Origin of the sequence: Sphingomonas mali NBRC 15500, assembly GCF_001598415.1 — a bacterium.
Lineage (GTDB): Bacteria > Pseudomonadota > Alphaproteobacteria > Sphingomonadales > Sphingomonadaceae > Sphingomonas > Sphingomonas mali.
Genome location: NZ_BCYX01000014.1, coordinates 1 through 57,671, shown reverse-complemented (window position 1 = coordinate 57,671; position 57,671 = coordinate 1). Strand labels below are relative to the sequence as shown.

The window sequence follows — 57,671 nt, the reverse complement described above, 5'->3', positions numbered from 1 at the left end:
GTTTGCTCCAACGACATCGTTACGGTGCCGCGGATTCGGATGGGTAACCAGCAGAAAAGGGGCGCGCGATGGCGAAGGACCAGTATCGGGGTCGGTCGGGGGCGCGTCGCGTCCGGATGAGCGGCAGGTCGGCACTGGCCGCCATGGCGATCGCACTAGTAGCCACTCAACCGCTCGGCGCGCAGACCGTCGGCACCACCGCGACCGAAAAGGCGTTCGACGCCCAGATTAGCAGCGCCGATCAGCTTGCCTGGCTCAAGGAGATGTCGTCGGCGCCCAACCATGTCGGCAGCCCGCACGATAAGGCCAATGCCGAAATGGAGTTGGCGCTGTTCAAGCAATGGGGCTGGGACGCGCATATCGAGACCTTCAAGGTCCTCTATCCGACGCCGATCTCGACCACGCTCGAACTGCTCGGTCCGGAACGCGTGACGCTGGGCGGCCAGGAGCCGCAGCTCGGCCCCGACAAGCTCGATGGCGCGCTGCCGCCTTATGTCGCCTATCAGGGCGATGGCGATGTCACCGCGCCGGTCGTCTACGTCAATTACGGCATGCCCGACGATTACGATTCGCTCGCGCGCCGCGGGATCAGCGTCAAGGGCAAGATCGTCATCGCGCGCTATGGCGGCGGATGGCGGGGGCTGAAGCCCAAGCTGGCGCAGGAACATGGCGCGGTTGGCTGCCTGATCTATTCGGACCCGGGCGACGACGGTTATGCCCGCGGCGACGTCTATCCGAAGGGCGGCGCGCGGCCGGAAGGCGGCGTGCAGCGCGGGTCGGTGATGGACATGACCACCTATCCGGGCGACCCGCTGACGCCCGGCGTCGGTGCGACCGACAATGCCAAGCGCCTGACGCGGGCCGAGGCAAAGACGATCCTCAAGATCCCGGCGCTGCCGATCTCTTATGGTGACGCGGTCAAGATCCTCGCCGGGCTCGACGGTCCGGTGGTCACGGGCAGGGATCGCGGCGGGTTGCCGATCCCCTATCATTGGGGCGGGTCGGATGCGGTCAAGGTGCATCTGGCGGTCAAGTCGGACTGGTCATTGAAGACGCTGTACGACGTCATCGCAGTGATGAAGGGCAGCACGCGCCCCGACGAATGGATCGTCCGCGGCAATCATCGCGACGGCTGGGTGTTCGGCGCCGACGATCCGCTGTCGGGCCAGGTCGCGCTGATGTCCGAGGCCAAGGCGCTCGGTGTGCTGGCGAAGAGCGGATGGCGGCCCGACCGCACGCTCGTCTATGCCAGCTGGGATGGCGAGGAGCCCGGCCTGCTCGGATCGACCGAATGGGCCGAGACGCATGCAGACGAGCTACAGGCCAAGGCCGTCCTCTACATCAACACCGACGATACCTCGCGCGGCTTTCTCGGCGCCGAGGGCAGCCATACGCTGCAGCATTTCGTCAATTCGATCGCGCGCGACGTGCCCGATCCGCAGACCGGAGTCAGCGTCTACGACCGGCTGCGCGCGAGCATCCGCGCCGGTGCCTATGCGGGCAGCGGGCGCGACGCCGGGTCAGGCGCGCTGGAGGCGGCCAAGGCCGGCGGCGACATTCCGATCGGCGCACTCGGCTCGGGGTCGGACTATAGCTCGTTCATCGCGCATCTCGGTATCCCCTCGGTCAATCTCGGCTTCGGCGGAGAGGGAGCGGGCGGCGGCTCGTATCACTCGGCCTATGACACTTATTACCACGTCACCAATTTCGACGATCCCGGCCTGATCTATGGCGCGACCTTGTCGAAGTTCGTCGGCCGGATGGTGCTGCGCGCGGCCGCGGCGCCGCGCGTGCCGGTGCGCTATAGCGACATGGCCGCGACCGTCGCGCGCTATGTCGGCGAAGTGAAGAAGCTCGCCGCCGACCAACGCGACCAGGACCGCGCGCTCAAGGACCTCAACCGGGACGATGTCTTCAAGCTGACCTCCAACCCGGTCGATCCCACCGCGGCCCCGGACGATAAAGGCGTGACCCCGCTGATCGACATGCTCGCGCTGGAGGATGCGTCGGACCATCTGACCCGCGCGTCGCGTGCCGCCGATGCGGCGTTCGAGCGCGCTTCGCCCGACAAGGTCGCCAAGGCAATGGCAGTGCTGAAAGGAGTCGATCAATTGCTGCTCGACAAGGACGGATTGCCCGGCCGGCCCTGGTACCGCAACTTGATCTACGCACCGGGAACGCTGACGGGCTATGGCGCCAAGACGTTGCCCGGCATTCGCGAAGGAATCGAGCAGCGTCATTTCGACGATGCCAAGGAATATGTCGCGAAGACTGCGGCGGCGCTCAATCGTTACGCCGACCGGCTCGACGCAGCGGTCAAGCTATTGAAGGGGTGATCGCTCGCTTCGACCGCCCGACGATCGTCAGGACTGGGTGGCGTCGGTATCGATCGGCCGCTTCGGTAGCCTCTCTTCGTGCGCCAGATGCAGCGCGACCAAGCGGGCGAGCAGGGTCGCGGGGAACAGCTGGCCGAACACGGCTTCGAGGGTCGCCAGGCTGCGCGCCAGGGGGTGGAGCGGAGTGATGTCGCCAAAGCCGACCGTCGTGATCGTGGTCAGGCTGAAATAGGTGAAGGCCGCGGTGGGCGCCTCGCCGGGCTGTATCACGATGTGGAACGCGCCGGGCACGAGTTGCTCGAGCGCGTTATAGGCGATGCCGAACAGCGCGGCGACGTTGAGGTAGAGCAGGATCGCGCCGCGCACGCGGTGGACGGTCACGCGAGCAGCGGAAAAGACGTGGCGCGCGATCAGCGCGGTGATGGCGGCGTTGAACGCGAACGCGATCATCGCGACCAGTTCGTGCTGTGCCGCGACGTCGAGGTGGAGGTCGGCACCCAGCCGCTGCGACACCGATGGGCCCATCGCCAGCAACGCCAAGGCGGCGATCACCACGCCTTGGACGATGCGGTGCCGCGTCAGCGCGGCGACGCTGATGGCGGCGAACGAGAAATGGCAGAGATCGAGCAGGATCCGCCCGCCAGTCGAACGCGCGCCGAATGGAATGACCGCGAACAATGTCACGCCCTGAAGGACGAGCAGGGCCGTCAGGGCGGTGTCGACTCGATGCTGGCGTAGAGTGCTGAAGGTGGTCTGGACGGTGCTCGGCATGCCGCGTTTTCGGGCGCTGGCCGGCGGTTGGCAATGCCGTCGCGACGAACGACGGGCCGATGCAAGAGGCATATCGTGTCGACACGCGCGCCGGGTTAGCAGTGACATCACGGCGATCACGCGCCAAGGAAGTCGAATGACCAAACCCGCTCCGCTCGCCGGCCTCAAGGTGCTCGAACTCGCCCGCATTCTCGCGGGACCCTGGGCGGGTCAGGTGCTGGCCGATCTCGGCGCCGAGGTGATCAAGGTCGAGAGCCCGGCGGGCGACGACACGCGGACCTGGGGTCCGCCATTCATCACCAACCCCGATGGGACGCGCGACGCGGCTTATTACCATTCGTGCAACCGCGGAAAGTCGTCGGTGGTGATCGACTTCACCACGCCCGAGGGACAGGCCGAGGTGCGGCGGCTGGCGGCGGACAGCGACGTCCTGATCGAGAATTTCAAGGTCGGCGGGCTGACCAAATACGGACTCGATTATGCCAGCCTGTCGGCGATCAACCCGCGGCTGATCTATTGTTCGATCACCGGCTTCGGCCAGGACGGGCCCTATGCCCCGCGTCCGGGCTACGACTTCATCATCCAGGGGATGAGCGGGATGATGGACCTGACCGGCGATCCCGACGGCGCGCCGCAGAAGATCGGGGTGGCGATGGCCGATATCGCCACCGGCCTCTATTCGGTGATCGGCATCCAGGCGGCACTGATCCAGCGTGAGAAGACCGGGCGCGGCCAGCATATCGACATGGCCCTGCTCGACACGATGACCGGGGTGCTGGCCAACCAGGCGGCGAATTATTTCGCCAGCGGCGTCACGCCGCCGCGCGTCGGCAATGCGCATCTCAACGTCTCGCCCTACGCGGTCTTCCCGACCAGCGACGGCTGGTTCATCCTGGCGGTCGGCAATGATGGTCAGTTTCAGCGCTTTTGCGGCGTGGTCGGGATCGAGCCCGAGCAGCGCTGGGCGACCAATGCCGGCCGGATCGAGCATCGCGCGCCGTTGTTCGCGGCGATCGAGGCGGCCACGCGCCGGTTCGAGCGCGACGATTTGCTGGCGAAGCTTGAGGCGGTCGGCGTCCCGGTCGGGCCGATCAACACGGTCGAACAGGCGCTCAACGATCCCCAGGTCCGCGCGCGCGGCATGGTGGTGCCGGGTGAACGGCTCGACGGCCTTCGCACCCCGATCCGCTTTTCCGACGCCGACCTCGCGCTTGGCCGCCCCGCGCCACGGCTTGGCGAGGCGCGACAAGACTGATCTTGCCGTCGGCGTGGCGGGTGACATCTCCGTCCTGGGAGACTAGGCGGATCGCCATGGCGTCCCGCCCCGCCTTTCGCCCTGCCGGTCTGCTGATCGGATTGCGGCGTCGCTTCCGCACCAGCGAAGCGGCGCTGATCCTGCTCGCGCTCGGCATCGGCCTGTCGGCGGGGCTGCTGACGCTGGTCCAGAGCAGCGTCGCGCACTTCATGCAGTCGCTATTCTATGGCGTGTCGGGCGACGAGCGGCTGAGCGCGCAAACGACGATAGAGCCGCTCCGCCTGCTTGCGCTGCCATTGGGTGGCTTGTTGTTGGCGGGGCTCGGCCGCCTTTTGCGCCGGGGCCGCGCGCCGGTCGACGTGGTCGAGGCCAATGCGCTGCATGGCGGCGTGATTCCGATGCGCGACAGCCTGACCGTCGCGGCACAGACACTGTTGTCGAACGGCATGGGCGCGTCGGTCGGGCTCGAGGCGGCCTATGCCCAGATGGGCGGCGGAGTCGCGTCGGTGGTCGGGCAATGGCTCAGGCTGCGGCGCGCCGACCTTCGCGTGCTGGTCGGGGCAGGGGCGGGCGCGGCGGTGGGCGCGGCGTTCGGCGCGCCGCTGACCGGCGCCTTCTACGCATTCGAGATCGTGCTCGGCGCCTATACCCCGGCGGCAATCGCGCCGGTGGCGGTGGCCGCGCTCGCGGCGGTGGTGACGATGCGCGTGTCGGGCGTGCCCGCTTATCTGATCGTCCTTCCCGCGGCGGAGGCGATCACCACCTGGGACTATTTCCTGTTCGCCTCGCTCGGGTTGATCTGCGCGGTCGTCGGGATCGTGCTGATGCGCGCGGTCACGTTGGTCGAAATCGGAACGCGGCGCCTGCCGATCCCGGACATCTATCGCCCGGTGATCGGCGGGCTGCTGCTGATCCCGATCGCGGCGCTGTCGCCGCAAGCGCTGTCGGCCGGGCATGGCGCATTGCACCTCGATCTGACGATGAAGGTCGGGCTCGCCTTTCTCGCGACGATCTTCGTGCTCAAGGTTGCGGCGTCGGCGATCTCGCTTGGGTTCGGGTTTCGCGGCGGCCTGTTCTTCGCGTCGCTGTTTCTGGGCTCGCTGGTCGGGCAGCTGTTCGCCGGGCTGGTCAATCTGATTCCGGGCGCGGCCCATGTCAGCGCCAACGACGCGGCGTTGGTCGGCATGGCGGCGATGGCGGTCGCGGTGGTCGGCGGACCGATGACCATGTCGCTGCTGGTGCTCGAATCGACGCACGATTTCGCGCTCACCGCCGTCGCGATCACCGCATCGCTGTGCGCCAGCACCCTGGTGCGCGAGACGTTCGGCTTCTCCTTCTCGACCTGGCGTCTGCACACGCGCGGCGAGACGATCCGCAGCGCGCGCGACATCGGCTGGATCAAGACGCTGACCGCCGGGCGCATGATGCGGCGCGGCATTCCAGAGGTCGACGGCAGTACCTCGATTGCTGAATTTCGCCGCCGCTTTCCCTTGGGGTCGATCACGCAGGTCGTCGCGATCGGGCCGGCGGGCACCTATGCCGGATTGATTCCGACCATCGCCGCGCATGCTCCCAATCTGGACGAGGATGCGCCGGTCGCGACCGCGGCGATTCTGACCGACTTCACCTTGTCGCCCGATCAGGATGCCGCGACGATCATGCGTGCATTCGAGGAGCGGGAGGCTGACGAGTTGATCGTTACCGAGGACGACGGCAAAGTGCTCGGCGTGGTGAGCGAGCGCTACGTTCGGCGGCGTTACACCGACGAGATCGAAAAGGCCCAGCGCGAGTTGTTCGGCGAATGAGCGTCGCGCCGCCCGCCATGTCGTTCCGGAAACTGGCGATCACCGCGGTCGTCGTGATCGCACTGATCGTGGGTGGCGTCATAGTCGGCGCCCAGCTCTGGCACCGCGTGGCGACGGTGGAGCGCCATGTGGTCGCGCCGATCAAGCGCGTGACCAATCGCGCTTCTCCGTCCGAAGTCCTGCCCGACCTGGTCGACGCGGCTTGTCCCGCCGTGGTGAAGATCGGTCTCGGCGTCCCGCCTGCCTCCGCTACCAAGCCGAGCGCGCTGGCATCGCGCCAGCTTGCCGGAATCATTGTGTCGCCCGATGGCTATATCGCGACGAGCGGCCGGATGCTCGGCGGCCGCGACACCTTGCCCGTCCAGCTCAACGACGGGCGCGAACTCAGTGGCAAGCTCGTCGCCATCGATCCGCTATCGGGCCTCGCCTTGCTGAAGGTGGACGGGCGCAACTTAGCGACGCTGCAATTCGCCGACGACGACTTGCCGCGGACCGGCGCCTGGGGATTCGTCGTCACCTCGCCGGCGGGTAGCGGTTGCGCCGTGCAGACCGGGGTGATCGGACAGGATTTCGTTGCCGGGGGAGAGGCGCTCAAATCGTCGGTTTCGATCAGCCCGGCGATCAGCGAGAATGTCGAGGGCGCGCCGTTCATCGGAGCCGATGGGCGCGTGCTGGCGCTGTCCGCCTTTCCCGACGACGCCAGCGCCGATGACCCGAGCGTGCTCGTTCCCGGCGACGCGGCGGCACGGATCGTCAGCGAGATGTTGCGAAGCGGCGCCCCGCCGGCCGCGCCGTTCGGAATTGTGGCTGAGGATCTGGCTCCCGTCCTCGCCAAGCGGCTGGGCGCCGACCGCCAACGCGGGGCAGTCGTGGTGATGGTCAAACCCGGATCGCCCGCCGACAAGGCCGGGTTGAAGGCAGGCGATGTCGTGCTGACCGCCGGCCAGGCGCCGATCTCGGGCGCCTCCGAGCTCGGCCGCGCGCTCGATCCCGACGCCGACTCGATCGATCTGGAGATCGTCAGGCAGGGCGAGCGCCAGGATTTGACGCTGAAGTCGTAATCGGACGGCGCACGCTAACGTCGTTTTCAGCTTCGCGGAAACCGGGACCAGGTCCGGTGGTATCGGCCTGCTTCGTCACCCGGGAAAGCGAAACGGGCGCCGGCTGAAGAGCTTTTGATGCCGATCGCGATCCACCCACTCGAGTTCCAGCCCCAGGTTTTTGCGATCGTGAGCGTCGTCGCGATTGCCGTCATCTAATCTGTCAAGGCGGATTGCGACCATATTGGACGAAAACGACATGCGTTTCGCTCCAAAAACAATATCTTACGTTTTTAGAGTGGTCATAATGGCCGTAGAGTCGCTGGATACGATAAGTACGCTAGGCGTCGCATTTAACCAATAGCTGTACTCAATCTTGAAGTATCAGGCCAACATTCACGGACGATTTAAGTAATCGTGCGGCTCCAAAGTCGTGCGCGCTAAGTCCGCGTAACAGAGGGGAATAACATGACACGCACGCCGTATTCTTCGGGCCGTCTTCCTTTCGACTCCAAGGTGTCATCCTCGATAGCCGCGCGTCGGCGCAACCTGCGCTCGCAGGCGAGCCGGCTGACGTTGCGCTCGACCGTCGCTGCGGCAGCTTTTGTCGGTCTCGGCGTGTTCGCGCCCAGCGAGGCCTGGGCGCAATGCGTCGTCGGTGCCGTTACCGTAACCTGCGCCGATACATCCACGACCGACACGACATTCCCGACCAACCCGCCGGTCGACCGCAATTATCAGGGCATCCTCCCCACCCCGATCGTCGTCACCGTCAACAGCGGGGCAACGATTAGCGGCAACGGGCTTGCTTTCACGAACAATGGGACGGGCGGCATCACGGTCAATAATGGCGGCACGATCAGCGTCGATGCGGGCAATACACCGACCGCCGGCGGCACCGCGGCGCTATCGCTCACCGCGCTTGGCGGGCCGATCGTCTATACCGGCGGCGACATCGTCAACAACGGCAACGGCAACGCGCTTGATGCAAGGCAGAGTGGCGGAATCGGCTCGGTAAGTATCACTGCGGGCAATATCTTCGCCGCCACCGGCGAGGGTATCACGGTCCGTGACGTCGCGACCAGCACGGGCATCGACATCACCACCAACGGCACCGTCACCGCGCTGACCGCCGGCAAGGACGGCATCGACGCGCAGAGCCAGTCGCTGACCGGCAATATCACCGAGGTCGCCAATGGCAACATCCAGGCCGGCAATGCCGGCATGGTGGCGGCGATCCTGAATGCGGGCGGCACCGGCAATATCGACGTGACCGCCAATGGGTCGATCGACGCCAGGTTCGGCGTCGATGCGGAGAATTTCGGGTCGGGCTCGACCGGTGTCACCACGGTCGGTCCGGTCAATGTGACGACCGGCAACGGCATCTTCGCGTTATCGACCGGCGGCGACGTAACGGTGAATACGGGCGATGTAACAGCGACCAGCAACACCGCGATTATCGCGCAGCAGACCAAGGTCGCCGGAACCGGCCAGGTTGTCGTAGGCACCACGGGCAATGTCTCCGGAACGACGGGCATCGACGCCCACAATTTCGGCACGGGTCTGGTCGGCGTCGTGACCGGCGGCACGGTGACCGGCGCCGCCGCCGAGGGCATCAAGGCGGTCGGCAATGCCGGCGTGACAGTGACGGCCTTCGACACGGTGACCGGCGCGACACGCGGCCTGTCGCTGATCGGCGGCACCGGCGGCGCCGGCGACATCCTGGTGAACGGCCCCGGCGGGTTCGTTGGCGGCACCGGCGACGCGGCGAACATCCTCAACAATGGCTCGGGCACGGTCACGGTCGACATTGGCGGCGCGAGCAGTTCGGCTGGCGGCGAGGGCTTCGTCGTGCGCGACACCGCGACCGGCGGCAATATCAGCGTCACGACCGGCGCGGTGACCGCGCTGACCGCCGGCAAGGACGCGATCGACGTCCAGAGCCAATCGGCCACCGCCAACATTACCGAAGTAGCGAATGGCGACATCAACGCCGGCAATGCCGGCATGGTGGCGGCGATCCTCAACGCGGGCGGCACCGGCAATATCGACGTGACCGCGAACGGGGCGATGACCGCGCGGTTCGGCGTGGACGCCGAGAATTTCGGGTCGGGCTCGACGAGCGTCACCACGGTCGGCCCGGTCAATGTCACGACCGGCAACGGCATCTTCGCGTTGACCACTGGCGGCACCGTCACGGTCAATGCAGGCGACGTCACCTCGACCGGCAACACCGCGATCATCGCGCAGCAGACCAAGGTCGCGGGCGCGGGCAATGTCGATGTGACCGCGGGCAACGTCTCGGGCACGACGGGTATCGATGCGCACAACTTCGGCACGGGCACGACCAGCGTCACTACCAACGGCACGGTGACCGGCACCGCCGCAGAGGGCATCAAGGCGACGGGTAACGATGCAGTGACGATCAACGTCGCCGACACGGTGACGGGCGCGACACGCGGTTTGAGCCTGGTCGGCGGCACCGGCGGCGCTGGCAACATCTCGGTGACCGGCACCGGCGGGTTCCTCGGCGGCACGGGCGACGCGGCGAACATCCTCAACAACGGCTCCGGTACCGTGACGGTCGACATTTCGGGTGCGAGCGGCTCGACCGGCGGCGAGGGCATCGTGGTGCGCGACACCGCGATCGGCGGCGACATCAGCGTCACCACCGGCGCGGTGACTGCATTGACCGCGGGCAAGGACGCGATCGACGTCCAGAGCCAGTCGGCTACCGCCAACGTCACCGAAGTCGCTAACGGCGACATCAATGCTGGCAATGCCGGCATGGTGGCAGCGATCCTGAATGCGGGCGGCACCGGCAATATCGACGTGACCGCGAACGGGGCAATGACCGCGCGGTTCGGCGTGGACGCCGAGAATTTCGGGTCGGGCTCGACTAGCGTCACCACGGTCGGTCCGGTCAATGTCACGACCGGCAACGGCATCTTCGCGCTGACCACCGGCGGCACCGTCACGGTCAATGCAGGCGACGTCACCTCGACCGGCAACACCGCGATCATCGCGCAGCAGACCAAAGTCGCCGGTGTGGGCAATGTCGGTATGACCGCGGGCAACGTGTCGGGCACGACGGGCATCGATGCGCACAATTTCGGCACCGGCACGGTCAGCGTGACCGCTAACGGCACGGTGACCGGCACCGCCGCAGAGGGTATCAAGGCGACGGGTAACGATGCGGTGACGATCTCGGTCGCCGACACCGTAACCGGCGCGACCAACGGCCTGAGCCTGGTCGGGGGGACCGGTGGGGCGGGCAACATCTCGGTGACCGGCACTGGCGGATTCTTGGGCGGCACCGGCGATGGCGCCAACATCAAGAACAACGGCTCGGGCACGGTCACTTTCAACATCTCGGGCGCGAGCGGTTCGACGGGCGGTAACGGCATCATCGTTCGCGACACCGCGGCCGGCGGCGACATCAGCGTCACCACTGGTGCGGTAACCGCGCTGACCGCCGGCAAGAACGCGATCGACGCGCAGAGCCAGTCGTTGACGGCCAATATCACCGAAGTCGCCAATGGCGACATCAATGCCGGTAACGCCGGCATGGTGGCGGCCATCTTCCCGGCGGCGGCGACCGGTAACATCGATGTCACCGCAAATGGCGCGATGACCGCGCGGTTCGGGGTCGATGCCGAGAACTTCGGCACCGGGACGACTAGCGTCACCACGGTCGGTCCGGTCAATGTCACGACCGGTAACGGCATCTTCGCGCTGACCACCGGCGGCACCGTCACGGTGAACGCGGGCGATGTCACCTCGACCGGCAACACAGCGATCATCGCGCAGCAGACCAAGGTCGCGGGCGCGGGCAATGTCGATGTCACCGCGGGTAACGTCTCGGGCACAACCGGCATCGATGCGCACAATTTCGGTACCGGCACGGTCAGCGTCACCGCTAACGGCACGGTGACCGGCACGGCTGCCGAGGGCATCAAGGCGACCGGTAACAATGCGGTGACGATCTCGGTCGCCGACACCGTGACGGGTGCGACGCGCGGCCTGAGCCTAGTGGGCGGTACCGGTGGCACTGGCAACATCTCGGTCACCGGCGCCGGCGGATTCTTCGGTGGTACGGGCGACGCGGCCAACATTCAGAACAATGGTTCGGGCACGGTCACCTTCAACATTTCGGGCGCGAGCGGCTCGACGGGCGGCAATGGCATCGTCGTCCGCGACACCGCGGCCGGCGGCGACATCAGCGTCACGACCGGTGCGGTGACCGCGCTGACCGCGGGCCAGAACGCGATTGACGTCCTGAGCCAGTCGCTGACGGCGAACATCACCGAAGTCGCCAATGGCGACATTAATGCCGGTAACGCCGGCATGGTGGCGGCGATCTTCCCGTCGGCGGCGACCGGCAACATCGATGTCACCGCAAATGGCGCGATGACAGCGCGGTTCGGGGTCGATGCCGAGAACTTCGGCACCGGCACGACTAGCGTCACCACCGTCGGCCCGGTCAATGTCACGACCGGTAACGGCATCTTCGCTCTGACCGCTGGCGGCAACGTCACGGTGAACGCAGGCGATGTCACCTCGACCGGCAACACCGCGATCATCGCGCAGCAGACCAAGGTCGCGGGCGCGGGCAATGTCGATGTCACCGCGGGTAACGTGTCGGGCACGACCGGCATCGATGCGCATAATTTCGGCACCGGCACGGTCAGCGTCGCCGCTAACGGCACGGTGACCGGTACGACCGCCGAGGGTATCAAGGCGACTGGCAACGGCGCGGTGACGATCTCGGTCGCAGATACGGTGACCGGCGCGACCAACGGCCTGAGCTTGGTCGGAGGGACCGGCGGGGCTGGCAACATTTCGGTGACCGGCACCGGCGGGTTCTTCGGCGGGACCGGCGATGGCGCCAACATCCAGAATAACGGCTCGGGCACGGTCACCTTCAACATCTCGGGCGCGAGTGGCTCGACCGGCGGCAACGGCATCATCGTGCGCGACACGGTGGCTGGCGGCGACATCAGCGTCACGACCGGCGCGGTGACCGCGCTGACGGCCGGCATGGATGGCATCGAGGTGCTGAGCCAGTCGAACGCCGCCAACGTTACGATCGTCGCCAATGGCGACGTGAACGCGGGCAATGCCGGCATCGTCGGTGCGATCTTCCCGGGCGCCGCAACCGGCAATGTCGACGTGACCGCGAACGGCGCGATCAACGCGCGGTTCGGCGTCGATGCCGAGAATTTCGGCAGCGGCACGACCAGCGTCACCACCGTAGGCCCGGTCAACGTCACAACTGGCAATGGCGTCTACGCTTCCAGCCGCGGTGGCAATGTCACGATCAACTCTGGCGACGTCACCTCGACCGGTGATGTCGCGATCATCGCGCAGCAGCTCAATGCCTCCGGCGCCGGCAATGTCGATGTGACTGGCGGTAACGTCTCGGGCACGACCGGTATCGTCGCGACGAATGTCGGCACCGGCACAGTGGGCGTCACCGCGAATGGCACGGTGACCGGCACGTCGGCCGAGGGCATTCTCGCGACCGGCAACGGTGCGGTCACGGTGACAGCGGCCAATACGGTTACGGGCGCGACGCGCGGCTTGAGCCTAACCGGCGGTAGCGGCGGCGCCGGCAACATCCTGGTCACCGGCACCGGCTTCTTCGGCGGCACCGGCGACGCCGTCAATGTCGTAAACAACGGTTCGGGGACGACTACTGTCAACATCTCCGGCGCCAGCGGCTCGACCGGCGGTTACGGCATAGATGTGGTCGATACCGTCGCGGGCGGTGATATCAACGTCACGACCGGTGCTGTCACCGCGCAACTCGCCGCCATCAACGTCCAGGCCCAGACGCTCGCCGGCAATTTGACGATCGTCGCGAATGGCGACCTTAACAGCAACACTGAGGATGGCATCAACGCGTTCCTTTTCGCTCCGGCGGGAACGGGCAATATCGATGCAACGGCGAATGGCGCCGTTACCGGCTTGGGCGGTATCTTTGCCAGCACCCAGGGCTCGGGCTTGGTAACCGTCAATGCGGTCGGTCCGATAAATTCGACCATCGGCAACGGCGTGTACGGTTACAGCAGGGGCGGTGACATCAACGTGGCGACCAACGCCGTCACCACAACCGGCAACGTCGCCATCTTTGTCGACCAGGCTAACGCGGCCGGCGCTGGTAATGTGACGGTCACGACGGGTGGCGCGATCTCCGGCACGAGCGGCATCCAGGCGTTCAACTTCGGAACCGGCACGATTGACGTGACGACCAACGGTACCGTGACCGGCACGTCGGGAGAAGGCATTCTCGCGACCGGCAACGGCGCGGTCACGGTGACGGCGGCTGATACGGTGACGGGTGCGACGCGCGGCGTGAGCCTGGTCGGCGGCAGCGGGGGCACCGGCAACATCCTGATCACCGGCACCGGCTTCTTCGGCGGCAGCGGCGACGCTGCCAACGTCCAGAATAACGGCGCGGGCACGGTCACCGTCAACATCTCCGGGGCCAGCGGATCGACTGCGGGCAACGGCATCATCGTTCGCGACACCGCCTTGGGCGGCGATATCAGCGTCACAACCGGCGCGGTGAGCGCGTTGGCTGCAGGCATGAACGGCATCGATGTCCGGACCCAGTCGCTGACCGCCAATGTGACCGAGATCGCCAATGGCGACATCAATGCGGGCAATGCCGGCATGGTGGCTGCGATCTTCCCCGTAGCGGCGACGGGCAATATCGACGTCACCGCGAACGGTGCGATCAACGCGGCGTTCAGCGTGGATGCCGAGAATTTCGGCGCGGGCAACACCAATGTCACGACCGTCGGGACGGTCAACGCGACAGCCGGCACCGGCATCTACGCGCAAACCAACGGCGGTAACGTTTCGGTCAATGCCGGCGACGTGTTCGCGATCGGGGGCTTCGGGATCCGCGCCCAGCAAATCAGCCTTGGGGCGGGTTCGATCGATGTGACCGCAGGAAATGTGTCGGGCGCACGGGGCATTTATGCGGTCAATTCCGGCATTGGGACCGTGAGTGTTACCACCAGCGGAACGGTCACCGGGATCGCGGCCGAAGGCATTTACGCGAGGGGTGGCGACGCGGTGACCATCTCCGCCGCGAATACCGTCACCGGTGCTACCAACGGTCTGCTCCTGATCGGCGGCAGCGGCGGCGCCGGCAACATCTCGGTCACCGGCACCGGCTTCTTCGGCGGCAGCGGCGACGCCGCCAACATCCAGAACAACGGCGCCGGCACGGTCACTGTCAACATCTCCGGCGCGAGCGGCTCGACCTCGGGCAACGGCATCTTCGTGCGCGACACGGCGGCTGGCGGCGATATCAATGTCACGACCGGCGCGGTGACCGCGCTGGCGGCCGGCATGAACGGTATCGACGCACGTAGCCTCTCGAATGCAGCCAACGTTACGATCGTTGCCAATGGCGACATCAATGCGGGCAACGCCGGCATTGTCGGCGCGGTCCTCAATGCGGGTGGCACCGGTAACGTCGATGTCACCGCGAACGGCGCGATCAATGGGCGGTTCGGGGTGGATGCCGAGAATTTCGGCACCGGCACAACCAGCGTCACCACGGTCGGCCCAGTCAACGTCACCACCGGCAACGGCATTTTTGCGCTGACCGCTGGCGGCAACGTCACGGTCAATTCAGGCGACGTGACCTCGACCGGAAACACCGCGATCATCGCGCAGCAGACAAATGCGGCCGGTGCGGGCAATGTCGATGTGACCGCCGGCAACGTCTCGGGCACGACCGGCATCGTCGCGATCAATTCCGGCACCGGTATGGTGGGGGTTACCGCCAACGGCACCGTGACCGGCACGGCGGCTGAGGGTATCCTTGCCACCGGCGGCGGCGCGGTGACGGTGAACGTCGCCGACGCGGTCACGGGTGCGACCAACGGCCTGACACTGGTCGGTGGCACTGGCGGTGCCGGCAACATCCTGGTCACCGGCACCGGCGCGTTCTTCGGCGGCAGCGGTGACGCGGCCAACATCCAGAATAACGGTTCGGGCACAGTCACCTTCGACATCTCCGCGGCCAACAGTTCGACCGGCGGGAATGGCATCGTCGTACGCGACACGGCGGCTGGCGGCGATATCAATATCACGACCGGCGCGGTGACCGCGCTGGCGGCCGGCATGAACGGTATCGACGCTCGTAGCCTGTCGAATACCGCCAACCTTGCGATCGTCGCCAATGGCGACGTCGCTGCGGGCAATGCCGCTATTGTCGGCGCGATCCTCAACGGCGCCGGCACCGGCAATGTCGACGTGACGGGGAATGGCGCGATCAACGCGCGGTTCGGCGTCGATGCCGAGAATTTCGGCACGGGCAACACCAGCGTCACCACGGTCGGCCCGGTCAATGTGACCACGGGCAACGGCATTTACGCGCTGGCGACCGGTGGTAACGTCACGATCAATGCGGGCGACGTCACCTCGACCGGCAATACCGCGATCCTCGCGCAGCAGACCAACGCAGCCGGTACGGGTAGCGTCGATGTGACTGCCGACACAGTTTCCGGCACGACCGGCATTGTCGCGGTCAACCTCGGCACCGGCACGACCAGCGTGACCACCACCGGTCTGGTGACCGGCACGGCGGCCGAGGGCATCAACGCGATCGGCGGCGGCGCGGTGACGGTCAACGTCGCCGACACCGTAACCGGTGCAACCAACGGTCTGAAGGTGATCGGCGGTACCGGCGGGGCAGGTAATATCCTGGTCACCGGCACCGGCAGCATCAATGGTCTCGCCGGCAATGGCGCCACCATCCAGAACAATGGGTCGGGCACCGTCACGGTCGACATTTCGGCTCCAGTAACCGCCACGGGCGGCGCTGGCGTCCTGGTGCGCGACACGGTCGCTGGCGGCGACATCAACGTGACAACGGGCGCGGTCACCTCGACCGATCAGAACGGCATCGACGTGATCGGGTCCTCGACGACCGGCAATATCGCGGTGGTGACGAACGGCCAGATCAATGGCGGCAATGCCGGCGTCGTCGCGGCGCTGGTCGGCGCGGGTACGGGGAATGTCGACGTCACCACCAACGCGGCCGTCAACGGCGTCTTCGGTATCGATGCGGAGAATTATGGTACCGGCAACGTCAACGTGACCGCGGTCGGGCTGGTGACCGCAACGACGGGCTATGGCATTGTCGGACTGACTGGCGGCGGCAACGTGGTTGTGAATGCGGGCAACGTGTCCTCGATCGGCGCTGCGGCGATCCTCGCCGAACAGATCAATTCGGGCGCGTCGGGCACCGTCGGCGTGACCGTCGGCAACGTCTCCGGCAGGACCGGTATCATTGCCCAAACCAACGGCAGCGGCGGCATTTCCGTCAATGCGCTGGGCAATGTGACCGCGACAAACGGCAACGGGATCGAAGCGGTCAACTTCAATCCGGCGGCGAATGCCGGGACGATCGATGTAAGCCAGGCGGCAGACACCAAGATCACCGCCACCAATGGCAGCGGCATCTATACCGATAGCGGCCTGTCGACTGGCATGACGACGATCACGGTCGCGGGTGAGATAACGGCCGGCACGCCCGGTTACGCCGGGGTCTATGGCACGTCGACCAAGGGCGGCATCACCGTCAACGTAACCGGAACCGGCGTGATCGATCCCGATTACGGCATCGACCTCAGCACGGTCGACGGTCCGCTGGTGGTCAACAATGCCGGCCTGGTCACAGGTACGATTGACGGGGTCAGGCTGGTGGCGACCGGTACCGGAAGCGCCAATATCAGCAATTCGGGGACGATCTCCGGCGGCACCAATGCAGTGCTGATCAGCGTGAACAACACGCCGTCGACCTTGTTCAACAGCGGTACGCTGAACGGCGCGGTCAACGTCTTCGGCTCGACCGTCGCGACCTCGAACTGGATCAACGGCCCTACGGGTATCGCTAACCTGGGATCGGGCTCGTCGAGCTATTCGGGCAATCTGGCGAATGGCGGCAACGTCAACCTGGGCGCCGGCGGCACGCTGACGATCCTCGGCAATACCCAGAATGCCGGCCGCGTCACCTTCGCCGGGGCGGGGACGTTCACGACGGTTGGTTCGATGGCCAATACCGGCATCATCAATGCTCGCAACAACCTGACCAGCAATGTCGTCACCGTCGGTGGCAATTATTCGGGCGGCGGCCAGTTCTGGACCGACTACAGCACCAACACCGCAACGGCCGATCGCCTGAACATCGGCGGCTCGGCCACTGGCAACACCAATGTCACGATGAACCTGGTCGGCACGCGGTCGTTCGTCCCCGGCGGCTTCCTGCCGGTGGTGACGGTCGCCGGGGCAGCTCCCGCCAGTGCCTTCACCTCCAGCACCCTGTTCCCGACGACCGGGTTCATCCTCGACAGCTTCGGGCAGAACCCGTCGAACGCCCATCAGTTCGGTGTGATCCAGGCGGTCAACCCGACGGCGGCGGGGCTCGGCAACCTCAGCTACATGGCCGAATCGGCCTCGGGGCTGCTCGATGATCCGATCAGCCCATTCGTGACCAACCGGACCGACGCCGGCGGTACGCGGTTCAGCCTGTGGATGCGCGGCAGCGGCGGGCACAGCAAGCAGACGATCAGCTCCTCGTTGACCGGCGGTGGCATGTCGTACAATTCGACCACTCGCTTGCGCACCAGCCAGCATGCGGCACAGATCGGCGCCGACGTTTCGTTCGGCGGCATCGGCGGCGGCTGGAAGGTCAATGTCGGCGTGATGGGCGGCTGGTATGGCGCCTCGGCTCCGCTCGCGGGCGGCGAGCGGATCAAGGTCGAGACGCCGTTCGTCGGCGGCTATGCGGTGGTCGGCAACGGTGCCTTCGAGCTCGAGGGCAATATCCGCAAGGAATGGCGTCACTATACGGTCGCCATGCCATCGCTGTTCGGCACTGTCGGCACCCAGCGCATGCGCGGCGACGCCACGGCGGGCTCGGTCCGTGCGTCGTACCGCATCGGCGGCAAGACCGGCTTCGCCGCGACGCCGTTCGCTTCGTTCAATTATGCCGACACCCAGATCGATCCGCTCGTGGTTGACGCCTTCAGCGTGTGGACGCCGGGCAGCGACACCACCAAGATCGGCCAGGCCGGCTTGCGTCTGTCCTATCGCGGCGGGTCGGAAGCGACGGCGACGGTCGAGCCGTTCATCAGCGCGGCACGGATGGAGAATTGGTCGCGCAGCGACAGCTCCAGCTTCGCCTTCGGGGCGCCGGTCACGACCTTCTCGCTCCAGAGCAACACCTGGAAGAACGCGATGCGTTACTCGGCGGGTATCCTCGCCAATGCGCATGGCAGCCGGGTGTCGGGCTTCGTGGTCGGCAATATCGACGACGACTCGCGGCTGCGCAGCTTCACGATCAACGCCGGGCTGCGCTTCAACTTCTGATCAAAGGGGCCTCGGTCGCGTCGTGTCTTTGGACATGGCGCGGCCGCAGGTGACGATCTGTATATTGGATATTGGATACCAACACGCGGATGATGTTCCCCGGAACGCGAAATCCGCGAGGGCGATCGACCATGGGTAAAAGGCGACCGCCTATCGCACCGATTTTTTCCGGACCATCGTCACGGCTGCTGCGAGCGCAGCGATCGGAATAAGCAAGACGTAGAAGGCCATCGTGCCTGGGAACGTGGCGAAGACTTGGCCAACGATGCGGGAGCCGATCGTGCCGCCAAGCGCCGAGAACACGACGATTAACCCCACCATAGCGGGCCGCTCCTTTGCGGCCATCGACGACAGGACCGCCGAATTTAGCGCCGGATAGATTGGCGCCATCACCAGTCCGATCATCGGGAACAGGAATGCGGCGGCCGGTGCATCGGCCCAGCTCGTTACCTGAGTGTGATACGCGGTCGCGAGCGGCAGTACCGCGACGATCAGTATGGCCATTGCGGCGAGGCATCCGAGGACAAGCGGAAACCACCCGGTGCGCCGCACAATGACGCCAGCGCCCAGCCGTCCCATTGCCAGGCAGACTGCGAAGATCGAGGCCGCCTGCACGCTCATTGGCGCGGACAGCCCGAGCAGTTCATGATTGAAGGTAGGCAGCCAAGACCCGATGCCCTGTTCGACTAGGACGTAACAGAAGATCGCGGCGATAAAGCTCAAGCTCAGCAGTCGGAAGACAAGCAAGATCATCCCCCAGAACTTTCGCAATATGCCCTGCCGCGATGCCGCGGGTTCGTCGACCGCGCTTTCGTCGTACGGCGTGACCGCGAGCAGCGCCAGGGCGGCGAGGCTGGCGGCGGCCAGCACATAATAGACGCCGAGCCATTGCCGGCTACCGGGATCGGCCGGGTCGATGAAGGCGGCGAAGATCCAATAGCCACTGAGCACGCCGAGCATGAACACGCCCTCGATCACGTTGAGCAACGACGCATGACGCGCGCTGTCCTCGGTCAACAGGCCGACAAAGCTGTAGACCGACACCTTGGTCACCCCGAACGCGACGCCGACCGCGAGGAACAGGAGGCGTGTCGTCCAGAAACCGGGGAATAAGGGCATCGCCAGGCAGGCGATCGCGACCAGCGCGAGCGCCACGATCATCGCGCGCCGCAGCCCGAAGCGGGGCAGTTGCGCCGCCAGCAGGAAGCTGGTCGCCGCGATCGACAGATCCTTGAATCCCTCGAGCGAGCTCGCCGCGACCTTGGTCACCTGAAACGATTCGATCGATTGCAGGATGACGGTGCCGACGCTGTTGAGCAGCACCGCGAACACGGCATAGGTCAATGCCAGTGCGACGATCATCCGGGTCCTGTTCATGCGCCTCCCCTGCCGGGATGCCCGGCTTATTGTCTTGACCATCTCCTATTATGAAATGCATATCATTGGCAATCGGGCGATTGATCGCCGCATCGGAGAGAATTGCGTGGGGCGGTCATTACCCGAAGCGTCTTTTGCTGACGTGCGATTTGCGCGCGACGCCTGGCGCCTCGCCGCGGACGGCGATTCCGTCCGGTCGGACCATGTTCCCGCGCTGTTTTCGATCGGCAACGGCTTTATCGGCATTCGCGGTCCGGGCGAGGCGGCGGAGGCGCCCAAAGTCTATCTGAACGGCGTCTATGAACGCGTGCCGATCGCTTATCACGAGGCGGCGCACGGCTATGCCCGCGAAAGCGACCTCCGCCTGGCGGTCGCCGATGCCACCCGCCCGGCGATCCTGGCTGGCGGCGTGCCGGTCGGCGCGGCGGCAAGCGTCGAGCTCGACCTCGCCCGCTGCGTGCGGACCGAGAGATTCCCGGCAGGGGCGGCCGGCATCGCGATCGAACAGTTCGTCTCGATGGCGGATACCGCATTGGTGCTGACGCGAGTCAGCTTTGCCGACGGCGCCGATGTGACCGTATCGCCGATGGTGTCGCGGTCGCCGGGAAGCGGCGACCGTGCCGCCGATGTCCCCAATCAGGGGGTTTACGATCCGCGCGTCGCGCCGGTCATGGCGACCAGCCCTTGGGTCGATCCCCAGGCCCATGACAAGCCCGGTATCGCCACGCGCAGCGATCGCTTGCGCACCAGCGGCTTCGTGGTGGCGTGCGGGATGCGCGAAATCGGACGTCGGACGGTCGACGGCCGGGTGCAGGTCGATTTCGCCTCTGGCTATCGAGCCGCCACTGACGACCAGGGCATGGACGCGCTCACCGGGATACTGGGCGCCGCGGCCAAGCGAGGATATGACGCCCTGCTGGCCGACCAAATGGCATGGTTCGCGGATTTCTGGGCGGCGAGCAACGTCGCCATGCCGGGCCAGCCCAATGCCGAACTCGCGATCCGCTTCGCTTTGGCCGAGCTGGCGATGGCGGTGGGGCGCGACGGCAAGACCTCGATCGGCGCCAAGGGGCAGACCGGGGAGGGCTATGAAGGCCATGTCTTCTGGGACGCCGATCTCTACGTCATGCCGGTCTTCGCCTTCACTTATCCCGCAATTGCCCGGGCGATGCTCGAATGGCGGATTTCGAAGCTTGCCGCCGCGCGCGACAATGCGCGGGCGATGGGGCACGAACAGGGCGCGCTCTATCCATGGCGGACGATCGGCGGGCACGAATGCTCGTCCTATTTCCCGGCCGGGTCCGCGCAATATCACATCAACGCCGATATCGCTTATGCGCTGGAAACCTATCTGGCGGCGACCGGCGACCGCTCGCTGCTCGACGCGGGCGGGGCGGCGATGCTGGTGGAGACGGCGCGCATCTGGTTGGACATCGGATTCCACGACGCGGCGCGGGGCGGTGCCTTCGTCATCAACCGCGTGACCGGCCCGGACGAATATTCGGCGATCGTCGACAATAACCTCTACACCAACATGATGGCCGCGCGGCATTTGCGGTTCGCCGCGCGCCACGGCCTGGCGGCGTCGTTGATCGACCATGCGGAAGCCGCGCGGATGATGCGCGCCGCCGACGAGATGTTCCTGCCCTTCGACGACGAGCGCCAAGTCTATGCGCAGGACGACGCCTTTTTCCGTCTCGACCCGTGGCCGTTCGATACGACACCGCCCCAGGCCTATCCGCTGCTGCTGCACTTTCATCCGCTCGCCATCTATCGTCGTCGCGTCTCGAAACAGGCGGATGCGGTGCTTGCCTTGGCGCTGATGCCCGAGGCGTTCGACCCGGCGATGCGGCGGCGGATGCTCGACACCTACGAAGCGACCACGGTCCACGATTCGACCTTGTCGGCGAGCGCGTTCGCGACCGCTGCGGCGCATGCCGGCGACGGCGCGCGGGCGGCGCATTACTGGCGCGTCGCGGCGCTGACCGACCTCAACGATCTGTTCGGCAATGCCGATCACGGCCTGCACATGGCGGCGCTGGCGGGGAGCTGGACGACCCTGGCGATGGGCTTTGCCGGCATGCACGTCGAGGGCGACACACTGTGCTTCGATCCTGTGGAGATACCTGGCCTGTCCGACTATCGTTTCACCGTCACCTTCCGCGGCGCGCGGGTCGATGTCGCGGTGTCGGGCCGCACCGCCAACGTGTCGGTGGGCGGCGGTCGCCCGGTCGCGGTCCGTGTCGCCGGTGAAGAGGTCACGGCCTGACCATGGCATTCCGCGCGGCTATCTTCGACCTGGACGGGGTGTTGGTCGACAGCGCCCGGCTGCACTTCGTCGCCTGGAAACGGATCGCGGACGAACTCGGCATCGCGTTCGACGAGCATGACAATGAGGCGCTCAAGGGCGTCGATCGCATGGGGTCGCTCGACCATATCCTGGCGCTGGGCGCTGTGTCGCTGGACCTCCCGGCCAAAGAGGAACTCGCGGCGCGCAAGAACGGCTATTATCTCGACGCGCTGGCGACGATGACCGATGCCGACATCCTGCCAGGCGCCACCGCTTTATTGGCGAGCGCCCGCGCCGCTGGGCTGGCGCTGGGGGTCGCCTCGGCCAGCCGGAACGCCGTGATGGTACTCGAACGAGCCGGCTTGTTGGACTCGATCGATTTCGTCGCGGATGCCGCCAAGGTCGCGCGGTCGAAGCCCGCGCCGGACATCTTCCTGGCCTGCGCGGCCGGGCTCGACGTCGCGCCTGCCGCGTGCGTCGGGTTCGAGGACGCCGCGGCCGGCGTGACCGCGATCAAGGCTGCGGACATGGTCGCGATCGGGATCGGCGATGCGGGCATTCTGGCCGAGGCTGATCTCGTGTTCGCGTCCACCGCAGCGGTCGATCTCGACCAAGTGCTGCGGCTAACACCGGCGCCGTCTCAGGTCTGACGGACGATCAGCCGGGTCGGGAGTACGCTCGACTTCGGCTTCCCGCCATCGAGGATCTGCATCAGCTTTTCGACCAGGATGGCACCGGCCAGATGGGTTTCCTGTTCGATCGTGGTGAGCGCCGGGGTGAAGTCGGCCGCGGGCGGGATGTTGTTATAGCCGCACAGCGAATAATCGGCGGGCGCCTCCAACCCCAGCTCACGAAACGCGGCGACGATCGCGATCGCCGCGGTATCCGAAAAGGCGAAGACCGCGTCGGGCGGCGGATTGTTGCGCAGCCACGCCAGCATCTGCTGGTAAACGGGCGCATAGGCCATGTGCTCGACCTCAAGATGCTCGACGGTCACTTCGGGGTGTTTGGCGGCGACCGCGCGCAGGCCGTCGAACCGCATCCGGATCTCGGCATGCGCGACATTGCCGACGAACAGCCAGCGTTTCGCGCCGCGCTTGACGAACAAGTCGCCGGCCAATTCTCCGCCCAACCGGTTGTCGCTGCCCACCGAGCAATAGGGCTCCGCCGGGTCGACGCCTCCCCAGACCACGAATGGCGCTCCGGCGCGTGCCAGTTCGCGCAGCATCGGGCCGCGCTCGCCTTGTCCCAGAAAGATGAACCCGTCGGCGACGCGCGAGCTGATCAGGTCGAGATGGCTCTGCACATCGGTGAGGTTGGACGGCGAGAGCAACAGGTCCTGGTTGCGTACCGACAGCGCCTCGGACACGCCGGCGAGCAATTCGAAGATGAACGGGTCGGCGATCCGCCCGGCGCGATGCGAGCCGAAATCGAGCACGACGGCGACCGTGTCGTTGCGCGCCTGACGCAGTTTCTGCGCGTTGCGGTTGATCGCATAGCCATGTTCGCGCGCGACGCGCAGCACGCGTTCGCGCGTCGCTTCATTGACCAGCGGACTGTTGTTGAGAACGCGCGATACGGTCGGCTTCGACACATTGGCGAGCCGGGCGATATCCCCCATATTCAGATCCATCGCGCGTCGACGCAAAGCCAGGCTCCTCAATCAGCGGGTCGCCGGACAACCATTGAAACTGGTTTCCGACGATCCTCGACGATGCACCGCCCCCGCTCAGCGCGCCCAAAATAGGCTGGTCGCGATCCTCGATGCAACAAGCGCTTTGCGCGATGACGGGACAAAGCGACCAGGACGTCTTTTATGATCCCCATAAGGGTATGAAACTTCGTTGCAGGCGCTGTGACATCTCTGCCACATTCGGCACCTACGTAAGTCGCATAAATCATTGATACAACAGGAACTATTATAATAATACGCTTATGTAACGGCGTATTGAAATGCAATTCATTCGTGTGTAGACCCCATCCTCAGGCACTTCCCGAGCAGGAAGGCAGCGGCAGGAGAGGATCATGATGGTTTCGCGCAATCGCAATTTCGTTGCTGTGTCGGGGTTCGCGCTGGCGATTGCCCTGGCCCATCCGGCCGTGGCGCAGGAAACGCCCGCCGCGGCGCCGACCGCCGATCCCGTCCAGACTGCGGACACGGCACCTCCCGCTGATGTGCCCGACATCATCGTCACCGGGCGCGCAGCGGGTAACGGCATCAACAAGCTCGAGGCCGGCTATTCGGTGACGACGCTGTCGGCGGACGATATCAAGCTCCAGGCGCCCAAGAGCTCCGGCGACGTGCTGAAGTCGATCCCCGGCGTGTGGGTCGAGAGTTCGGGCGGCGTTGGCACGTCGAACATCTTCGTCCGCGGCATCCCCAGCACTGGCGACGCGCCGTTCGTCACGATGCAGTTCAACGGCGTGCCGGTCTACGGATCGAGCAGCCTGTCGTTCATGGATCAGACCGGCATTGTCCGCCTCGACGAAACCGTCGCGGGGATCGAAGGCGTCAATGGCGGCCCGGCCTCGCTCTATTCGGACGGCCAGCCCGGCCTCACCACCAACCTTCGCCTGCGAGAGGGTGGCAACGATACGCATGGCAGTATCGGCGCTTCGATCACCGATTACAGCGCCTGGCGAGTCGACGGCTATCTCAGCGGCAAGCTCGCCGACGATCTCTATTACATGGTCGGCGGCTATGTTTCGCGTGGCGATACCGTCCGCCGTGCCGGGTTCGATACCGAAAACGGCCAGCAGATCACCGCGAACATCACCAAGAAGTTCTCGCGCGGCAGATTCAACATCTTCGCCCGCTACACCGACGATCACGGCGAATGGTTCTTGCCGTTCGCGGCGAACGTGCCCGGCATCGATCGGGGCACGTACAACCAGCTCAATCAATATACGCGCTATGCGACGATCATCTCGCCGGGCTCCGCGGGTAGCGGCGCCACCGAGCGCGTCGACCTTGCCGATGGCCGCGGCTGGAAGGGCGTCGTCACCGGAGCCAGCCTCGATTACGACTTCGGCGGTGGGTTCAGCTTCACCGACCGGTTCGGGTTCACCAGCGGTACGCTGCGGACGACGGGGCTCGTTCCGCAAGGCGCGGGCGCGATCACCGTGGCCGACGCGCTCGCGACATCGGGCAATCCCGGCCAGACGCTGGTGCACACGATCAACACCGGTCAGACGCTCGCGCCGACCGACTATGTGCAGCAATTCGGTTCGTGGTGGGTCGATAAGAAACTCCAGAACGTCTCGAACGAGGCCGTGGTCAATTTCAAGACTGGCCCGAACACCCTCAACCTCGGCTATTATTTCTCGCACTTCACCTCGGATGACGCCTGGAGCCTGGGCGGCAACCGCTGGATGCAAGTGGGCGGCTCGGGCGACTTGGTCGACCTGAACAACGGTGCGCTGTCGGCCTTCGCCATTTCGGATCGCGGCCGCGCCACGGTGAACGCGATCTATGTGTCGGATTCGTTCAACATCACCGATGCGCTGCGCCTCGATGCCGGCATCCGCCATCAATGGACCGATATCGACGTCCGTATCACCGGCAACGGCCTGCCCGATTCGGCGAAGATCAGCCGAGAGGCGACGCCGTGGACGGTCGGGCTCAACTATCGCGCGACCCGCAATTTCGACGTCTATGCCCGCGTCTCGCAAGGCTATCACTCGCCATCGTTCGACGATGTCCGGTCGCAGCTCGGCAATACCGGACCGCGGCTCGACCTGAACTGGAAAGTGCGTTCGTACGAAGGCGGCGTGAAATATCGCGGCGGCGGGTTCGAAGCGGCGTTGACCGGCTTCTACGACAAGGTCGTGGGCGCGGTGTACAACGACGTCGGGGTGCCGCCCCAGATCGCCGGATCGAAAACCAAGGGCATCGAGCTCGACGCGTCGTACCACAGCGCCAGCGGGTTCGGCTTCATCGGCAACGCCGTGCTCGAAGATGCCAAGACCGATACGCCCAATATCCCCGACTTCGACGGCAAGAAGGCGCAGCGCATCCCATCCTATCAGGTGCGGTTCACGCCGACCTATACCGCCCGCTTCTCGGACAAGTCGGACATCACGTTCTACGGCACCTACGAAGCGATCGGGAAGCGGTACAGCGATCTAAAAAATACCCAGCTATTGCCGGCTTATGCCACGTTGAGCGCCGGTCTTCGCGCCAAGGTGGGCGGTTACATGCTGCAGATCGCCGGCGACAACCTCACCAACTCGCACGGCCTGACCGAAGGCAATCCTCGTTTCCTCGGGACCGACCCCGCGCTGCCCGACGTGCGTCCGATCTTCGGCCGGTCGTACCGGGTGTCGGTCAGCTACGCTTTCTGAGCTGATCCGGTAGTAACAGGAAGGGGGTCGGCGTCCGAGGATGCCGGCCCCCTTGGCGTTTTCAGGCGCCCGAAGGCGGCCGTATCGATGGTGAAGGGAGCCTGTCGCGCATTGCGGCGTTGAGGGGACGCCGATCATTCCGATTTGGCCTATCACCCATCCCGGCGACGCCCGTCGTCCCCTCGCACGGAGCCCGACCGCATGAGCGACGATCTGTTCACTTTCTCCGGCCTCCATTTGCGTCCCGACCCGTCGCGCACGGTGATCAAACCGTTCAGCGTCGATTATCCCGAACCGTTCCGCGATGCCGCGCATCCCCGCATGCGCACGGTGATCGAGCGCGTGCTGTCGCTCGACGAAGCCAGTCGTCGCAACGATTGCAAGACCGTGGTCGCTTCGCTGTCCGCGCGGCATCGCAACGTCGAGACCATGCTGACGCGCCGGTTCGAGGAAGTGCGCAACTGCTTGCCCGAAAACGTGACGGCCGATCCGGAGCAACAGTTGCTGATCGGTGCCTATCTCAGCGCCGAATATTCGTTCGAGGCAGCTGCCCTGTTCAACCCCAGCATCGTGTTGCGGATGAACCAGGACGGCGCGCCGGCCGACGGCCTGAACTTCATCCTCTCGTTACGCGGCATCGGCGAAGGCCATGTCTCCTCCGTGACCTTCCGCACCGGGAATTGGAGCGCGAGCGACGGTTTCCGTGTCGACGACCCAAGCCCCTGGGTGACCTCGCCGCGGATCGAAGGTCCCGACGAGAGCGGCCAATCGGGCACGACGCGGATCATCTGCGAGGGCAGCCAGGAGCCGTCCGAAAGCGTGCTGTTCCCGATCACTGCCAGCCAGCGGCAGGGGATCGAGGATTTGCGCATGGTGCGCTTCACCGAAGAGGACGGCACGCCGAGCTTCCTCGGCACCTATACCGCGTTCGACGGCCGCGATGCGCGGTGCGAGCTGTTTCGCGGCACCGGGATCAACACGTTCGAGATGACGGTGCTCAAGGGATCGGTGCCGCAAAGCAAGGGCATGGCGCTGTTCCCGCGCCGGGTGGATGGCCGGTTCAACATGATCGGCCGCCAGGACAATGAGAATCTGTGGCTGATCGCGTCGGACGACATCACCACCTGGAACGGCGGGGTCAAAATTGTCGGCCCGCGCTATCCGTGGGAATTCATTCAGATGGGAAATTGCGGCTCGCCGATCGAGCTCGACGAGGGCTGGCTGGTCATCACGCACGGCGTTGGCATGATGCGCAATTACTGCATGGGCGCGTGCCTGCTCGACAAGGCCGACCCGACCAAATTGCTCGCGCGCACGCCCGAACCGATCCTGCGCCCCAGCCCCGCGGAACGCAGCGGCTATGTCCCCAATGTCGTCTATGGCTGCGGCGCGATCGTCCATGATCGCACGTTGCTGTTACCCTTTGGCATTGCCGACAATTTCGCGAGCTTCGCCAGTTGCAGCGTCGATGCGTTGCTCGCGCGAATGGACTGAGGGACAACGATTATCCGGTCCCCGGCGCCGAAATTGAGCCAGTCCGAATTGCACACGCGATATTCGCCCGGCTCGACCCTCGGACTATATCGAACGATATATTTACGGCGGCGCCACCAGCGTGAGAGCCTCCCGAAGGTTCGACCTGATGTCGACAAAGGGGACAAGCATGGCACGTCTTGCTGCTTCGATCGCGGCCTTCGCACTTCTGACCGGGATTCCAATGAGTCTACAGGCGCAATCCGCGCAGGGCTTGTTGAAGTCCGGTAACGTCTATCACGCCGCGGTTTGTCCGGGGTCCGCGGGTCCGGGGACAGCGCGTTGCCACGCGCGCATCGTCACCGACGACAAGGGCAATCCGGCCCAGCGCGACGCGGCGCCCAACATCGTTCCGTCCGGTTTCGGTCCGGCCGACTTGCGGGCTGCCTATAACATCTCCGCGCAAGGCAACAGCACGACGATCGTCGCGGTCGTCGACGCGTATGGCTATACCAATGCCGAAACCGACCTAGCGACCTATCGCTCGACCTATGGTCTGCCTGCCTGCACGACCGCGAATGGCTGCTTCGCCAAGTACAACCAAGCCGGCGTGAAGGGCAATTATCCGCGTCAGAACACCGGCTGGGCCCAGGAAAGCGCGCTCGACCTCGATATGGTCAGCGCGATGTGCCCCGGATGCAAGATCATTCTGGTCCAGGCCAATTCGGCGAGCTTCAGCGATCTGGCGGCGGCGGTAAACACCGCGGCGTCGCTCGGCGCGCGCGTCATCAGCAACAGCTATGGCGGCGGCGAAAGCGGATCGCAGGCCTATGAATCGGCCTATGACCATATCGGCGTGGCGGTCACCGTCAGTTCCGGCGATAGCGGTTATGGCGTGCAATTCCCGGCCTCCTCGCCGCACGTCATCGCGGTCGGCGGCACGACGCTCAAGCGCAACACCAGCGCTCGCGGCTGGGGAGAGACGGTGTGGGCCGGCGCCGGCAGCGGCTGCAGCACCATCTATGCAAAGCCCAACTGGCAGCTCGACGGCGGCTGCGCGATGCGCATGGAGGCCGATGTCGCGGCGGTAGCCGATCCGGCTACGGGCGTCGCGGTCTACGGTCCCGGCAAGGGCGGCAAGTCGGCCTGGCTGGTCTTCGGCGGCACCAGCGTGGCGGCGCCGTTGATCGGCGGCGTCTATGGCGCCAACGGCGGCGCGGTGACTTATGGCAGCAATCCCTATGCCAATACGGGCGCGCTGTACGACGTGACGTCGGGCAGCAACGGCAGCTGCGGCGGCACGTACTTCTGCACCGCTCGTGCCGGCTATGACGGGCCCACCGGCCTGGGCACGCCCAACGGCATCACCGCGTTCTAACGCGAGGTATCAATGAAGCACTCGATCACCCTGTGTTCCTGCGAAAGCGGAAATCCAGGGTGACCGGGTACTTCGCTATCCCGGGCTTCCGCTCCCAATTGGGCAACTGGCTCGAATTTAACGTAGTTTAGCGAGATTCTGGTCGAGCAACTCGAGCGCGACGTCGAGGCATTTCAGCCTGACCGGCCCGCGCCCGATGTCGCCGAAATGCTCTTCGCGATGCACGACTTCGCCGCCGCGCCGCAGACAGCCGAAATGGACGAGGCCGGGCTCATCGTCCGGGCCGCCGGGTCCCGCAAAACCGGTGATCGACACCGCGACGTCGCCGTGCGAGCGCTCGAGCGCGCCGCGTGCCATGGCGATCGCCGTCTCGCGGCTGACCGCGCCGCAACGCTCGACGGTATCGCGATCGATCGCCAGCAACTCGCATTTGGCCTCATCGCTATAGACGACGAATCCACGCTCCAACGCGCGGCTCGCGCCTTCGACATCGGTCAGCAACGAAGCGAGCAGCCCGCCGGTGCAACTCTCGGCAGTGACGATCGCCAGGTCGCCGTCGCACGCCTTCTTCAACAGCGCGCGTGCCGCCTGTTCGATGCGATCGGGCAAGACATCCAGCAATTCGCTCATCGCGATGCGTTGCCGTTGCGTCGGCGCGTTTCCCAGCCTTTCCTGGCGGCTGCAGAGCGATCGGAACTAGTCTGGCTCGATCCGCCCTTTCGGCCCCCCTTGCGTGAGGATTCGTGGCTTTCCTTCTTGCCGCGTCCCGACCCGGACTTCTTGCCGCCGCCCGATTCCTTGTTGACGGTCGCCCAGGCACGCCGCTCAGCCTCGTCGTGGCTGACGCCGCGATCCTCATAGCCTTCCTCGATATGCTCGGCCTTGCGCTTCTGCTTGTCGGTGTAAGCCGATTTGTCTCCGCGAGGCATGGTCCTTCTCCTTTCAGCTGACCCCCGTTCCGCCATTGGCGCCGAACACACTGCCCGTGGTGAAGCTGTTGGTCTGCTCGGCGAGCGTGACATAGAGGCCCGCGAGCTCGACCGGCTGACCCGCGCGGCCGAGCGGCGTGTCCTGGCCGAACTTCTCGATCTTGCCTTCCAGCTGGCCACCCGAAATCTGCAACGGCGTCCAGACCGGCCCCGGCGCGACCGCGTTGACGCGGATGCCCTTGGCCGCGAGCTGTTTGGCGAGGCCCTTGGTGAAGATCTCGATCGCGCCCTTGGTTGTGGCGTAATCGAGCAAATCCTCGACCGGGTTGAAGCTGTTGACGCTGGCGGTGTTGATGATCGCCGACCCCGGCGGCATGAATTCCGCCGCGCGTTTCGACATCCAGAACATCGCATAGATGTTGGTCTTCATCGTGCGATCGAATTGTTCGTGGGTGATCTCGGCGATCGATTTGCGCGCCTGCTGATAGCCGGCATTGATCACCAGCAAATCGAGTCCGCCGAGTTGCTCGCGGGCATCGTCGACCAGGCTCAGGCAGAATTGCTCGTCGGTAAGGTCGCCGGGCAACAGGACGAGGTCGGTGCCGTCCTCGGCCAGTACCGCTTTCAGGTCCTCGGCGTCGGGCTGCTCCTTGGGATGATAGTTGATCGCGACCTTGGCGCCCTCGCGCGCGAAGGCGATCGCGGCGGCGCGGCCGATGCCGGAATCGCCGCCGGTCACCAAGGCATGGCGCCCCTTGAGCCGCCCCGTGCCGCGATAGGTCCGTTCGCCGCAATCCGGTACCGGCTCCATATCGCGCTGGAGCCCTGGCCATTCCTGTTTCTGTTCGGCGAATCCCTCGCTGTGATATTTGTTCTGCGGGTCGATCAGCGCGTCGGTTGCCTCATCGACGGCGCGCGACTGATCCTTGGATGTCGTCAGCGGCGCGTCGTCCGTCATTGTATCGGGCATGTCGCTCTCCGGGTTGTGAGGGCGAAGCGTTCCGGCAAAACGATTGTTCCGATCGTTTAAGATGCGAAATCAATTCGTTGCATAACCTGGATCAAGATTGTGCCCATGCGCGACGTAAGCGCGCGCGTTCATCGTAGCGGGCTGTTTGTTGGGCCCGCTGATTTCGATCCCGATGCGTTCAGTCGCTGTCCCAGGTGATGGCAATCCGCGAATTGGCCGGCACTCGATAGGAAAGACGGCCATCGCTTGACGATTGCCGGACGACGGCACCCTCGGCCAGTGTGACCGTCGCACGGGGCAGTGCCGCTCCGTCTCGACGCAGCAGGCAAAGGTCGGCCGTGCAACCCTCACCGCCGTCAAATTGCACGCTCAACGCGTTCGGCCCGGTTCGTTCGGCCGAGCGCAGGAATTGGTTGCAATAGAGCCGAAACGGGACGCCATCGACATCGTGGAAGCTGCGCGAGGCGAACACCAACGCGGCGCCGGCGCCGTAGATTTCCTGGCCGACTTGCCCGGCCTTCTGGCCGTCGGCGTACAGATCCTCGAGCGGGAAGGACAAGTCGCGGGCGATATGGCCGTTGCGCTGATGTTCAGCGAGCACATCCTGCGGCAGTGCGTCGGGATAATAATACCAGGCGCGATCGAGCGCATATTTGCAATATTCGGACACCAGCATCCGCACCCCCGGGTCGAGGTCGGAGCCGCTATCCTCCAGATAGCGCTCGAACGCGGCGAAGCTGTCGAAACATTCGTAGATGGCCATGTACGGCGCATCCTGCAGGCACGTCGCGCCGAGAAAGTTCTTGTAATGACGCGCCGCGGCGATCCGCGATTCCCAGATTTCGCAATTGTGGAAGAAGCTCGCGAGATAGACGTAACTCTGGTCGCGATAGCTGTCGTCGGTGGTGATCCGCCACAGCCGCATGCAGGCGGCGGCACCCCAGGCGGTGAGGTTCGCCTGGTAATTGAGATTGAACCGCATGCCCTTGGCCGTGTCGATCGCGGCGCGCGCTTCGCGCAGGAAACGCGGATCGTCGGTCAGCGCGTGCGCCTGCAGCATGACATAGGCATACAGGCCGCCGACATCGGTCTGGCCGCGATCATCATTGGCGGTGGCGGTCAGGACCGAAAAGTCGCGAACGTTGAACTGGATCGGCCATTTATAATCGAAGTGGTGCGCGACGCGGATGCCGTAATCGACCACCTTCAGGAACAGCGTCCGCGCGCTGCGGTCGCCATCCAGTGCGAGCTTCGCGAGGTTGAGCTGCGGATGATAGAGATACCAGCTGTCGACCGCGTCCTTGTCCTTGTCGTCGCCGACATTGGGCAAATAGCGGCGCAGCGTCCCGAGCTTGCGGTCGTGAAACTTGGCGAGGCCGCTACGAAATTCCTTCTCCAGCGGATGTGGCGTTCCGTTCCAGCGCCCCCAGTCGTGGATAGCGGAAAGCAGCGACAGCTGAACCATGGAGTCCGGATATTCGCTCGCGGTATAAGGATGCGCGTAGAGGTGGCCATAATGCCGCACGGTCGCTTCCGGCGCCGTCGCCAGATCCTTAAGCGTGCGGTCGGACCGCTCGACCCAATCGCGGAATTCGGTCTCCGGGCGATCGAGCGCCTTGTAGACGACGCCCAGCATGCGGAGGAATTGCAGCGCGCTTTGATCTTCGCTGCCGTCGTCCAGCCCGCGAATGGCGATCAGCGCGTCGGACAGCATGATTTCCCTGCCCGCTGCCAGCGTCTCGACCGGCGGCGTCGCGCTTTGCGGCGGGGTGGGCGGCAAATAGCCGAGTTCCGGCCATTCGCCCCCGACCGCGCCGTCCGGCTTGGTATTGGTGGCGAGATAGTAATCGTTGAGCGCGGTCAGATTCTGGAAATACAGCACCGTCCCGAAATCCGGCTCGGCAATGCGGAAGAACAGCGCGCCGCTGTTCAACCCGCGTTGCGCCGCCTCGACATGGCCTTGGGCGGTGGTCGGGTCATCGTTTCGGTCGAGCGGATAGAGGTCGCGCGGCAAGAACGGAACGAGCAACGGCCGTGCCGGGGTCAGCCATACCGACACGCGCAACAGTTCGGGCTGGGTTTCGGGCATGGCCAGCGCGACGACATGCTCGCCCATCGCGCTCTTGATCCTCACCCTGACCCGCTCGCCTTGCTCGTGGCGTGCGGCGCGGCAGTCGAACGGCCCGGCAAGATAGGCGCAGCGGATGGCGAGGCCGCCGCGGCCGTCTCGCCGTACGATCGTCCACAAGGAATCCGGCCCGCAGATCAGCTCAACTTCCAGATCGCCGACCGTGAAGGCGGCGACCGGCTCGGGCTTCTCGGCGAGCAATTGGCGGAGCGCCAGGGTATAAGGGCTTGCGCCCACGGCGGTGCGATCGAGCATCATGTCAATCCGCCCGGCTTGCGTGTTCGTTTTCCTCGGCTGGATCCATGTTCTGATCCGCAAAGACCGCGCCCGAGCTTTCCTCGACGACCACCTCGCGGCCATCGACATGGAGCGTGCGCGCCAAGGCCGCCGTATCGCCTTCCTGATCTCTCGAGCGCTCGCCCCGCATGCCGCCCTTCGCGACGGGGGGCGGATTGTCGGCGTCCGGGGTTCCGTAAAGATGCGGGCCATCGTTCTTCTCGGCCATTTTCAGTCTCCTGGTGCGTGCGCCGGAGAACCATCGAGGCGACATTCGTTTCCGCCGGGGCTCGGCTTTCTCGCTAATCTGGATCAGGGTCGTCCGCGTCGAGGGAACGCGAGTCACTGCAATCCGGTTGTGGAGCGGCAACCGAGGAGAGAGACGATGGTCGACCGTGCCAATGCCGATGAAGGCGCCGATCCCAGCGACGACATCAGGAAACAGAATCCTGGCGAGACGACGACCGCCGATCTTGCCGAGAAACCCGACGACGATCCTTCCGGCGCCAACAAACCCGAGCCGGTGGAAGACCGTCCCAATGTCGGGCAAGTGAAGCCGGAGGACTATCCCGCGCAACAATGAGCGCGGGTTCCGGTGGGGGGTGATCGCCCAATCCGGGATGGCTGCGCCGGCGCCGTTGCGCATCACCTCTCGAGTTGTTCCATCCGGCATTGGCGCGGCGCCTTGTCCGGGCGCCATCGCAGGAAGCGGGTGCCGTGCCGGAAACGTTCGTCCGTCACGTGATCGAACCGAACCTCGACGACCAGCTCCGGCTTCAACGGCTGCCAATCGCCGGATCGGTCCGTCGCCCAGCGGCTCGGGCCGCCTGGTGAGCGGCCGGTGAAGCCGGGTTTGGCTATCAGTTTTTCGAGCTGCGGGGTGAGCATGCGGCGCTCGGCGACGCTGAGTGCGGAGGTGTATCCGACATGGTTGAGCTTTCCGGCATCGTCGTACAGGCCGAGCAACAACGACCCCACGATCCGCTCGTTGGCGGCGTAGCGGAATCCGCCCACGACGCAGTCCGCGGTACGTTGGCGCTTGACCTTGATCATGGCGCGCTCGCCGGGCCGATACGGCGCGTCCAGGTCCTTCGCGATCACGCCATCGGTGTCGCCGCCGCTCTCATCGAGCCAGCGCCGCGCGCGCTCCACGTCCAGGGTCGCTTCCGACAGGAACACCGAGAGATGGCCGAAGTCCGCCACGAGGTCGGCCAGCGCGGCGCGCCGCTGCCTGAGCGGTGCGTCGATGAGATTATGGGTGCCATCCTGGAGACAGTCGAACACCGCATAGCGCGCCGGCGTCTCATTCGACAGGCGCTCGATCCGGCTCGCCGCGGGATGCAGACGCGCCTGGAGCGCGGCAAAGGAAAGGCGGCGCTCGATACGGACGGTCAACTCGCCGTCGAGCACGCAGGTCGACGTCGCGGAGCGCGCGAGGATGTCGGCAATTTCGGGAAAATATCGGTCGAGCCGTTTTCCGGATTTGGAGAACAGGCGCACATCGCCTTGCCGGACATAAGCGAGGCACCGAAACCCATCCCATTTGGGCTCATACTGCCAGGTATCACCAACCGGGATATCCTTGACGAGGCGCGCCTCCATCGGCGCCACCAGCGGAATCAGCGAGGGACTGAACGTCATCCGTCACCGATCTGGCGACCGGGGAAATGCGTGGGCGTCACCGATCCCCGCGATCGCCCTGACCGGCCTTCACCTTGGTCTTGGCATGGTGCCGGACATCCTGGCTGAGCGACCGGCCGACATCGTCGGATTCCTTGAATTGGCCTTTGTCGTCGCGCCGGACATATCTTTTGTCGCTGCCGGTCTCGATCAATTCGCGTTTGGTCATGATCCTCTCCATGAATTGAAGAGGAAAACGCCCGAAGAGTCGGTCGGTTCACCTTCCGCGCAACCAGGGCAGCCGCGCGTTCGGGAAAAAAAATATGCGGCTTAGCCTAGGTTGTGGATTGGGATGTTGGGGATGCGCTCAATAGTCGCGCGGGCGACGCAGTAAGGACCAGCCGTGCCGGTGCAACCAATGTACGCTACTGGTCGTTCACGAACGTCTTGAAAAAAGGGGAAGGCATGACCGCAGCGGGTCGCCAGGGGCGCCATTCGATTACCGCCGACGAATGGCGGCAGATCGTGGACAGCGCGGTCGATACTGCCATCATCACCACCGACGTCGAAGGCCGGGTCACCAGCTGGAATGAAGGCGCGCATCGGCTGCTCGGCTGGCGAGAGGAGGACATGCTCGGCGGCACGCTCGAAGGGCTGTTTCCCGAAGGTTTGGGCGTCGCGGCGCTGGAAGGGGAGCGTAGCGAGGCGTTGAGCTCGGGCCGTGGCGGCGGCGCCGAAGGATGGCGGGTGCGCATGGATGGCAGCCGTTTCTGGGCGGCCGGGGAAATGACCCCGATCCGCAATGCCGACGGCGTGGTCGTCGGTTTTACCAAGGTGTTGCGTGACCGGTCGCGGCAACGCGAGGCGGAGGAAGCGTTGATCGAGGAGCGGCGCGCGCTCGAGGTTCTGAACCGCGCCGGCTCGGCGCTGGCCGCCGAGATCGACTTGCACAAGCTCGTCCAGATCGTGACCGATGCCGGCGTCGAACTGACCAAGGCGGCGTTCGGCGCCTTTTTCTACAACGTGCTGAACGACACCGGCGAGAGCTATATGCTCTACACGCTGTCGGGAGCGCCCGAGGAGGCGTTCTCGAAATTCCCAATGCCGCGCAACACCGCGGTATTCGCGCCGACCTTCAACGGCGAGGGGATCGTTCGCTCGGACGATATCACCAAGGATCCGCGCTACGGCCACAACGCACCCCGCAAAGGCATGCCGGAGGGCCATCTGCCGGTGCGCAGCTACCTTGCCGTGCCGGTGATCGCGCGCAACGGTGACGTGATCGGCGGGCTGTTTTTCGGCCACGATCAGGCCGGCGTTTTCACGGCGGCGTCGGAGCGCGGCCTGGAGGGCCTGGCGGCGGAAGCCGCGGTGGCGATCGACAATGCGCGCTTGTTCCAGGCGCTCCAGCTCGAGCTGAGACAGCGCCGTGCCGCCGAAGCCGATCTCGCCGCAAGCGAGGACCGGCTACGCCTCGCCAATGAGGCGGCCGACATCGGGACCTGGGATTTCGATCCGGTGACGCGCGACTTGCGCTGGGACGGCAAGTGCAAGGAGCTCTTCGGCCTGCCGGCTGACACTGAGGTCAGCTATGAGGGCAGCTTCCTCGCCGGTCTTCACCCCGATGATCGCGAGCGTGCGGATGCCGCGGTGCAAGCGGCGCTCGAGCCCGACGGTTCCGGCAATTATGAGACCGAATATCGCGCGATTGGCCTCGAGGACGGTGTCGAGCGCTGGCTGGCGGCGAGCGGCCGCGCGATATTCGACGAGGGAAAGGCGGTACGGTTCATCGGCACGGTCCTCGACGTCACGGCGCGACGGCAAAACGAGGCGCGGCTGCGCGAACTCAATGACGGGCTTGAGGAGCAAGTCGCCGCGGAAGTCGCGCGGCGCAGCGAAGTCGAGGAAGCCTTGCGCCAGGCGCAGAAGATGGAAGCGGTGGGTCAGCTCACCGGCGGAATCGCGCATGACTTCAACAATCTGCTGACGGTCGTCACTGGCAATATCGGCATTGCCCAGCGGGCGCTCGATGCCGCGGACGTGGGCGATGTGCGTGCGCGACGCTCGCTCGACAACGCCATGAAGGGCGCCGAGCGGGCGGCGGCGCTTACCCAGCGGCTGCTTGCCTTTTCCCGTCGCCAGCCGCTCGCGCCCAAGCCGATCGATCCCGACAAATTGGTCTCGGGCATGTCCGACTTGTTGCAGCGGTCGCTCGGCGAGCTGATCCGGCTGGAGATCGTGACCTCGCCGGGCCTGTGGCGCACGGAGGCCGATCCCAACCAGCTGGAGAGCGCGATCCTCAATCTCGCGCTCAACGCTCGCGACGCGATGCCCGAGGGCGGCGAACTGACGATCGAGACCGGGAACGCCCGACTGGACGAGGGTTATGCCGCGATCCAGGCGGAAGTGCCGCCGGGCCAATATGTCATGATCGCGGTCACCGACACCGGGAGCGGCATGCCGCGCCAGGTGATCGAGCGGGCGTTCGAACCATTCTTCACCACCAAGGAGGTTGGCCGGGGCACCGGGCTCGGCCTTTCGATGATCTACGGTTTCGTCAAGCAGTCGGGCGGGCACATCAAGATCTACTCGGAGGAAGGCGAGGGCACGACGGTCAAGATCTACCTGCCGCGGCTGCTCAGCGGTGACCTGGAAGACGAGGAGCCGGCGCGATCGACGCCGGGGATCGAGCAAAGCCCGCGGCAGGAGACGGTGCTCGTCGTCGAGGATGACGATGACGTGCGTGCCTATACCGTCGATTGCCTGCGCGAGTTCGGCTATCGCGTGATCGAAGCGCATGACGGTCCGTCCGCGCTTCGTCTGCTCGAACGGCAGGCGGATCCCGTCGCGCTGCTGTTCACCGATGTGGTGATGCCCGGCATGAGCGGTCGCGACCTGGCCGAGCAAGCCCGCAAGGTCCAGGCGACCCTGAGGGTCCTTTACACGTCGGGCTATACGCGCAACGCGATCGTGCATGGCGGTCGGCTCGATCCCGGCGTCGAGATGATCACCAAACCCTTCACCTTCGAGGCGCTCGCCCAGAAGGTCCGCGACATGATCGATACCGGCACCGGCAGCGTCCTCATCGTGGACGGCGAATCCACGGTTAGATCGCTGCTTGTCGAGGCGTTGGGGGCCAGCGGATTGCGCATCGAGGAGGCCGGAACCGGCGGCGAAGCGCTGGGCAAGGTACGTGCCGCGCAGGGACGCTATGACGCGATCGTGCTGGACGACGAACTTCCCGATTATACCGGCGACGGCCTGTTGCGCGAGTTGCGCGCGCTCTATTCGGACTTACCCATCGTCGTCGCCTCGGGCGCGCGTGCCGCCCAACTCAAGCGACAGTTCAATGACGACCGCTGCGTGGCGGTGATCGCCAAGCCTTACAAAGCGGGCGCCCTGCAGGATACGCTTCGGCTGCTCGGCGTCGCTTGCCTGGAGGCCGAAAAATAACAGCGGAATTGGGGGCCGGCGCATTGGAAAAACCGGCCCCCAGAATAAGTTACGGCTTCGCCGGCGTGTCGATCTTGATGTCGGCGTCGACCTTTTTCGTATTGCCGAGCATGTTCTGACCAAACATCAAGAACAAGACCACGGCGATTACCGCCAAGACGACGGCGAGCAGGGCAATAGCTCCTCCGCTACCGCCTCTCTCGATCACGGTCGTTTTATCATCGTCTGCCATTACGCCTCTCCTTTATTGTTGTGCGATAACCGGCAGGGCCATTGCGCGGTTCCAACACTACGGATTTGTTTCCGAGCATTGGCTGATTGGAGAAGCTCAGATTCTGCCAAGCAACAAGAGGACGATCAGGATCAGGACGATCAGTCCCAAGCCGCCTGAGGGCGCATACCCCCAATTGCGGCTATGACCCCAGGTCGGGAGTGCGCCGATCAAGGCAAGTATCAGGATGATTATGAGGATCGTTCCAAGCATCATTCCGCTCCTGTTCTGATTGGGAAGTACAACCAGCGGACACAGTTGCGGTTCCGACGACGGCGCCGGTGCGCTATGAACTCGGCTCTTCGCTGTGGCGCCCCTTTCTTGTCTATGAAGCGGCGCGGACGAACCGGCGGTCAGGGCATGCCAGGCGCGGACTCGTCGCCTGACGGCACCGCCGGAACGTCATCGTCATGCTGCCCGAGCATCGGTGCGGCGAAGGGCTCGGGGCCCGGCGTGCGCGCGAATTTGATCGCCCGGGCGACGCCGCGATAGCGGCCGAGAACGGGGTGCGCGATGCTCGTCACCATGGCTTCGGCGAGCACCTGCGGATGTTCGAACATCTCCTCGATATGGTGCACGGCGGAACAGGGCACGGCCTCGCCGAACACCTCCTCCCATTCGAGCGCGCTCCGCTGGGCGAGCGCGGCGTGGAGCAGCGGGACGAGCTCGGCGGCATGTTCGGCGCGCTTGCGGACGCTGTCATAGCGGGGATCGCGGGCAAGCGCGTCGAGCCCGGTCCGCTCGCACAAGGCATTCCAGAAATGCGGCGTGTTGGCCGACAGATAGAGATAGCCGTCGCCGGTCGGGTGGAGGCCGGTGATCCCGCCCGAGCGCATGTCGCGCGAGATGTCGTGCGCCTCGCCCTCGGCCTGGATCATCCGCGCCGACTGCATCGTCAACGCGCTGCGGAGCAGCGAGACGCCGACATATTGCCCCTTGCCGCTGCGCTCGCGCTCGAACAGGGCCGAGGAGACGCCGGCCGCGACCAACGCCGCGGCGTAATAGTCGACCGGCGAGCCATAGGTCAGCTCGGGCACCGGCGGCTTGCCCTGCAGCACGCACATCCCGGTCATCGCCTGGAGCACCTGATCGTACCCCGCCTTGCCGCGCAGCGGCCCTTCCTCGCCATAACCGGTAACGGCGCAATAGATCAGGCGCGGGTTGATCGCCTCGAGCTGGGCATGGCCGATCCCGAGCCGGTCGGTGACGCCGGGGCGGAAATTATGGACCAGCACGTCCGCCTGCGCGACCAGCGCCAGCAGCCGCGCGCGGTCGGCTTCGTCCTTGAGGTCGAGCACGATGCCGCGCTTGCTGCGGTTGACGCCGAGAAAGGCGCGGTTCTCGCCTTCGAGCGTGGAGGGATAGTTGCGCAGATTGTCGCCGGCCGGAGGCTCGATCTTGATCACGTCCGCGCCCTGATCGGCGAGCAGCGAGCAGCCATAGGGACCGGCGATATAGGCGCTGAGGTCGAGCACGCCGATGCCCGAGAGCGGCCCGCGCGGGCCGGTGCGCGCGGGATTGTCGAACGCGGAGGGGGAAGAAGGGGAGGCGCTCGTCAAGATCAGGTTCCCGGCTGGGTGTAGGGGGCGGGGGCGAACAATTCGCGCTGCCAGCGGCGTGGGTCGTTCTCGACCCGGCTGGCGACATCGAAGATCATCGTCGCCCGGCGGCGTTCGTCATAAGCGGGCCAGGCGGGCGATCCGGGCAGATCGGGACGGCCGGTGCGGGCGAAGGCGATGAAGCGCCGCTGCATCAGGCGCGACACGTTGCGTGTCTCCAGGCCATTACCGGTCCAGGCATAAGGCGCGTCGAACGTGCCGAAGACGAGCCCGATGTCGATGCCGTGGAACGCGCCGCGATCGGGGTTGGTCGGGGACTGGAAATCGACCTGGTAGACGAACGCCGGACGACCGGCGCGTGCGCGCGCCTCGGCCTCGATCACTTGCGGCCGCCAGCTGCGGCCATCGGTCGTCGCCGCATAGAAGATGTCCGCCGGGGAGGCTGCCGGCATGTGCGCGCGATAGGCGCGGACCAAAGCTTCGGGCAGGAGGTCGACCGGCAGCTCGGCGGCGATGCGGTCGGGCAAGGCATCCCAACTCAGGCCGCGCATTGCGGGCGAGGCGGGATCGGAGAAATCGCGCGTTTCGTCGCGCGTGCCGCCGAGCATCATATCGACGCCGAGTCCGTTCGGATGCGCATCGGGCCAGAAGGGGTGACGCGTCAGCGAGCGGCCGTCGAGGACCGGGCCGAAATAGATCTGGCTGTGCTCTACGGGATCGTCAGCATCGAGCGCCTCGATCAGCTTCTCGACCGGCTGATCGAGCAGGCGCCGGGACTCCGTATCCTTGATACCCAGCCGCGCCAGATAGGCGCGCGCGCGACGCGTCGCGTGGACCGGGCCGGACACCGTCACTTGCTGACCGCTCATCGTGATGGCGCGGCGGAACAGGCCGCGTGCCACCGGCATCGCCATCAGGGTCGCGATCTTGGCGCCGCCGCCCGATTGCCCAATCAGCGTGACGCGCGCCGGATCGCCGCCGAACGCGGCGATATTGTCGCGCACCCATTGCAGCGCGAGCACGAGGTCGAGCTGCCCGGCATTGCCGCTATTGGCAAAGCCCGCGTCAAGCCGCGCCAGATAGAGATAGCCGAGCGCGTTGAGCCGGTGGTTGACCGTCACCACGACGATGTCGCCGGCCGCGGCGAGTCCGTGGCCATCGGTGATCGGGTCGTTGGCGCTGCCATAGGCATAGCCGCCGCCATGGATCCACACCATCACCGGCAACCGCGCGCGGGCGTCGGGCGCGGGCGTCCACAGGTTGAGGAACAGGCAGTCCTCGGATTGCGGGCGGCGCTTGCCGCGCTGCGGACAAGCCGGGCCGGGCTCGGTCGCAAGGACTGTTTCCCGCACCAACGGTGCCGCGACGGGCGCCGCGAAGCGCGGGGCCTGGCCGTACCGGATGCCCCGGAAGGTCGCGATGCCGTTCTGCCGTCGACCCTGGAAACGTCCGGCGCGGCAGGTCACGATCGGATCGCTCGCCGCCCGGGCCGCGCCGGTGGCAAGCAACGCGGCGCTCCCCGCGATCATCGCGCGCCTGGTCGGTGCGGGGAATGCGCCAGCCGTCATGCGCCGGCCTCCGCATCGTCGGCCAGGCCGAGCCAGGTCAGCCGCCACGCCCCGTCGCGCCGGCCGCCCACGCGGTACCAGGGCTCGAACACGATCGCGGCGCGGCCTTCGGGCTCCAGGCGCACAGTTTCGCCATCGGCGACGGCGAGCGGTGCGCCAACGAACCGCACCGTCTCGCCGCGTTTGAAACCGTCGATCAGCCCGGTCGCATAAGCGAGCGGCCCGCGCGTGATCGCGACGAAATCGTAGCGCATCACTTCCTGAGCCACCGGTTCGCCGCCCGGCGCGAGCGATTCCTGGACATTGCGCTGGACCGCGCGGTGCAGCTTGGGCGGCATGGGCAGATCAACAATGATCGTGTCGCCGGGCGTCCAGTACCGCTCGATCCGTGCATAATCGCCGGGCGTCGCGGTGATGCTGTCGTCGCCAATGCGCACGGTGGCGTGCTCGGCCCAGTCGGGAATGCGGACGTGGATCGCGAAATACGCGAGCGATGCCGGCGTCACCTCGATCCTGATCGGTCCCTCGAACGGGTAGGGCGTTTCCTGGCGAAGCCGGACCTTACCCACGTTCGGCAAGGCGACGTCGGCGACGGACGGACCGAGCAAATTGACCGCCAGCGCGCCGCCGGCGGTCACGCCATAGGCGATCGCGGGCAGCTCCTCGAGCGCCATCGCCCCGCTCGACTTGCAGCAGCGCCAATAGGTCGTGTGGGTGCGCCGGCCGTTGGGGAAGGAGTAATAGCACCAATCCTCGCCGTCGGGCGCCTGCGCGCCGAGCAGATCGTTATAGGCGCTGCGCTCGATCTCCTGCGCGAAGACGGCGTCGCCCAGGATCGTCAGCAATTCGCGGTTGAGCTGAATCCAGGCCATGGTCGAGCAGGTCTCGACATAGGCTTCGGGGCTGAACACGCCGGCGGGATTGAAGACTTCGCGCGAGCGATGCGCGACGCCGCCCCATGGTCCGCCGCCAAGCGTCAGGTGATGCGCGCGCACCGCCTGCCAGATGTTGCGGACGGCGGTGAGGTAGTGCTCCTCGCCAGTCGCGCGATGAAGCTTGGCGAGGCCGACCAGATTCCACAGCAATTGATAGGCCTTGCCGGTGGCGATCTCCGACGGGTCGGCGCCGGCGAGGGCCATGCTCAGCAACCGATTGCGCGGCTCCTGCTCGGCTTGCTCGATCACCAGTCGCGCAAGGTCGAGATAGCGTTGCTCGCCGGTCGCGAGATAGAGCTCGACCGCGGGGTCGAGCAAAACCGTCGCCGACAGGCCGAAATGATTGCCGAGATCGGTGATCGCGATCCCGCCCGTCGTCAGGGTTTGCCAGCACAGGTCGCCGATGCGGCGGGCAGCGGCGAGATGGCGATCGTTGCCATTTGCCTTCCACAATTCGAGCAGGCCCAGGACCAGGTAGGAATGCGTCCAGATGTCCCAGGTGCGCAGCGCTGGCGCTCCGTCCCACGTCACTGGCTTAGGCGGCTGCGGCACCATGAAGCGGCGCGACGGCGCGTAATTGCCGAGATAGCCGTCGGCATCCTGGTGCTCTGTCAAATAGTCGGCGACGCGCACCACGCGCGCCAGCAGGGCATCGTCGCCGGCGCGCACGGCCGCGCGCGTCGCGGCGACCAGCCATTTGCCGGCATGCTCGCCATACCAATCGCCTTCCTCGTCACCTGCGACGATCTCGGGCGCGAACAGGGCGATCGCCGGACTGTGCTCGTCTGTGATGAAGTGCGAGAGCCTGCCCTTGCGATTGGCCTCGACCGCGTCGCCGAGCAGCCCGCTTAATGTCACCGCGCCGAGCGGTGCGAGGCGCATCGCCGGTTCAGCGATCGGCGACACAACGGAATCCGATCCCGGCCGAGCGGTCCTTGGCCGGCGCCATCAGCAGGAACTTGCCATGCTCGTCGAGCCGATAGGCCGGGGGGAAATACCAGTGCGAGGTCTGCGGCTGATAGGCGCTGCCGCCGCGCAGGACGCCGGCACGGACGCGATCGTCCAGATATTCGTCGGTCCACTGCCAGACGTTGCCGACCAGATCCATCACGCCGAACGGGCTCGCGCCGGCGGGATGCGCGTCGACATCGGCCGGCGCCGGCATCGTGCGGTCGAGCGACGGCGCGGGGACCGCCGCCTCGTCCCATTCATTGCCCCAGGGGTAGGATCGGCCGTCGGTCCCTTGGGCGGCATATTGCCATTCCCATTCGCGCGGCAGGCGCTTGCCCGCCCAGTCAGCATAGGCACGCGCATCCTCGATCGCGACCCAGGTGACGGGCTTGTTCTCCCATCCGGCGGGCGGTGCGCCGTCCTGCCAATGGCGCAGGAAATTGCGGTCGTCGGCAGGCGCGTAGCCGCTGGCGTCGAGGAAGGTCTTGAACTGAGCGTTGGTCACCGGAAAACGGTCGATCCAGAAGGCATGGATCGCCATGCGGCGGCGATGATGGCGGCGCGGGCTGTCTTCCCAGGGATATTGCACATCGACGCCGTCGGCGGCGTAACCCTCGATCTCGATTCCGTGCACCGCGAAGTCGAACTCGCCGGCGGGGATCGCGACCATGCCGTCGGGCGCGTCGGCATGCCGAGCAGTTGGCGCGATCGGTACGAGTTCCTGCTTGGCCGAACTCCAGCTCGCCGGGATCGAGGCGAGCGGCGTGGCGGCGCGAGCGTGCATCTCGGCCAGGAAGGCGTCGAGACCTGCGACGGTCTCGCCCTCCGCGACGGCGAGGATCGCGCCGAAACCGCGCCCGGCAATGTCGAGCGTCAGGATCGCGCGGTCGCCGTCGATCCGCGGATCGAGCGCGACGCCGTTCCAGGCATCGAAATACTTCGTGCCGGCCTTGTGCGGCACCGCAAGCTGCTCGCCATCAATGGCATAGTCGGCGCGATTGATCAGCGTCCATAAGGTCCGACCGGCGCCGGGGAAGCGGCTGGCGAAGATTCCGGCCTGCAATGTCCGCTCGTACGGCCGCCAGTCGGGGCTGACGATCAGCGGCGCGAAGAAGCGCTGGACCATCGCCACCCGACGCAGCGTCTCGGCGTCGCGCGGCGTGAAGCGGTTGACGAAGCCGAACACATTCTCCCAGGCGACGTAACCGACGCCGTTGAAGAAGGCGTGCTGCAGGTCGTTGGTCCGTGTGCGGCTCCACCGATTCTCGATATTGATGATGTGCCGGGGCTCGAGCCATTTGAGCTTGAGCACCGTCGGGATGCTCTCGTCGGGGACGCGCTTGGTCCAGCTCTGCAGGTTCCAGCTGAGGATATGGTCGCCCGCCTGTGCCGTCGTCTCGGGCTGCAGCACCACCGCACCGCCCGCCGCCTCGCACGCTTTGTGGAAGGCGAGCGGCACGCCGCTATAGGTGTCGCCGTTGATGCCGTCGGCACCGGTCGCCGCGACGATCGCCGCCATCCGTTCCCAGTCGGGCGCCTCACCGGGCTTCGTGCCATTGTCCCATGGCATGGTCGGCAGGAACACCTTGACCCCGCGACGGTGGAAATCGGCGACCGCCTGTTTCAGCCCTTCGATCCCGCCGGGGAGCGCATCGACCAGGTCGAACTGGCTGCGGTCGTCGATCCCGATATTGGGGTAGATGTACCAGAGGAGCACGCTGTCGATCGTGCCGAGCCGCGCCTCGAGATCGTCGAGATAGCGGTCGACGGTATAGCGGCCCGTGTCGGCATCGTAGAAATAGCGGTCCTCGACCATCAACAGATGATGGACGAAATTCGCCTGCGACCATCGGAGCTCGGGGCGGCGGTACAGCTCGTCGTCGAAGCCGATGCGGATCAGATGCTCGCGGCGCCATTCAATCAGCCCCTGCACCCATTCGTCGGCGGCGCCGTCGGCGTCGATTTTCCAGCGGCCCATTTCCTGGAACGGCCAGCCGGGGACCTTGCCCGGCGTCGGCAAATAGGGGCCGGTGAGCGCGTGCGAGAATTTGACGTCGCTGGTCGTGCGGATCGGGTTGGTCATGGGACTTTCTTCAATTCGCTGCCGGGCTCAGGCCGCAATAAGCGGCGAGGTCGTCATGACCATGCTGGTGCGCCTCGATGATGAACGCATCCAGCTCGGCGCGCGGCGGGATGCTCGATTGCGCGCCCGCTTTGGTGGTGGCGAGCGCGCCGGCCGCCGCGGCACGGGCCAACGCGGCCGGCACGTCGAGACCGTCCGCCAGACCCGCGGCGAGCACGCCGCAAAAGGTATCGCCGGCGGCGGTCGTGTCGACCGGCGTGACGGCGAAGGCCGGCTGGAGCGCATAGTCCTGGCCGATGCGTGCGCAGGCGCCTCGCCCGCCCAGCGTCACGACCGTGGTCGCGACCCCAGTTCGTGCGAGCCGCTCGGCGATCGATCCCTCGGCACCCACGAGCACGCCAAGCTCGTCTTCGTTCACGACCAACAGGTCGACCGCCGCGAGCAGGGAGGAGGGCAAAGCGCGCGCCGGCGCGGCGTTGAGCAGCACTTTGATCCCGCGATCGCGCGCGGTTCGGGCGAACGCCGAAACCGTGTCGAGCGGCGTTTCCAGCTGCATCACCAGCCACGATATTCCGTCGAGATCGGGCAGATCGTCGGGGCCGAGATCGGCGTTGGAGCCGGGGGCGACCGTGATCGCATTCTCGCCCTCGTCGGACACGGTGATCAGGGCCGCCCCGGTCGATCGCGACGAGCGCCGGACGTCGAGGTCGACGCCGGCGCTGGTCAACGACGTCGCGATCAACCGCGCGAGATCGTCATCGCCGAGCGCCGCAACCATCCGGGTGCCAACGCCGCCGGCGCGGGCAGCGGCTACCGCCTGATTGGCACCCTTGCCGCCGGGGAAGATCGCGAGGTCGCCGCCGAGCACTGTCTCGCCGGCCGCGGGGATGCGGGCAGCTCGGACGACGAAATCGGCATTGGCGGAGCCGGCGATCAGCACCGACGGTTTGGAGCGATCGCCCACGGCCCTTCTCGCCTTAGAAATTGCGGCTGAACGTCAACGACACCGTCCGTCCGCGGCCCGCGAAATAATTCTGATAGATATCGATCTGCGACGAGCTCAGGAAATAGAATTTGTTGAACAGATTCTCGACGCCGAGCGAGAAGGTGCCGACTTCCCCGACCCTGTAATTGGCCGTGGCGTCGAACAAGGTATAGCCCTTGGTATGCTCGTTGATCGTGTTGAGGTCGCGCCCGAAGAGCCGGCTGGCGCCGAACGAGACCGATCCGTGCTGGTTGAATTGCCAGGAAATCTGGCCGTTCAACTTGTCTGGCGCGATATTGATAATGCCCAGCTGGACGTCCAGCGGCGACGTGATGCCATTGGCCTTCGTGGTCTTGCCGATGACGTGGCTGTACAGCGCGTTCAGCCGCAAGGTCGAGGTCGGCCGGAACTCGGCGGTGACGTCGATGCCGTAGATCTTGATCGGCTTGCGGTTGAGGACATAGTCCTTGGTCACCGGATCGACCGACAGGCTGGATCCAAGAGCCGACTTGGACTGGTAATAGGACACGCCGAAGCTGCCCTGCTTGCCGCGCCAGTTGAAGCCCACTTCCTTGTTCTTGAAGATCACCGCCTCGAGGTCGAGCAGCCCTTCGACCGACTTGCCCGGGACGTTCACGTTGCGCAGCGGAATGCCGAAATTGGGTAGCGTGAAGCCCTCGCCGTAAGTGGCGTAGACCGAGAAGCCGCTGCCCAGCCGGCCGATCGCGCCGGCGTTGAACAGGTCGTTCTTGTACTTGAGCGTACCGCCCTTCACGAACACGCTGTTGCGGTAATAGGTCGTGGTATAATCGTCGACCTTCACCCGGCCGTCCTCGTGGCGCATGCCGCCGCTCAGCGTGATCGGGCCGATCTCATATTCGAGCTGAACATAGGGTCCGAAGCTGGTGTAGTTCATCGGCGGCACCCAGACGCGGTTGGTCACCGCGAGATATTGCTGGGTCTGGTCGTGGACCAGGTCGACGCCGAACCGCAGTTCGAGCCCCTTCAGCAGGAAATCGGGGTGCGTGTACGAGGTGCGCAGGCCGTATTTCTTCGAGAGGATTTCCGACTGGTCGTAGAGTTTGCCGGTCGGGTCGATCCTAGGATCCTGCTTGTCGATGCTGTTGTCGCCCGGGAAGCGCATCTCCTGCTTGGCGTAATAAGCGGTCGCGACCAGGCTGCCGCCGACCAGATCCTTGTTGGTGTAGTTGACCGCATATTGCTGGAAGCGGTTGAAGTCGGGCTTGAACAGCAACTGGCCGGTGAGCGGATCGACCGGCGGACCCGGCTCGGCGGTGTCGGGAATGCCCGTGGTCTGGTCCTTGCCCGCCGGCGGGCGGACGCCAGCGACATAATGATAGTCGCCATTGGCGGTGAGCTTGAAGTAGCTCGCCTCAGCCTCGAGCCGCTGCGAATCGTTGGCGCCGAAATCCTTGCCGACCTTCAGGAAGAAATCGACCTGTTTGGAATCGGCCAGCGAGCTCGACGCGCTGAGGCCGATGCGGCGCCCCTTGGCATCATAGGTGATGCCGCGGCTGAGATACGAGGCGGCGGCGAAGATATCGATGCCGTCGGACTTGTGACTGATCGTGCCGCCGATCTTCCAGACCGAGCTATCGTCGTCGAACTGCGTTCCGAAGCGGCCGGAGACGCCGAAATGCGTGCCAGGCTCGGTCGCGCGCTTGGAGATATAGTTGATGATGCCGCCGGCGGCGCCGATGCCTTCGGCCGCCGAGGCGCCGCCGATCACTTCGATCCGCTCGATCGTCGCCATGTCGGTGAAGGTCGCGTTGCGGCTGCCGTCGCGCAGCGGCGTCGACTGCGGAATGCCGTCGAACAGATAGAGCGCGGTGCGGCCGCGCATCGTCTCGCCCAGCGTGTTGAGCGTCTGGTTCGACTCGGAATAGCCGGGCACCGAGCGGGCCAGGACGGCGGTCGCGTCCTCGGTGATCGTTAGCGAGCGTTTCACTTCGGCGGAGGTGATGACGGTGACCGCGCCCGCGATCTTGTCGACCGCCTTGGGCGAGCGGCTGCCGGTGACGACGATCTCGCCGCGATCCTCCGCGCTCTCCTGCTGGCCGGTGGCGCTGCTCTGGCCCTCGTCGACAGGTGCAGCCGCATTCGCGGTCTGCGGCTCGGCCGAAGGGACGGGATCGGGACTGGCCTGAGCAAAGGCCGGCAAAGCGACGCTCGACAGAAGAGCGGCGGCAAGCGTCAGACGCGCATGATCGTTCATTGGAAATCCTCCCCGGCGTATTTTTTCAGCAGCCTAAAGCGAGGCCGAGGCACGCAAAAGCGGCAGAGTGCTGCGTTCACACCCAAGATTTTCTGTGGTTCGCCGACCCAAGAATGGCTACGCTTCGGGGGGGTGAGACAACAGTTTTCCTGTTCTGTGAACGCAGCAACGCTGCGCTATTCCCGCGCTACAGACCGGTCGACCGCATCAGGCAAGGTGCGGCGACATGGGAGGGAGCTGCGATGCGCAGCAAGTTGTTCGTGCCGTGCTCGCGCCCCGAATTCTTCGCCAAGGCGTTGGCGGGAGATGCCGACGCACTGTCGTTCGATCTCGAAGATGCCGTGCCTGACAGCGACAAGGCGGCGGCACGCCTCCGTCTGGTCGAATGGTTGCGCTCGGACGCCGTCTTGTCGTCGGCCAAACGGATGATCGTCCGCATCAACGCGCTCGAAAGCCCCTTTTTCGCCGATGACCTCGCCGCGCTGGCCGGCCTTCGCGTCGACTGCGTCAACCTCCCCAAAGCCGCCTCGCCGGTCGCGGTGCGCATGGTCGCCGTGCAGATGGAAGCGGCCGGCATCGCCGCCGGCTTGCTGGTCAATATCGAGACCCCGCGGGGAATTTCCCAGGCCGCGGGAATTGCCGGCGCGCATCCGCGCGTGGTCGGCCTGCAGGTCGGGCTCAACGATCTCTTCGCGTCGCTCGGCGTGGATCGACACGATCTTCGCCATGTTCAGACCGCTTTATGGTCGATCCGGCTCGCGGCGGGCGAGGCCGCGCGCTTCGCCTTTGACGGGGCATGGCCCGATCTCGCCGACGACGATGGATTCCGCGCCGAGGCCGAACTCGCGCGCAGCCTCGGCTATCCGGGCAAGAGCTGCATCCATCCGCGCCAGGTAACGATCGCCAATGCCGTGTTCGACAAGGGCGAGGATGTGGCGCGGGCCCGGCGCCTGTTGGCGGCGGCCGCCGAGGCCGGCACGCGCGGGCATGGCGCGTTCCTGTTCGACGGCGCGATGGCCGATGCCCCCGCGGTCGCCGCGGCGCGCGAAACGCTTCGCCGCGCGGGAGAAGCCTGATGCGCGCGCTGCTCAAGCTGTTGCTGGCCGCCTGTCTGTTGATCGGATCCGCAGGGCCGGCTTTTGCCGAGCCGCCGATGTCGACGGTGGCGACCCGGCTCCCGACGCTGGCATCTGACAAACCGGTGCTGCTCGGAGCGGTCGACGGCCATCCCATAGCGATCGAACAAGGCGGGACGCGGGCGTTCGTGCTGGGTCCGCGCGGTTGGTCGGCGGTGAACCAACGTCGGATAGACGTGCCGACCCTGCTGGCGATGGTGAGCGACGGTCGCCGTACGGTGCTGCTCGGCGGTGCCGACGGCGTTACCAGCGTGGTGGCTGCGCTCCGATATTCGGATGGCGAGCTCACTCCTCGGGACCTGCCGCCGCTGCCCGTGCCGCTCAGATCCGCCACCGCCGCGTTCGAGCCCGACGCCTTGCTGATCGCCGGGTTGGATGGCGGCGGCAAACCGCATCTTCTTCGCCTCGACTGGACCACGCTGGATAGCTGGCAGTCGCTCGCTGCCTGGCCCGGTGGCGGCACGCCCGCTGCGCTCGCGGCGCAGAATGGTGGCATCTTCGTCACGTTGACGCGCGGGCAGCAATGGCGCTGGCTGAAGCTCAAGGGCTGGAGCGCGGGTGCGCCGGCGCCGGGCGCGGTGGTTCCCGGCTCGGCCCGCGCGATCGGTCAGGCCTATTTGCTCTATCTCATCGGCGGAGCGGACGGCGCGCGGCTCTACAGCTACAGCGCGATCACCGACGCCTGGGCACCGTTGGGATCGGCGCTGCCGCACCCCGCAGTCGCCGCCGTCAGCCAGGGCGACGGCATCCTGTCGGCGTGGCGCGACGGCAAGGGCCTCGCTTTCTCCGCGCTGACGCTCAAATCCGCGCGCCAGTCGATCGCACCGATCGATATGGCGATCATCGGCGTCTATCTGTTCGGCATGCTCGGCATCGGGCTGACCTTCTACCGGCGGGCCAAGCAGGGATCGTCGAGCGAGTTCTTCCTCGGCTCGCGGACCATTCCGTTCTGGGCCGCCGGGATCAGCATGTTCGCGGGCTCGATCAGTTCGATCAGCTATCTCGCGGTCCCGGCCAAGGCGTTCGAGACCGACTGGGAATATATCATGTCGAAGATGACGACGGTGGTCGGGCTGATGTTCGTCGCCGTCTTCGTCGTGCCGATCTTCCGCCGCCTGAACCTGGTGTCGGTGTTCAACTATCTCGAACAGCGCTTCCATCCCGCGATCCGCATGCTGTCGAGCGCGCTGTGGATCATGATGCAGATCGGTGGCCGGATGGGGATCGTGCTGTTTCTACCGGCAATGGCGATCGGCACGATCACCGACACCAACATCGTCGCGTGCATCGTCGTCGTCGGCCTGTTCACCATCGTCTACACCGCGCTCGGCGGGATGCGTGCGGTGGTGTGGACCGACGTCTTCCAGGTGCTGGTGCTGACCTGCGGCGCGCTGTTCGCGATCGGCTTCATCGTCTGGCAGATCGGTTTCGGTACCATCGTCGACACTGCGGCTGCGTTCGATAAGACCAGGATGCTGAACTTCAGCTTCGACGTCACCCAGCCGACGGTTTGGGCGTTCACGATCCTCGTCCTGTTCGACGTCGTGCTGACCTTTCCCAAGGATCAGGTGCTGATGCAGCGCGTGCTGGCGACGCCATCGGAAAAGGCCGCGGGGCGCTCGGTGTGGCTGTTCGCGGCGGTGCTGCTGCCCAGTGCATTCATGTTCTACATGATCGGCACCGTGCTGTTCGCTTATTACCGGGTGCATCCGGGGCAGCTCAATCCGTTGCTGCCGATCGACACGGTGTTTCCGTCATTCATCGGTACCGAGCTGCCGCATGGCGTGGTCGGGCTGATCATCGCGGGGTTGATCGCGGCGGCGATGGGCACGTTGTCGGGCATCATCAACAGCGTCGCGACCTTGCTGTCAGTCGATTTCTACGACCGGCTGATCCCTGGACGCAGCCAGCGCCAGATCGTCCGTTTCGCCGAGATCACCAGCGTGGGCGTCGGCCTGGTCGGGATCGCCATCGCGATCATCCTCTCGCGGCTCGACATCCACTCGCTGCTCGACCTCACCATCGAATTGTTCGGCCTGTTCGGCGGCAGTTGCGCGGGCGCCTATACGCTCGGCCTATTCACCCGCCGCGCCAATTGGCAGGGCGTCGCGATCGGCATCGTGCTCGCCTCGATCATCACGCTCGTCGTGTGGATCTTCGGCCTCGTCCATCCCTATCTCTATCTCGCGCTGGCAATCGCCTCGTCGATCGTGATCGGCTATGTCGCCAGCTTTCTGTTCCCGCCGCCCAGTCATTCGCTCGAAGGCCTGACGATCTTCACGCCACGCCGCGGCAAGATCCAATCGGAGGAGTCCCTGCTATCGACACCGGCTTCCTGAGGACCTTCGTCACGGTCGTCGACCAGGGATCGATGGCCGCCGCGGCGCGCGTGCTCAATATCAGCGCGTCAGCGGTCGCCCAGCAGCTCCACGCGCTCGAACGAGAGATGGGCGCGCCCTTGCTGCTCCGCGTCGGCCGGACGATGCGGATGACCGAACAGGGCGCGCGCGTCCTGGCCCCCGCGCGCAAGCTGCTGCGCGACGCCACCGATCTGCGCGGCATCGCGCAGGAAGGCGAAGTGACCGGCGAATTGTGGCTCGGCGCCTGCACCACCCCGCTGACCGGTCTGCTGCCCGACATCCTGGCGGGCGTGAGCAAGACCTTTCCCCAGGTCAACATCCACATCCAGTCGGGCAATTCGGCGCAGCTCTTCGTCGATGTCGAAGCGGGCAAGCTCGATGCCGCCCTGGTGCTCGAGGCGCCCTATCCGTTGCCCAAGACCTGCGACTGGCTGTTGTTGCGTGAGGAGCCGTTGATCGTGCTGGCGCCGCGCGCGCTGGCCGACCGCGATCCGCTTGATTTGCTGCGCGAGGAGCCGTTGATCCGCTACGATCGCAACCAATGGGGCGGTCGGTCGGCGGAGGTCTATCTGAACGAACTCGGCATCGTCCCGCGCGAGCGGTTCGAGCTCAATGCCCTGAATGCGATCGCGATGATGGTCGATCGCGGACTGGGCGTGTCGATCGTCCCCGATTGGACGCCGCCCTGGCCCGAAGGGATCGACATCGTCCGCCTGCAATTGCCCGAGCGGCGGATCGGCCGGCGTATCGGCATCGTCTGGTCGCGCTCCAGCGTTCGCATGCGACTGGTGACCGTGCTGCTGCAGGAAAGCGCGCGTCTATCGGCGATCGGGTCGAAGCCATCCGCGCGCCGCGACGAAGCGCGGCCTTAGCGGCCAGCGCGCGGTGCGCTCAGCTGCCGGCAATCAATGCCGCGCCGTCGCGAGGCTGCCGCGTTCGATGAACTCATAGGGCAGCTCGACGCAGGCGCTGCCGTCGCGGGTCTGCTGACCGGGGCCGACGAGCAGATCGATCGCCGCCGCGGCCATTTCCGGATTGGGCTGGCGCACGGTGCTGAGCTGTGGCCACGCCATGCGCGACACCGGCGCGTCGTCGAACCCGACGATCGACAGGGCCGAAGGGACGGCAATCTGGTGGCGCATGGCGACGACCAATGCGGCCAACGCCATTTCGTCATTGCTGGCGAAGATCGCGGTCGGCGGCTCGCTATCGCCCAGGATCGCCTCCGCCGCGATCAGGCCGCTGCGAAACGTGAAATCGCCCTGCAGCACCCGTTTCGGCGGGATCGATATGCCTGCGGCGGCAATGGCGTCGCAAAACCCTTCCCACCGCCGCACGGTCGCGCTGTGGGTGGGATTGCCCTTGATGAAGCCGATGTCACGATGGCCGAGCGCGATCAGCTTTTCGGTCACCTCGCGCGCCGCGGCACGGTCGTCCATGCGCACTTGCGGGGTGCGATCGAGTGCGTCTCCGGGCGCGATGCGCACGATCGGCACCTCGTTCGCTTCGAGCATGTCGATCAGGTCCGGCCAGTCGCAGATTGGCGGGGTGAGCACCGCGCCTGCCAGCTTTACCGTGCGCAAGGTGGCATCGAGCCGCGCCATCCAATCGGGTTGAGTGCGGTCGACCTCTTCGATCAGCAAGTGATGACTGAGCGCTCGACAGCGGGTAAGCGCGCCGCGCTGCAAGTCGGCGGCATAGACCGAGGCCGGATCGTCGAAAAACATCCCGATCAGGAAAGACTTGGCGCTCGACAGTCCGCGCGCGAACGCATTGGGCCGGTAATCGAGTTCGGCGACCACGCGCATGGCCTGCTCGCGCACTTCGGGGCGGACATGCACTTCATCGTTGATGACGCGCGACACCGTCTTGGGCGACACGCCCGCGCGTTCCGCGACGTCCTTGATGGTGACCGTCTTCATGCCATGCAAATGTCCGCCAACCGACCGGCCGGTGAGGCGGAGCGATAATACCAATTGGCGCGGACGCAAGGCCGGAACGTTCCGAAGACGATCCTGGCCGGCCTGACCCCCCGTGCAATGGCGGCCGTCAGCGGCAATCGACCACCCCTTCCGGCGGCGAGGCGAAGCGGATGGCCGAGATGGTCAGATCGAGCTGGCCTGCCGTGGTCAGCGTCAGCGGCTGAGTGACGCGGTCGAGCGGCGTGCCGGCAAGGCAGCGCAGCGGCACGGCAATCTGGTCCCATTGCTTGCTGGTCGCCAGCGCCGTCAGTCGCGCGGTCACGTCCCTGCCGCCCAGCAGGACCGGGGCGGTCGGCGCTTCGTCGACCTTGAGGTCGATGACCAGCGCGACATCACCATTGGCCTCTCGCGTCAGGTCGACCGGCTCGCCGACCAATGCCGCCGTCGCTCGCGCTTTCCCGGTCCAGCTGATCCGGATCGAATCTTCCTGTGCGCCACGATCGGCAGATCGCGCCGATATCAGCGCCGGATCGGGATCGGCCGAGAGCGCGCCATCATTACCGAACAGGAAGTGCCGGCCATTGGTCGGCTTGCCGCGGGCGAACAGGACGTTGCGATCGCCCTTTAGCGTGCCGCGATCTTCCGGCAGCGTGGCGAGATCGCCCTTGTCGCGCGTGGTGAGACCGAAGCCATAGGCAAAGAGCGGATCGTAGCCCGGATCGCCGACATTGAGCGGTACCTGATCCGGACGCTGGGGCCAGCTGAACGGCAATTTGCCCCGGAAGTCGGCCTTGCCGAACAGCAGGTCGGCGACGCCTTCTCCTTCCGATCCCGGCAGCCACGCAGCCACGAACGCATCCGATGCGTTGAGATAGGGATTCACCCAGAGCGGGCGCCCCGACAGGAATACCGCGACGACCGGGACGCCAGCGGCCTTCAACCGCCTCATCGTCGCCAGATTGTCGACCGTGGCGGGATCGTCGAACGCCACGTCACTGCGGTCGCCCTGGAATTCGGCATAGGGGTTCTCGCCGAAGACGACGATCGCGGCGTCCGGCTTCGCCGCGAACTTCCCGTCGACCGACAGAGTGGCCTTACCGCCGGCGGCCTTTACCTCATTATCGATGCCGCGCCAGACCGAGGTAGCGTTGGGGAAATCGCCGGGGAGGGTGCCGGTCCCTTGCCACGACAATGTCCAGCCGCCGGCCTGCTTCGCGACATTGTCGGCACCGTCACCGGCGACGAGAATAGTGGCGCCGGCCTTCAGCGGCAGCAGCGAACCCGCATTCTTCAGCAGCACCAAAGATTCGCGCACGGCCCGGCGCGCGACCGCGCGGTGATCGGGCGAGCCGAGCTGATCATATTGGCCGGCATAAGGGCGTTCGGACGGCCGCTTCGCATCGAAGATACCGGCGCGGAACTTGACCCGCAGGACGCGGCGCACGGCGTCGTCCAGCCGGCTCATCGGGATCGTCCCCGCTTTCACCTCGCGAAGGGTCGATTCCCAGATGCCTTTCCAGCTGTCGGGCGCCATATAGAGGTCGAGCCCCGCGAGGATCGCCTGGGGGCAGTCGGACGCGCTGCAGCCTTCGACCTGGGCGTGCGCGTTCCAGTCGCTGACCAGGAAGCCGTCGAAATTCCAGCGATCCTTGACGACGCCGGTCAACAGGCTGCGATTGCCGGTCATCTTGCGGCCGTTCCAGCTCGAAAAGCTGATCATGATCGACTGCACGCCGGCCTTGATCGCCGCTTCATAAGGTGGCGCGAACAGGTCGCGGAGTTGTGCCTCGGTCACCTGGGCGTCGCCTTGGTCCTTGCCGTCCTTGGTGCCGCCGTCGCCGAGGAAATGCTTGGCGGTGGCGATGACGTGCCGACCCTTCAGCCAGTCCCGCGAGCCGATCTTTCCCTGCAGCCCTTTGACCAGCGGCCCGGCATAGCTGGCGGCGATCTCCGGGACTTCGCCAAACCCTTCGTAGCTGCGGCCCCAGCGGTCGTCGCGGACCACCGCGATGGTCGGCGCAAAGGTCCAATCGATGCCGGTCACGCGCATCTCGATCGCGGTCACCTCACCGATTCGCCGCATCAGGGCCGGATCGCGCATCGCGCCGAGCCCGACATTGTGCGGGAACAGCGTCGCGCCGACGATGTTCGAATGGCCGTGCACCGCGTCTATTCCCCAGATCGCCGGGATGCGCGGCAGACTGGGATCGCCGCCGGTCGACGCGTCCCAAAAGGCGTCGGCCAGCGCGAGCCAATCCTTGGCGGGCGCGTTATATTTCCCGCCCGGATCCGAATTGCCGCCGTTGAACACCGATCCGAGATGATATTTGCGGACATCGTCGGGCGTGATCGAGGCGATGTCGCCCTGCACGATCTGGCCGATCTTTTGTTCGAGCGACATGCGCGCGATCAACTGGGTGATCTTGCCTTCGATGGCAGGATCTTCGCGCACCGGCGATTTGATCGCGGGCCAGGTGGCCGGGTTCGCGACGCTGGATGCGGCGGCGGAAGGGGCGTCAGCGCGCGCCGGTGATGCCGTCTGTCCTGACGCCGGCGCCCCGAGTGCCAAGGCAGCGATGGCAAGGCCGGCCAACGGCGCTCCCCTTAGAATCATCTCCACCCCTTATCGTTCTGCAGGCGTCGCTCGCCGAAACACATTGACATCGATGTCGGTCTTGGCGATCTACGTCAAGCATTTCGGAAAAACCGAACAAGGGGAGAGGGATGATCACCGCAGCGCGAGCCCTGACGTCCGACGCGCTTGCCTCCCCCATGCGCCGATTCTCGAATCCTCCCCCCGCCGTGCCTTGCGTCGGCGGGCTC

Annotated in this window: 36 protein-coding genes; 16 read left to right on the top strand and 20 right to left on the bottom strand. The window is 65.7% G+C overall.

What is annotated here, in order from left to right; translation table 11 throughout:
* Positions 1-68: 68 nt before the first annotated feature.
* Positions 69-2,336: a transferrin receptor-like dimerization domain-containing protein gene (locus tag SMA01S_RS12030; protein WP_245649251.1), complete on the top strand. Its 2,268-nt coding sequence runs from the start codon at positions 69-71 to the stop codon at positions 2,334-2,336.
* A 27-nt stretch (positions 2,337-2,363) separates the two neighbouring features.
* Here the strand turns inward: SMA01S_RS12030 and SMA01S_RS12025 are convergent, their stop codons facing one another.
* The gene (locus SMA01S_RS12025) at positions 2,364-3,107 is read right to left on the bottom strand and encodes a potassium channel family protein (RefSeq protein WP_066822103.1); all 744 of its coding nucleotides are present in this window, start codon (positions 3,105-3,107) and stop codon (positions 2,364-2,366) included.
* 136 nt (positions 3,108-3,243) lie between these two features.
* On the opposite strand from SMA01S_RS12025, the gene SMA01S_RS12020 reads away from it, so the two are divergent.
* The 4 genes from SMA01S_RS12020 (at position 3,244) to SMA01S_RS12005 (ending at position 18,604) form a co-directional block, all read left to right on the top strand.
* Positions 3,244-4,362, top strand: coding sequence for a CaiB/BaiF CoA transferase family protein (locus tag SMA01S_RS12020; RefSeq protein WP_066822101.1), 1,119 nt, complete (start codon positions 3,244-3,246; stop codon positions 4,360-4,362).
* A gap of 56 nt (positions 4,363-4,418) precedes the next feature.
* The gene (locus tag SMA01S_RS12015) at positions 4,419-6,167 is read left to right on the top strand and encodes a chloride channel protein (protein ID WP_066822099.1); all 1,749 of its coding nucleotides are present in this window, start codon (positions 4,419-4,421) and stop codon (positions 6,165-6,167) included.
* Positions 6,164-7,228 (top strand): S1C family serine protease, encoded by a 1,065-nt coding sequence (locus SMA01S_RS12010; protein ID WP_066822097.1) that lies wholly within the window; start codon positions 6,164-6,166, stop codon positions 7,226-7,228. Before SMA01S_RS12015 ends, SMA01S_RS12010 begins: the two co-directional genes overlap by 4 nt.
* A 495-nt stretch (positions 7,229-7,723) precedes the next feature.
* Positions 7,724-18,604: a hypothetical protein gene (locus tag SMA01S_RS12005; protein ID WP_066822095.1), complete on the top strand. Its 10,881-nt coding sequence runs from the start codon at positions 7,724-7,726 to the stop codon at positions 18,602-18,604.
* A 150-nt stretch (positions 18,605-18,754) separates the two neighbouring features.
* Here SMA01S_RS12005 and SMA01S_RS12000 read toward each other — a convergent pair whose 3' ends face one another.
* Positions 18,755-19,981, bottom strand: coding sequence for an MFS transporter (locus SMA01S_RS12000; protein WP_066822092.1), 1,227 nt, complete (start codon positions 19,979-19,981; stop codon positions 18,755-18,757).
* A 142-nt stretch (positions 19,982-20,123) separates the two neighbouring features.
* Here SMA01S_RS12000 and SMA01S_RS11995 point away from each other — a divergent pair, with 142 nt between their 5' ends.
* Together SMA01S_RS11995 and pgmB are read left to right on the top strand one after the other, a co-directional pair.
* Positions 20,124-22,250, top strand: coding sequence for a glycoside hydrolase family 65 protein (locus tag SMA01S_RS11995; protein ID WP_066822273.1), 2,127 nt, complete (start codon positions 20,124-20,126; stop codon positions 22,248-22,250).
* A gap of 2 nt (positions 22,251-22,252) precedes the next feature.
* Positions 22,253-22,921, top strand: coding sequence for a beta-phosphoglucomutase (pgmB, locus tag SMA01S_RS11990; protein ID WP_066822089.1), 669 nt, complete (start codon positions 22,253-22,255; stop codon positions 22,919-22,921).
* On the opposite strand, the gene SMA01S_RS11985 is transcribed toward pgmB, so the two are convergent.
* Positions 22,912-23,892, bottom strand: a complete 981-nt coding sequence (locus SMA01S_RS11985; protein ID WP_245649250.1) for a LacI family DNA-binding transcriptional regulator — start codon at positions 23,890-23,892, stop codon at positions 22,912-22,914. The two genes, pgmB and SMA01S_RS11985, sit on opposite strands and share 10 nt — an antisense overlap.
* Positions 23,893-24,296: 404 nt before the next feature.
* On the opposite strand from SMA01S_RS11985, the gene SMA01S_RS11980 reads away from it, so the two are divergent.
* The 3 genes from SMA01S_RS11980 (at position 24,297) to SMA01S_RS11970 (ending at position 29,466) form a co-directional block, all read left to right on the top strand.
* Positions 24,297-26,615: a TonB-dependent receptor gene (locus SMA01S_RS11980; RefSeq protein ID WP_066822083.1), complete on the top strand. Its 2,319-nt coding sequence runs from the start codon at positions 24,297-24,299 to the stop codon at positions 26,613-26,615.
* Positions 26,616-26,816: 201 nt separating this feature from the next.
* On the top strand, positions 26,817-28,109 hold the full coding sequence (locus SMA01S_RS11975; protein WP_066822080.1) for a glycoside hydrolase family 130 protein: 1,293 nt from the start codon (positions 26,817-26,819) through the stop codon (positions 28,107-28,109).
* 169 nt (positions 28,110-28,278) lie between these two features.
* Positions 28,279-29,466, top strand: coding sequence for a S53 family peptidase (locus SMA01S_RS11970; protein WP_218016888.1), 1,188 nt, complete (start codon positions 28,279-28,281; stop codon positions 29,464-29,466).
* Positions 29,467-29,583: 117 nt separating this feature from the next.
* On the opposite strand, the gene SMA01S_RS11965 is transcribed toward SMA01S_RS11970, so the two are convergent.
* The 5 genes from SMA01S_RS11965 to SMA01S_RS11945 form a co-directional block, all read right to left on the bottom strand.
* A complete protein-coding gene (locus tag SMA01S_RS11965) occupies positions 29,584-30,096 on the bottom strand; it encodes a CinA family protein (protein WP_066822075.1) in 513 nt (170 codons plus the stop codon).
* On the bottom strand, positions 30,093-30,395 hold the full coding sequence (locus SMA01S_RS11960; RefSeq protein ID WP_066822072.1) for a plasmid stabilization protein: 303 nt from the start codon (positions 30,393-30,395) through the stop codon (positions 30,093-30,095). Before SMA01S_RS11960 ends, SMA01S_RS11965 begins: the two co-directional genes overlap by 4 nt.
* Before the next feature lie 13 nt (positions 30,396-30,408).
* Positions 30,409-31,365, bottom strand: coding sequence for an SDR family oxidoreductase (locus SMA01S_RS11955; RefSeq protein ID WP_084250265.1), 957 nt, complete (start codon positions 31,363-31,365; stop codon positions 30,409-30,411).
* Positions 31,366-31,543: 178 nt separating this feature from the next.
* Positions 31,544-33,751, bottom strand: coding sequence for a hypothetical protein (locus tag SMA01S_RS11950; protein ID WP_066822069.1), 2,208 nt, complete (start codon positions 33,749-33,751; stop codon positions 31,544-31,546).
* A 1-nt stretch (position 33,752) separates the two neighbouring features.
* A complete protein-coding gene (locus SMA01S_RS11945) occupies positions 33,753-33,998 on the bottom strand; it encodes a hypothetical protein (protein WP_066822067.1) in 246 nt (81 codons plus the stop codon).
* 156 nt (positions 33,999-34,154) lie between these two features.
* Here SMA01S_RS11945 and SMA01S_RS11940 point away from each other — a divergent pair, with 156 nt between their 5' ends.
* Positions 34,155-34,352: a hypothetical protein gene (locus tag SMA01S_RS11940; RefSeq protein WP_066822065.1), complete on the top strand. Its 198-nt coding sequence runs from the start codon at positions 34,155-34,157 to the stop codon at positions 34,350-34,352.
* Between the two features lie 62 nt (positions 34,353-34,414).
* On the opposite strand, the gene SMA01S_RS11935 is transcribed toward SMA01S_RS11940, so the two are convergent.
* Complete coding sequence (locus SMA01S_RS11935; RefSeq protein WP_066822063.1) at positions 34,415-35,410, bottom strand: ATP-dependent DNA ligase; 996 nt, start codon at positions 35,408-35,410, stop codon at positions 34,415-34,417.
* A gap of 37 nt (positions 35,411-35,447) precedes the next feature.
* A complete protein-coding gene (locus SMA01S_RS24845; protein WP_169804228.1) occupies positions 35,448-35,618 on the bottom strand; it encodes a hypothetical protein in 171 nt (56 codons plus the stop codon).
* Positions 35,619-35,854: 236 nt separating this feature from the next.
* On the opposite strand from SMA01S_RS24845, the gene SMA01S_RS24195 reads away from it, so the two are divergent.
* On the top strand, positions 35,855-38,842 hold the full coding sequence (locus SMA01S_RS24195; protein ID WP_084250264.1) for a response regulator: 2,988 nt from the start codon (positions 35,855-35,857) through the stop codon (positions 38,840-38,842).
* Between the two features lie 49 nt (positions 38,843-38,891).
* Here SMA01S_RS24195 and SMA01S_RS11920 read toward each other — a convergent pair whose 3' ends face one another.
* The 8 genes from SMA01S_RS11920 to SMA01S_RS11890 form a co-directional block, all read right to left on the bottom strand.
* The gene (locus SMA01S_RS11920; RefSeq protein WP_066822057.1) at positions 38,892-39,074 is read right to left on the bottom strand and encodes a hypothetical protein; all 183 of its coding nucleotides are present in this window, start codon (positions 39,072-39,074) and stop codon (positions 38,892-38,894) included.
* Between the two features lie 96 nt (positions 39,075-39,170).
* On the bottom strand, positions 39,171-39,326 hold the full coding sequence (locus SMA01S_RS24190) for a DUF3309 family protein (RefSeq protein ID WP_157093917.1): 156 nt from the start codon (positions 39,324-39,326) through the stop codon (positions 39,171-39,173).
* A gap of 140 nt (positions 39,327-39,466) precedes the next feature.
* On the bottom strand, positions 39,467-40,672 hold the full coding sequence (locus SMA01S_RS11915) for a CaiB/BaiF CoA transferase family protein (RefSeq protein WP_066822054.1): 1,206 nt from the start codon (positions 40,670-40,672) through the stop codon (positions 39,467-39,469).
* A gap of 2 nt (positions 40,673-40,674) precedes the next feature.
* Positions 40,675-42,240: a carboxylesterase/lipase family protein gene (locus SMA01S_RS11910; protein ID WP_066822051.1), complete on the bottom strand. Its 1,566-nt coding sequence runs from the start codon at positions 42,238-42,240 to the stop codon at positions 40,675-40,677.
* A complete protein-coding gene (locus tag SMA01S_RS11905) occupies positions 42,237-44,057 on the bottom strand; it encodes a glycoside hydrolase family 127 protein (RefSeq protein ID WP_218016887.1) in 1,821 nt (606 codons plus the stop codon). The genes SMA01S_RS11910 and SMA01S_RS11905 overlap by 4 nt, the downstream gene beginning before the upstream one ends.
* Positions 44,058-44,064: 7 nt before the next feature.
* Positions 44,065-46,209 (bottom strand): SUMF1/EgtB/PvdO family nonheme iron enzyme, encoded by a 2,145-nt coding sequence (locus tag SMA01S_RS11900; RefSeq protein ID WP_066822048.1) that lies wholly within the window; start codon positions 46,207-46,209, stop codon positions 44,065-44,067.
* A gap of 10 nt (positions 46,210-46,219) precedes the next feature.
* On the bottom strand, positions 46,220-47,173 hold the full coding sequence (locus SMA01S_RS11895) for a ribokinase (protein ID WP_218016886.1): 954 nt from the start codon (positions 47,171-47,173) through the stop codon (positions 46,220-46,222).
* Positions 47,174-47,186: 13 nt separating this feature from the next.
* Entirely contained in the window at positions 47,187-49,430 is a 2,244-nt protein-coding gene (locus SMA01S_RS11890; RefSeq protein ID WP_066822046.1) for a TonB-dependent receptor, read from the bottom strand.
* Between the two features lie 242 nt (positions 49,431-49,672).
* Between SMA01S_RS11890 and SMA01S_RS11885 the strand changes: the two genes are divergently transcribed.
* Genes SMA01S_RS11885 through SMA01S_RS11875 form a run of 3 tightly spaced genes read left to right on the top strand, consistent with a single transcriptional unit; the run spans position 49,673 to position 53,798 of the window.
* Positions 49,673-50,506 carry an HpcH/HpaI aldolase/citrate lyase family protein gene (locus SMA01S_RS11885; RefSeq protein ID WP_066822044.1) on the top strand — a complete coding sequence of 278 codons (834 nt, stop codon included), beginning with the start codon at positions 49,673-49,675 and terminating at the stop codon, positions 50,504-50,506.
* Positions 50,506-52,905, top strand: coding sequence for a sodium:solute symporter (locus SMA01S_RS11880; RefSeq protein ID WP_066822042.1), 2,400 nt, complete (start codon positions 50,506-50,508; stop codon positions 52,903-52,905). Before SMA01S_RS11885 ends, SMA01S_RS11880 begins: the two co-directional genes overlap by 1 nt.
* Before the next feature lie 32 nt (positions 52,906-52,937).
* Entirely contained in the window at positions 52,938-53,798 is an 861-nt protein-coding gene (locus tag SMA01S_RS11875; RefSeq protein WP_218016885.1) for a LysR family transcriptional regulator, read from the top strand.
* A gap of 33 nt (positions 53,799-53,831) precedes the next feature.
* Here SMA01S_RS11875 and SMA01S_RS11870 read toward each other — a convergent pair whose 3' ends face one another.
* Complete coding sequence (locus SMA01S_RS11870) at positions 53,832-54,848, bottom strand: LacI family DNA-binding transcriptional regulator (RefSeq protein WP_066822039.1); 1,017 nt, start codon at positions 54,846-54,848, stop codon at positions 53,832-53,834.
* A 127-nt stretch (positions 54,849-54,975) separates the two neighbouring features.
* Positions 54,976-57,249 (bottom strand): glycoside hydrolase family 3 protein, encoded by a 2,274-nt coding sequence (locus SMA01S_RS11865; protein WP_245649249.1) that lies wholly within the window; start codon positions 57,247-57,249, stop codon positions 54,976-54,978.
* Here SMA01S_RS11865 and SMA01S_RS25150 point away from each other — a divergent pair.
* A partial coding sequence (locus SMA01S_RS25150; protein WP_245649248.1) for a hypothetical protein occupies positions 57,248-57,671 on the top strand: 424 nt, incomplete at its 3' end. The genes SMA01S_RS11865 and SMA01S_RS25150 overlap by 2 nt on opposite strands.

Excerpts from the sequence above, each read along its gene's own strand:
- SMA01S_RS12030 (WP_245649251.1), top strand. The coding sequence starts at position 69 with ATGGCGAAGGACCAGTATCGGGGTCGGTCGGGGGCGCGTCGCGTCCGG.
- SMA01S_RS12025 (WP_066822103.1), bottom strand. The coding sequence starts at position 3,107 with ATGCCGAGCACCGTCCAGACCACCTTCAGCACTCTACGCCAGCATCGA.
- SMA01S_RS12020 (WP_066822101.1), top strand. The coding sequence starts at position 3,244 with ATGACCAAACCCGCTCCGCTCGCCGGCCTCAAGGTGCTCGAACTCGCC.
- SMA01S_RS12015 (WP_066822099.1), top strand. The coding sequence starts at position 4,419 with ATGGCGTCCCGCCCCGCCTTTCGCCCTGCCGGTCTGCTGATCGGATTG.
- SMA01S_RS12010 (WP_066822097.1), top strand. The coding sequence starts at position 6,164 with ATGAGCGTCGCGCCGCCCGCCATGTCGTTCCGGAAACTGGCGATCACC.
- SMA01S_RS12000 (WP_066822092.1), bottom strand. The coding sequence starts at position 19,981 with ATGAACAGGACCCGGATGATCGTCGCACTGGCATTGACCTATGCCGTG.
- pgmB (WP_066822089.1), top strand. The coding sequence starts at position 22,253 with ATGGCATTCCGCGCGGCTATCTTCGACCTGGACGGGGTGTTGGTCGAC.
- SMA01S_RS11985 (WP_245649250.1), bottom strand. The coding sequence starts at position 23,892 with ATGGGGGATATCGCCCGGCTCGCCAATGTGTCGAAGCCGACCGTATCG.
- SMA01S_RS11980 (WP_066822083.1), top strand. The coding sequence starts at position 24,297 with ATGATGGTTTCGCGCAATCGCAATTTCGTTGCTGTGTCGGGGTTCGCG.
- SMA01S_RS11975 (WP_066822080.1), top strand. The coding sequence starts at position 26,817 with ATGAGCGACGATCTGTTCACTTTCTCCGGCCTCCATTTGCGTCCCGAC.
- SMA01S_RS11970 (WP_218016888.1), top strand. The coding sequence starts at position 28,279 with ATGGCACGTCTTGCTGCTTCGATCGCGGCCTTCGCACTTCTGACCGGG.
- SMA01S_RS11965 (WP_066822075.1), bottom strand. The coding sequence starts at position 30,096 with ATGAGCGAATTGCTGGATGTCTTGCCCGATCGCATCGAACAGGCGGCA.
- SMA01S_RS11960 (WP_066822072.1), bottom strand. The coding sequence starts at position 30,395 with ATGCCTCGCGGAGACAAATCGGCTTACACCGACAAGCAGAAGCGCAAG.
- SMA01S_RS11955 (WP_084250265.1), bottom strand. The coding sequence starts at position 31,365 with ATGCCCGATACAATGACGGACGACGCGCCGCTGACGACATCCAAGGAT.
- SMA01S_RS11950 (WP_066822069.1), bottom strand. The coding sequence starts at position 33,751 with ATGATGCTCGATCGCACCGCCGTGGGCGCAAGCCCTTATACCCTGGCG.
- SMA01S_RS11945 (WP_066822067.1), bottom strand. The coding sequence starts at position 33,998 with ATGGCCGAGAAGAACGATGGCCCGCATCTTTACGGAACCCCGGACGCC.
- SMA01S_RS11940 (WP_066822065.1), top strand. The coding sequence starts at position 34,155 with ATGGTCGACCGTGCCAATGCCGATGAAGGCGCCGATCCCAGCGACGAC.
- SMA01S_RS11935 (WP_066822063.1), bottom strand. The coding sequence starts at position 35,410 with ATGACGTTCAGTCCCTCGCTGATTCCGCTGGTGGCGCCGATGGAGGCG.
- SMA01S_RS24845 (WP_169804228.1), bottom strand. The coding sequence starts at position 35,618 with ATGACCAAACGCGAATTGATCGAGACCGGCAGCGACAAAAGATATGTC.
- SMA01S_RS24195 (WP_084250264.1), top strand. The coding sequence starts at position 35,855 with ATGACCGCAGCGGGTCGCCAGGGGCGCCATTCGATTACCGCCGACGAA.
- SMA01S_RS11920 (WP_066822057.1), bottom strand. The coding sequence starts at position 39,074 with ATGGCAGACGATGATAAAACGACCGTGATCGAGAGAGGCGGTAGCGGA.
- SMA01S_RS24190 (WP_157093917.1), bottom strand. The coding sequence starts at position 39,326 with ATGCTTGGAACGATCCTCATAATCATCCTGATACTTGCCTTGATCGGC.
- SMA01S_RS11910 (WP_066822051.1), bottom strand. The coding sequence starts at position 42,240 with ATGACGGCTGGCGCATTCCCCGCACCGACCAGGCGCGCGATGATCGCG.
- SMA01S_RS11905 (WP_218016887.1), bottom strand. The coding sequence starts at position 44,057 with ATGCGCCTCGCACCGCTCGGCGCGGTGACATTAAGCGGGCTGCTCGGC.
- SMA01S_RS11900 (WP_066822048.1), bottom strand. The coding sequence starts at position 46,209 with ATGACCAACCCGATCCGCACGACCAGCGACGTCAAATTCTCGCACGCG.
- SMA01S_RS11890 (WP_066822046.1), bottom strand. The coding sequence starts at position 49,430 with ATGAACGATCATGCGCGTCTGACGCTTGCCGCCGCTCTTCTGTCGAGC.
- SMA01S_RS11885 (WP_066822044.1), top strand. The coding sequence starts at position 49,673 with ATGCGCAGCAAGTTGTTCGTGCCGTGCTCGCGCCCCGAATTCTTCGCC.
- SMA01S_RS11880 (WP_066822042.1), top strand. The coding sequence starts at position 50,506 with ATGCGCGCGCTGCTCAAGCTGTTGCTGGCCGCCTGTCTGTTGATCGGA.
- SMA01S_RS11875 (WP_218016885.1), top strand. The coding sequence starts at position 52,938 with ATGGCCGCCGCGGCGCGCGTGCTCAATATCAGCGCGTCAGCGGTCGCC.
- SMA01S_RS11870 (WP_066822039.1), bottom strand. The coding sequence starts at position 54,848 with ATGAAGACGGTCACCATCAAGGACGTCGCGGAACGCGCGGGCGTGTCG.
- SMA01S_RS11865 (WP_245649249.1), bottom strand. The coding sequence starts at position 57,249 with ATGTCGCTCGAACAAAAGATCGGCCAGATCGTGCAGGGCGACATCGCC.